The following is a 56,414-nucleotide window of genomic DNA, read 5'->3' on the forward strand; positions in this document are numbered from 1 at the left end:
CTCGTGTCTCGAACCGCTGGGCGGCTGAGTCGGTGTCCGTGTCGCTCTGACTTGAATAAAGTTACGTGGCGACAAACAGGAAGTCAAATCGCCTGGTCAGGGGCCTAATTCGGCGTACCTACCCGCTCGACCTGTCCGCCGAGGGCCTGCATCTGCTCCACGAACCGGGGGTACCCGCGGTCGATGTGGTAGACGTCGTGCACTTCGGTGACCCCGTCGGCGACCAGGCCGGCCAGCACCAGACCGGCGCCGGCGCGGATGTCGGAGGACCACACCGGCGCGCTCGACAGCCGAGGGATACCGCGCACCACCGCGTGATGACCGTCGGTACGGGCGTCGGAGCCCAGGCGGATCATCTCCTCCACGAAACGGAACCGCGCCTCGAAGACGTTCTCGGTGATCATCGAGGTGCCGTCGGCGATCGCGGCCAGGCCGATGGCCATCGGTTGCAGGTCGGTCGGGAACCCGGGGAAGGGCAGCGTCGCGAAGTTCACCGCGCGCGGACGCTCCGCCTGCACGACACGGAAACCGTTGGGCTCGTAGGAGATTCGCGCACCGGCCGAGCGCAGCTTGTCCAGGACCAGCGCCAGGTGCTTGGGGTTCACGCCGGTGACGCGCACATCGCCGGTGGTCATCGCCGCGGCGATACCCCAGGTCGCGGCGACGATGCGGTCGCCGATCACCCGGTGAGTGGTGGGCACCAGGCTCTTGACGCCCTGCACGGTCAGCACCGAGGAACCCGCGCCGTCGATGCGCGCGCCCATCTGGACGAGCATCGTGCACAGATCGACGATGTCGGGCTCGCGCGCGGCGTTGTCGATGACCGTCTCCCCCTCGGCCAGCACCGCGGCCATCAGGATGTTCTCGGTCGCGCCCACCGACGGGAAGTCGAGGCGGATCCGCGCACCCTGCAGCTGTTCGGCCGACGCGACGACGCACCCGTGCTCGATCGCGCTGGTCGCGCCGAGCAGGCGAAGGCCCGCCTGGTGCATATCCAGCGGACGCGAACCGATCGCGTCGCCGCCGGGTAGCGCCACGACCGCGCGCTTACAGCGCGCCATCAGCGGACCGAGCACACAGACCGAGGCCCGGAACTGGGTCACCGCGGGGAAGTCGGCGTGGTACTTGGGTTCGGCGGGGGTATCGATGGTCACCACCGAGTTGTCGCCGCCGACGTCGTCGGAGATCGTCACATCGCAGCCGAGGCCGCGCAGGACATCGGCCATCAGCGGGACATCGAGGATGTCCGGGCAGTTGGTGATGGTGGTGGTGCCTTCGGCCAGCAACGCCGCGGCCATCAGCTTCAGCACGCTGTTCTTCGCGCCGCCGACCGCGACCTCGCCGACGAGCTGATTACCGCCGGAGACCAGAAACCGTTCGCTCACGTCGCCAGCTTATCGACCGTCGGCCCACGACACGCCCCCCTGTCACGAAACAACAAGAAACCGACCGATTCTCCGCGTCGGCGCGTCGGGTCAGCGCGGCAGTCCCCCACCGGGCTGCCAGAGCACATCGCCGTCGGGATTGGTCGCCCGGCTGAGGATGAACAGCAGGTCCGACAGGCGATTGAGGTATTTCGCCGGCAGCGCGCTGGTGTCGTCGGGGTGGGCGTCCACCGCGGCCCAGGCGGACCGTTCGGCGCGGCGCACCACCGTGCGCGCGGTGTGCAACAGCGCGGCCAACGGCGTGCCGCCGGGCAGGATGAACGAATTCAGCGGGGCCAGACCGTCGTTGAACTCGTCGCACCAGGTCTCGAGCCGGTCGATATAGGGCTCGGTGATGCGCAGCGGCGGGTACTTCGGATCCTCGACCACCGGGGTGGACAGGTCGGCGCCCGCGTCGAACAGGTCGTTCTGGATCTGGCGAAGGACCGCGAGCACCGCCGGTTCGGGCGCGCCGAGCGCGACCGCGACACCGAGCGCGGCATTGGCCTCATCGCAATCGGCGTAGGCGATCAGCCGCGGATCGTTCTTGCCCACCCGCGAGAAATCGCTCAAACCGGTCGTGCCGTCGTCCCCGGTCCGGGTATAGATCCTGGTCAGATGCACGCTCACGCCGGGCCCCCACGAGTTCGGCGGGCGCGATCGGAGGGTCGCGACTCCACCCAGGACAGAAAAGCCGCCATCGATCCGCGGTCGAGCGCTAGCTCGAAACTGCTGTGCGGATCGGTGACGGCTACCACCACGATGTCATCGGTCATGATGTCGAATTCGTCGCCCTGCGGTGCGCGGCGCTCGACGATCTCGAGTCCCTGCCGATGCACCGTGGAATCCGGGCCGAATTTCAGGCTGGTCAGTTTGAAGAAGACGAGGCGATCCTCGTCGTAGCGGATGAGGCCGTGGCGCCAGCCTTGACCCCCGCGCGCGGGCAGGGTGCGTAGGAGCGCGGCCGTGCCCCCTCGGCGCAGCATCACCAGGCGATAGGTGGAAGCACCGGCGACGAACACGAGCGTCAGCACCAGAATGATCAGGAGAACCATCCCGGTCTGCAATGCCGTACGCCCTTTCGCTCTAGCCGGTGTCGAAGACACCCCCGCCCCGCCATTCAATCACGCCCGCGCGAGTGGGTTGTCTCCGGACCGCCTTTCCCACTCTCGGGCCCGCTAAACCACAGATGCCGACGAGGAACCGAAGTTCCTCGCCGGCATCGGCGTAGTACTACTTGCGATCAGTCGGTCACGGTCGCCTCGACGGCGCGCACCTGGCCCTGCGCGGCGCGCAGCTGCTCTTCGGACGCGTTCGTGTCGGACAGCACCTTGCGCGCCGCGTCGACGTCGACCTCGCCCGCGAGATCCGCGGACTCGGCCAGCACCCGCACGGTGTCGGCGGTGACCGAGAAGAAGCCGCCGTGCACCGCCGCGACGATCCGCTCGCCCTCGGTCGGCACGATGGTGACCGTGCCGCCCTCGACGAGCTGACCGAGCAGCGGCTCGTGGCCCGCCATGATGCCGATCTGACCTTCGGTGGTCTGCGCGCTGACGAACGAAGCCTGGCCGGACCAGATCTTGCGTTCGACCGCTACGAGATCAACTGTCATCTCCGCCATTGTGGACTACTTCCCGAGGATCTTCTTCGCGGCTGCCTCGACGTCGTCGAGACCACCGCAGGAGTTGAACGCCTGCTCCGGGTAGTGATCGAACTCGCCCTTGCAGACACGGTCGAAGTCGTCGATGGTCTGCTCCAGCGGCACGACCGAGCCGACCTGGCCGGTGAACTTCTCCGCGACGATGAAGTTCTGACCGAGGAACTTCTCCAGGCGACGGGCGCGACCGACGAGGACCTTGTCCTCTTCGGAGAGCTCGTCCATGCCGAGGATGGCGATGATGTCCTGCAGTTCCTTGTACTTCTGCAGGATCCGCTTGACCTCGTTGGCGACCCGGAAGTGGCGCTCGCCGACGATCGACGCCTCGAGGATACGAGAGGTCGAGGTCAGCGGGTCGACGGCCGGGTAGATGCCCTTCTGCGAGATCGGGCGCGAAAGCTCGGTCGTCGCGTCCAGGTGGGCGAAGGTGGTCGCCGGCGCCGGGTCGGTGTAGTCGTCGGCGGGGACGTAGATCGCCTGCAGCGAGGTGATCGAGCGACCCTTGGTCGAGGTGATGCGCTCCTGGAGCTGACCCATCTCGTCCGCCAGCGTCGGCTGGTAACCCACGGCCGAAGGCATACGACCCAGCAGGGTCGAGACCTCGGAACCGGCCTGGGTGAAACGGAAGATGTTGTCGATGAAGAGCAGCACGTCCTGGTGCTGGACATCGCGGAAGTACTCCGCCATGGTCAGCGCCGACAGGGCCACGCGCATACGCGTGCCCGGCGGCTCGTCCATCTGGCCGAAGACGAGGGCGGTGTCCGGGAGGACGCCCATCTCTTCCATTTCCAGACGGAGGTCGGTGCCCTCACGAGTACGCTCACCGACGCCCGCGAACACCGAGGTGCCCGAGAACTCGCGAGCGATACGGGTGATCATCTCCTGGATCAGCACGGTCTTGCCGACACCGGCACCACCGAACAGACCGATCTTGCCGCCCTTGACGTACGGGGTCAGCAGGTCGATGACCTTGATGCCGGTCTCGAGGATCTCGGTCTTGCCCTCGAGCTGGTCGAAGCTCGGCGGCTGGCGGTGGATGCCCCACTGCTCGCCGTCGCGGCCGAGGCCGGGGGTGTCGAGGCAGTCACCGAGGGCGTTGAACACGTGGCCCTTGACGACGTCACCGACGGGAACCGAGATCGGCTTGCCGGTGTCGGTGACAGTCGCGCCACGGACCAGGCCGTCGGTCGGCTGCATCGAGATGGTGCGCACGATGTTGTCGCCGAGGTGCTGAGCGACCTCGAGGGTGAGCGTCTTGGCTACCGACGGGAGCTCGATGTCGGAGTGCAGAGCGTTGAACAGCTCGGGGATGGCGCCACGCGGGAACTCGACGTCCACGACGGGGCCGATGACACGGACGACGCGACCAGCGGTTTCGCCCGCCTTCTTCGCGTTGTCCTGAGTGACAGCTGCGGTCATTAGATTGGTTCTCTTCCTGCGCTTCTTAGTCGCGGTCCGAGCTCGACGCCAGCGCGTTGACGCCGCCGACGATTTCGCTGATTTCCTGCGTGATCTGGGCCTGACGCACCGAGTTCGCCTCGCGCTGGAGCACATTGGCCAGCTCGTTGGCGTTGTCGGTCGCCGCCTTCATTGCGGTGCGCCGAGCCGCGGACTCGGATGCCGCTGCCTCGAGCAACGCTGCGTAGATACGCGTGTTGACGTACTTGGGCAGCAGAGCTCCCAGCAGCACGTCGGCGTCCGGCTCGAACTCGTACTGCGCCGTGACGGAAACACCCGCCGCGTCCGACATCATGTCGTCACCGAGTTGGAAGTTCTCGTCGACGAAGCTGACCTGGATCGGCGCCAGTCGACGCACCTCCGGGGTCTGGGTCAGCATCGAGACGAACTTCGTGTACACGATGTGCAGCTCGTCGAAGCCCTCGACGGTGCCCGTGCCGTCGAGCGATTCCACCTGGCTGTCGGAGCCGGCCATGAAGGCCTCGACCAGGTGGCTGCTCGCGGCGGAGGCATCGGTGTACTTGGGCTGCTGGGAGAAGCCCGACCACGACGCCTGGAACGGACGGTTGCGGAACTTGTAGTAGGTGATGCCCTTGTTGCCCATCACGTACAGCACAGGTTCTTTACCGTCGCCGAGCAGCGAGGTCATGAGCTCCCCGGCGCGCTTGAGCACGTTCGAGTTGTAGCCACCGCACATACCGCTGTCACTGGTGATCACCAGGATGGCGGCCCGACGAGCGTTGGGACGCTCGGTCAGCAGCGGGTGCGACAGGTTCTTCGAAGCGCTCGCCAGTTCGCCGAGGACCTTGGTGATCTCCTCGGCGTACGGCTTGGCAGCCGCGACCCTGGCCTGGGCCTTGGAAATTCGCGAGGTCGCGATCAGTTCCTGAGCCTTGGTGATCTTCTTGATCGAATTCACACCACGAATGCGGGAGCGCAATTCACGCAAACTTGCCATAACGGTTCACACTCCCCTCATTCGTCAGATCGGAAAATGCCGACATCTCTGTGACCCGGCTTACTTGTTGACGTGCTTGCGGGTGACCGACAGCGACTCGACCTCTTCGTGGTCCAGTTCGCCCGCGGCGGCCTCGTTCACGACCCGGCTACCGTCCGAAGCGAGGAAGCCCTGCTTGAACTTGTCGGTCTCGGACTTGATCGCGTCGGCGGCTTCGCCGGCCAGCGGGGTCTTGCCACCGTTGAGCGCGTCGAAGGAGCTCTGGGTGGCACCGTGCAGGTACTCCAGCAGCTCGGCGGTGAAGCGACGCACGTCGGCGACGGGCACCGAGTCGTAGTAGCCACCGTCGACCAGGTAGATCGAGACGACCTGATCCTCGACCGAGACCGGGGAGTACTGGTCCTGCTTGAGCAGCTCGACCCAGCGGGCGCCACGCTCGAGCTGCGCCAGCGACGCGGCATCGAGGTCGGAGGCGAAGGCGGAGAACGCCTCCAGCTCGCGGTACTGCGCCATTTCCAGACGCAGCGAACCGGCGACCTTCTTCATGGCCTTGGTCTGCGCGGCGCCACCGACGCGGGAGACCGAGGTACCCACGTTGATCGCGGGGCGGACGCCCTTGTTGAACAGGTCGGACTCGAGGAAGACCTGGCCGTCGGTGATGGAGATGACGTTGGTCGGGATGAACGCCGAGACGTCGTTGGCCTTGGTCTCGATGATCGGCAGACCGGTCATCGAGCCGCCGCCCATTTCGTCGGACAGCTTCGCGCAACGCTCCAGCAGACGGGAGTGCAGGTAGAAGACGTCACCGGGGTACGCCTCGCGGCCCGGCGGACGACGCAGCAGCAGCGAGATGGCGCGGTACGCCTCGGCCTGCTTGGTCAGGTCGTCGAACACGATGAGGACGTGCTTGCCCTGGTACATCCAGTGCTGGCCGATGGCCGAACCGGTGTAGGGAGCCAGCCACTTGAAGCCGGCCGAGTCGGACGCGGGGGCCGCCACGATGGTGGTGTACTCCATCGCGCCGTGCTCCTCGAGCGCGGACTTGACGCCCGCGATGGTGGAGCCCTTCTGGCCGATCGCGACGTAGATGCAGCGAACCTGCTTGTCCGGGTCGCCGGTCTCCCAGTTCGCCTTCTGGTTCAGGATCGCGTCGATCGCGACGGCGGTCTTGCCCGTCTTGCGGTCGCCGATGATCAGCTGACGCTGGCCGCGGCCGATGGCGGTCAGCGCGTCGATCGCGGTGATACCGGTGGCCAGCGGCTCCTCGACCGGCTGACGCTCCAGCACGGACGCGGCCTGCAGCTCCAGCACGCGGCGCTCGTCGGACTCGATCTCGCCCAGGCCGTCGATCGGCTGGCCGAGCGGGTTGACGACGCGACCGAGGAACTTGTCACCCACGGGGACGGAGAGCACGTCGCCGGTGCGACGGACCTGCTGGCCCTCTTCCAGCGAGGCGTACTCGCCGAGGATGACGGCACCGATCTCGGTGTCCTCGAGGTTCAGCGCGACGCCGAGAACCCCGCCGGGGAACTCGAGCAGCTCGTTGGCCATCGCCGAAGGCAGACCGCTGATGTGCGCGATGCCGTCGCCGGTGTCGGTCACGAGGCCGACTTCTTCGATGGAGGTTTCCGGGGTGTAGCTCTGGGTGTAGCTCTCGATCGCGCTACGGATCTCGTCGGAGGAGATCGTCAGCTCCGCCATGTTGTTCCTGCTCTCGCTGTGGTCTCGAATGTCGGGGGTTGAAGAACGCTGCGGGTGGTGTCGCTCAGGACAGCGCCCGGCGCAGCTTCTCCAGTCGGCCGGTGGCGCTGCCGTCGATCACGTCGTCTCCGACGCGGACGACGACGCCGCTCAGCAGCGTCGGGTCGACCTGCACGTGCGCGGTGACCGCTTTGCCGTAGATCCGCTGCAGGGAAGCCGACAGCTTCTCCTTCTGCGAATCGCTCAGCGCGATCGCCGAACGCACGTGGGCGACGATCTGGTCACGACGGGCCGCCGCCAGATCGGACAGGGCGTCGAAGGCGACGCCGATGTTGTTGGTCCGCAGTCGGGTGACCGCCTGCTCGGCCAGCGCCAGGGTGACCGGCTCGGCCTTGCCGGTGAGCAGCCGCTCGATCAGTTCGCGCCGCGCCGAGGCGGGCTTTCCCTGATCGGACAGCGCCTGCTCGAGCTGCGGGTTGTCGGCCACGATGCGACCGAGCCGGAACAGCTCGTCCTCCACCGCGTCCTGTCGGCCGCCGACGGCAGCGGACTCCAGCAGAGCCTCCTGCCCGAGCAGCACCAGGGTGTCGACCAGATCGCGGGTGCGGGACCAGTTCTGGGCGACCGCGGTGGTCAGCACTGCCTGCGTGGCAGCGCTGACCTTGCCGCCGAAGATCCGCTCACTGAGTTCAGCGCGCGCCGAACCCGGCACCGAGGAGTCCGCGAGCGCCACACGCAGCGAACGCTGGTCGTCCAGCACGGCGACAACGGCGAACAGTTCCGACCCCGTTGTGGCCGCAACAGTTTCGCTTCCGGTCAGGGCGACCCGAAGCGCCTCGCGAGACCGGGTACTGGCCTCACGGCTCGCTGCGTACATGCTTCTCACTTTCGCGTCGCTACCTTCCGACCCCGATGGAGTTGGTGTCGTCGAGTTCGCTGAGGAACTTGTCGATCGACGCCGCCTGCTTGGCTTCGTCCGAAACCGACTGACCGATGATCTTCTCGGCCAGGTCGACGGCCGTACGGCCGACCTCGGCACGCAGCTCCGTCAGGATCTGCTGGCGCTGGGCTTCCAGCTGGGAGTGACCGGCGGCGACGATACGGTCGCTTTCGGCCTGGGCATCCGTGCGCATCTGCGCGAGGATCTGCTGACCCTGGGTGCGCGCATCCTCGCGGATACGTGCGGCCTCGAGCCGGGCGTCGGCCAGCTGCTGCTGGTACTGCTGCAGCGTGTGCTGGGCCTCGGCCTGGGCTGCTTCGGCCCTGGCGATACCGCCTTCGATCTTGTCCGTGCGATCTTCGAGGGTCTGGGTGACACGCGGGATCACGTACTTCCAGAAGAGCAGACCGACGACGATGACGCAGACGATCGACCAGACGATGTCGTACGTTGCGGGGAGGAGAGGATTCACATCCTCTCCGCCCTCAGCTGCGAGCGTGATGATTTCGCGCATCGGAATCAGAAGATGAAGCCGGCGACGAGGCCGATCAGCGCCAGGGCCTCGGTGAACGCGATACCGAGGAACATGGTGGTGCGGATCTGGCCGGACAGCTCGGGCTGACGCGCGATGCCCTCGATGGCCTTACCGACGACGATACCCACGCCGATGCCGGGGCCGATCGCGGCGAGACCGTAGCCGAGTGCGCCGAAGCCCTTGAAGGTGCTCTCGGTGTTCGCGGCTTCCTGGGCCAGGTAAGCGAGGCTCATGAGTCTTCTTTCCCTTTCTATTGCTCACCCGCCGGTCGGCGTGTGTAGCAGGTTTCCGGTAGTTGGTTCAGTCAGGTCAGTGGTCGGCAGCGTGCTCGGACTGGCCGATGTAGACGGCAGCCAGCAGCGCGAAAACGTACGCCTGCAGGAAGATGACCAGCAGTTCGAACAGCGTGAAGCCGATACCGGCCAGCAACGAGAACGGCGAGAACACCTTCATCCACGCGGTGGCGTCGAACAGGAAGAACCACGTCGCGCTGAAGAACAGCACCAGCATGATGTGGCCGGCCAGCATGTTGGCCATGAGACGCACGGTCAGCGTGAAGGGGCGCAGGATGAAGGTCGAGATGAACTCGATGGGGATCAGCAGCACGTGCAGCGCGACCGGCACGTCGGGGACGACGATGCTGTGGCGGATGTAGGAGAAGAACCCGTACTTCCTGATGCCGACGTAGTTGTAGGCGATATACACGATCGCGGCCAGCACCAGCGGCATGCCGATGCGCGCATTCGACGAGATGTTCAACCCGGGAATCACACCGGAGAAGTTCAGGAACAGAACCGTGAAGAAGATCGTCGCGATCAGCGGGAGGAACTTCTTGCCGGTTTCCTTACCGAGTACCTCGTCGGCGATCTGCTCCTTGACGAAAACCACACCGGCTTCCATCACGTTCTGCAGACCGCGCGGCACGATCTTCGGCGAGCGGAATGCCAGCACGAAGACGGCCACCAAAACGGCGGTCATCAATAGGCGGACCAGCATCAGGCGATCGAGTTCGAACGGCGTCCCCGCGAACAGCACTGCTGGAGGGTAGAAGTCGGACAGCGATGGCGCGTGAAACTCGCCCGCCGCCAAAGTGATGACGCTCAGCGTTCTCTCCCGTGTTCGGGCCGCGGGTACGACGGTCATTCCCGCGGTTCGATCGGACATTGACGATCAATGGGGTCGACTCTGGTCGGCTCGAAATTCGACAGTTGCTTCTACGGTGTAACCCGCAGTCGCTTCTGTTCGGGCGTCGGCGACATCGTCGACATGCTTCAACCGGGCACATTCCACCCGGATCGGCAGTAAGCATAGCCGCACCGGGCAGGATCATGGTGATCCCCCCTGACAACCCGAGGCAACGCCCCGAGTCGTCCCGGGCAGCGCCTCCAGCTTGGGTGCTTGCTTACCAACACTTTACCAAGCTATCTACGACGTTGTGTAGCTGGGTGGGATTATTCCTGCTCGGAAGCCGATTCGCCGTCTCCCGCGCGTGTCGTGACGTACGGAACCTTCTGGCTCACAACGCCGTACGTTTCGGCGCCGAGGACGATCAGCAGGGCTCCTACCACGGTGAAGAACAGCGTCGGCCTGCTGTAGAAGTCGAACTGGTTGAGCACGAGGATGACCAGCAGGGCCACCAGCATCTTGCCGACCCAGCTGACCAGCATGACCGCACCGGCCATCGTGGGCGGCAGCTTGGCGCCGAACAGCACCGCGACGACGGTGGTGAGAATGAACCCGCCACCGATCGCGGCACCGAGCAGCGCGCCCCACAGGCCGGGGGTACCGGCGACCGCGGTGGCGATCGCGACGGCCACCACGACGAGCACGCCGAGGCCGATCAGGCCGTAGCGCAGCGCGGCGCGCAGGGGTGCGTCGGGGCTTGGCACGGTTTCGGGTGTAAAGCTCACGGCCCGAACTTTACCTTGCGCCCCGAACTCAGTGCTGCGTCGAGTCCGTCCTGCGCACCGAGGGGATCGCGGTCACTACCAGCGCGAACACCAATCCGCCCGCGACCAGCAGGACGACGATCCGCCGATCCATCAACGAGGTGCCGACCGCGCCGAAGGCGAGCACGCCGACCCATAAATAGATCAGCAGGACCACGCGACGGTGGGAATGTCCGATCTGGAGCAATCGGTGGTGCAGATGCATTTTGTCGGGTGTGGAAAAACTCACGCCTGCGCGAACTCGGCGCACGATCGCGAGCAACAGATCCAGCACCGGAATGAACATCACCGCGCCCACCAGCAACAGCGGAGACAACAAACCGACAATGTCGCGCGGGCCGTAGCCCTGGAGCGGAATTCGGCCCGAGGCACCGGTGGAAACCGCCGCCAAGATCAAACCGATCATCATCGATCCGGTATCGCCCATGAATATTCGGGCGGGCGAGAAATTGTGCGGCAGGAATCCGAGGCAGGCGCCTGCCAGCGCGGCGGCCAGCAGGGCGGGCGGGTAGGTGTCCACCGAGCCGCCCTGGTCGTAGAGCAAACCGATGGAGAACACGAAAACCGCGCCCGCGCAGATCAATCCGAGACCGGCCGCCAACCCGTCGAGACCGTCGACGAAGTTCATCGCGTTCACCAGGGTGACGGTGATCGCGACGGTGACCAGCCCGCCCTGCAGCGCGTCGAGCACGACGGTGGTGTCGTTGAACGGGTTGTAGATGACGTACCAGCTCAGGCCCATCACGGCCATCACGCCCGCCGCGGTGATCTGGCCGACGAATTTGGTGAGCGCGTCCAGGCCCCACCGGTCGTCGACGACGCCGACCGCGACGATGATCGTGGCGGCCACCAGGACCGCGGGGATATCGGGCGCGTAGTCGAAACCTCGTCGCAGCGCGGGCAATTGGTGCGCGAACAGCACCGCGGCGACCACGCCGATGTACATGCCGAGCCCGCCCATCCGCGGCACCGGCTTGACGTGCACATCGCGCTCGCGCGGCACCGCCACCGCGCCGAAGGCGATGGCCATGACCCGGACGCCACCGGTGGCCAGGAAGGTCACCGTGGCGGAGACCAGCAGCACGAGCAGTAGCTCGCGCAGGGGAACGACTGAGCTCATCAGCGGCGTGCGATCACCGCTGCGCGGAACTGAGCAGCGCGTCGGGCGCCATGCCGAGGACCTCGCCGATTTCGGCCACCGACACCGCACCTTCCCGCAGCACGCGCGGTTGGTCCGCGGTGAGATCGACGATCGTGGAGGCGACGGCGTGTTCGGCCGGTCCGCCGTCGAGATACACACTCGCCAGCGCGCCGAGCTGTTCGCGCGCGTCCTGCGCGGTGGTGGCGGGCGGCTGACCCGAGACGTTCGCGCTCGACACCGCGAGCGGGCCGACCTCGCGCAACAGTTCCAGTGCCACCGGGTGCAGCGGCATCCGCAGCATCACCGTGCCCCTGGTGTCGCCGAGATCCCACGCCAGCGAGGGCGCGGCCTGGACGACCAGGCTCAGCGCGCCGGGCCAGAACGCGCGGATCAGTTCGCGTGCCTGCGGGCGCACCGAGAACACCAGGCCGTCGATCGTGTGCCACGAGCCGACCAGCACCGGCACCGGCATGTCGCGACCGCGGCGCTTGGCGGCCAGCAGATCGGCCACCGCCGAGGAATCGAACGCGTCCGCGGCGAGTCCGTAGAGCGTGTCGGTCGGCATGACGACCAACCGTCCTGACTTCAGCGCGCTGGTGGCGGCGGTGATTCCCGCTGCCCGCGAATCGGCCTCCGCACAGTCGTAGACGGTACTCACAGGCCTGTTCCGCCTCTCCGTGATTCTTGCCGGTCTTGGGTGCGGCAAGAGTCTAGCTTGCCCGTCTCGCCGCGACATTCGGCCAGGTTCCCGCGCGGAGGGAGTTGCGTTGGCGGCCAGGCCGAGGTAGTGGGCGGGCCGGTTGTTCCTGCCGGTCAGAGTTTGCCAAGCCTTTGCGGCGCCGGGTGCCGGATCAGGGATTGTCGGAGCGGCGGGCGACGACGAACCGGGGTTTGTCGGCGAGGTCGATGTGTTCGACGACATCGTCGAAACCGGACGCGGCGAGTAGCGCCGCCACTCCCCCGCCGTTGGTGTCGTCGTGTTCGATCGCGGTGGCGCCGGTGGGGCGGAGCAGGCGCGCGATGGTGGGTGTCATCGCGCGGATGACGTCGAGGCCGTCGGGTCCGCCGAACAGCGCGCGGTGCGGGTCGTGGTCGGCGACCTCGGGGTCGAGGACGGCGGCGTCGGGGATGTAGGGCGGGTTGCTGACGACGAGGTCGACGCGGCCGCTCAGCGAGGTGAGCAGGGTCGGGTCGGTGACATCGTCGGCGTAGAGGGTGATGGGGGTGTCACCGTCGGCGATGCGGGTGTCGGCATTGCGGCGGGCCCACGCGAGCGCGGCCGGATCGAGTTCGACGGCGTGCACGTCGGCGTCGGGTCGCGCGTGCGCGATGGCCAGCGCCAGGGCGCCCGACCCCGTGCACAGGTCGACCACGATCGGGGTGTGGTCGTGCGCAAGCGTCTCGAGGTAGCCCAGCGCCCACGCGAACAGCAGCTCGGTCTCCGGGCGCGGGACGAAGACCCCCGGCCCGACGGCGAGGTCGATCTCGCCCATCGCCGCCGTTCCGGTCAAGTGCTGCAACGGAATTCGCGCCGCCCGCTGGTCGACCAACGCCCGGTACCGCGCGGCGAGCTCCGGTTCGACCATCGGAACGAGCGCCAACCGCATCCGCTCGGTACCGAGCACGTGGGCGGCCAGGTTCTCCGCGTCGGGCATCGGCGAACCGACCCCGGCCTCGGCCAACCGCCCGGCGGCTTCGACGATCAACGGGCGCAACCGAATACGTTCGGTCACCGAACCCTCCTCGGGGTGGTTCGCGGCCTCGGCCCAGCCATGGCGGCCCGGCCGCTCATGCGGCACGCTCGTCAGCGAATCCACGGCAAGCGGTCGCCGTGACGCGCACGGCGACCGCCCGTCGACACTGCCTGCCGCCGCTCATCGGTGGTTACTCGGCCGCCATGCGGGCTTCGCGGTCGGCCTTACCGAGCGCGTCGAGCAGCGGGTCGAGGTCACCGTCGAGCACGGCGTCGAGGTTGTGGGACTTGAAGCCGATGCGGTGGTCGGCGATGCGGTTCTCGGGGAAGTTGTAGGTGCGGATCCGTTCGGACCGGTCGACGGTGCGGATCTGGCTCGCGCGCCCGGCGGCGGCCTCCTGATCGGCCTGCTCCTCGGCCAGCGCCTGCAGTCGCGCCGCCAGCACCTGCATCGCGCGCGCCTTGTTCTGCAGCTGCGAACGCTCGTTCTGGCAGGTCACCACGATGCCAGAGGGCAGGTGGGTGATGCGGACGGCGGAGTCGGTGGTGTTGACGCCCTGGCCGCCCTTGCCGGAGGACCGGTAGACGTCGATGCGCAGGTCGGTCTCCTCGATCTGGACCTGCTCGACCTCGTCGGGCTCGGGATAGATCAGCACGCCCGCCGCCGAGGTGTGGATGCGGCCCTGCGACTCGGTCACCGGCACGCGCTGCACCCGGTGCACCCCGCCCTCGAACTTGAATCGCGACCACACGCCGTCGCGCGCGGCGTCGCGGCTCTTGATCGACAGCGTCGCGTCCTTGTATCCGCCCAGGTCGGAATAGGTGACGTCGAGCGTCTCCACCTTCCACCCGTGCCGTTCGGCATACCGGATGTACATGCGCGCCAGATCCGCCGCGAACAGCGCCGATTCCTCGCCGCCTTCGCCGGACTTCACCTCGAGCACCACATCGTCGCCGTCGTGCGGGTCGCGCGGGGCGAGCAGATCGGCCAGCGCCTGCTCCAACTCCACCAGCTGCGTCTCGAGCCCTGGCACCTCGGCGGCGAACGAGGCGTCGTCGGCGGCGAGCTCGCGCGCGGCCTCGAGATCGTCACGCACGGCCTCGAGCTTGCGGTAGGTGCTCATCACCGGCGCCAACTCGGCGAACCGCTTGCCCACCCGCCGCGCCGCACCCGCGTCGTTGTGCAGCGCCGGATCGGCGAGCTGCGCCTCGAGGCCCGAGTACTCGGCGAGGACATCATCGATAGCGGAAGGGGCCGTCGAATCGGCCATGAGCTGGACTCCTACTGGGAAGGTTCACACCGGATGTCTTGCAGGGCCGCAGGCCCGTTCTCGGCCGAGAACCCGCGGCGCCCGCGCCGCCAACTAGCACGACGCCCGGTCTGCGGATGCAGTCCGGGCGTCGATGAAGGTAACTAGGAGGCGTCTTCGGCCTTCTTGGCACCCGCGCGCTTGCCGTAGCGAGCCTCGAAGCGAGCCACGCGGCCGCCGGTGTCGAGGATCTTCTGCTTGCCCGTGTAGAACGGGTGGCACTGCGAGCAGACCTCGACGGAGATCTGGCCGGACTCCTTGGTGGAGCGAGTCTGGAAGGTGTTGCCGCAACCACACACAACGGTGGTGTCGACATACGTGGGGTGGATTCCTGCCTTCATGGGCGTCCTCTCGATAATGGTCGCCGGGTCGTAGCCCCATGGAGTGGAGTACGTGAACCGGAACCGACTAGGCGGGATGTCTGCGAACTCGCAAGACACACAGTGGTCCAGTATGCCAGAGCAGCCTGCACGCCTACAGAACACCCCCCACCTGAGCTTTGTTCCCGGTGAGACGGCGGCTGGCGCCGCGGTTCTCGGCGCTTAACTCTGCCTCTTCCCTCGCTCCGGGTACTCCTTCGTCGCACCCTCCACTCAGTCCAGAGGCAGAGGCGCGCCGAGAACACCCAGGGGGGCTGGACCCAGGTATTTGAACTGGGTTTGTCGTGGCTGCTGGTGCTGGGGACAAGCGAAGGGCCCCGCCGAAGCGAGGCCCTTGCTGGTGTTCTAGATGTTGCCGTCGATCACTCGTCGAGTGCGCCCGGCGCGGTCTTGGAGACCGTCATCAGGAACTCGAGGTTGTTCTTCGACTTGCGCAGGCGGTCCATCAGCAGGTCGATGGCCTGGTGCGAGTCGAGACCGGTGAGGACGCGACGCAGCTTGTGCAGAACCGCGGCCTCGTCGGGCGAGAGCAGCAGCTCGTCCTTGCGGGTGCCGGACGGGTTCACGTCCACCGCGGGGAACACGCGTCGCTCGGCGATCTTGCGGTCGAGCTTGAGCTCGGCGTTGCCGGTGCCCTTGAACTCCTCGAAGATCACCGTGTCGCCGGTGGAGCCGGTCTCGACCATCGCCGTGGCGATGATGGTGAGCGAGCCACCGTTCTCGATGTTGCGGGCCGCGCCGAGGAACCGCTTGGGCGGGTACAGCGCGGTCGAGTCGACACCACCGGAGAGGATGCGGCCCGAGGCGGGCGAGGAGTTGTTGTACGCGCGGCCCAATCGGGTGATCGAGTCGAGCAGCACCACAACGTCTTTGCCCATTTCCACCAGTCGCTTGGCGCGCTCGATGGCGAGCTCGGCGACGGAGGTGTGGTCGCCCGGCGGCCGGTCGAAGGTGGAGGCGATGACCTCGCCCTTCACCGAACGCTGCATGTCGGTGACCTCTTCGGGACGTTCGTCGACCAGCACGACCATGAGGTAGCACTCGGGGTTGTTGGTCGCGATCGCGTTGGCGATGTCCTGCATGATCGTGGTCTTACCCGCCTTGGGCGGTGACACGATCAGCGCACGCTGGCCCTTACCGATCGGCATGATCAGGTCGATCACGCGCGTGGTGAGCTTGTTCTGCACCGTTTCCAGGCGCAGACGCTCGTTCGGGTAGAGCGGGGTCAGCTTCTGGAAGTCGGGCCGACGACGCGCCGCGTCGGGCTCGCCACCGTTGACGGTGTCCAGGCGAACCAGCGGGTCGAACTTCTGGCGCTGGTTGTTCTGCTCGCCGTCGCGCGGGGCACGCACCGCGCCGGTGATCGCGTCACCGCGGCGCAGGCCGTTCTTGCGGACCAGGTTCATCGACACGTACACGTCGTTGGGGCCTGCCAGGTAGCCGGAGGTCCGCACGAACGCGTAGTTGTCGAGCACGTCGAGAATGCCGGCGACCGGCTGCAGGACGTCGTCCTCGCGAATGTCGAAGTCGCGGGCCTCGTTCTGGCCGCCACCGGTGGGGGCGCCGTCGCGATCGCGACCACGGCGACGCTCGCGGAATCGACGACCCCGGCGACCGCGGCCGCCTTCCTCGTCGTCACCGCCGCGGTCGTCGCGGGGTCCGCGATTTCCGCCGCCGGAACCGTTGGCGCCCTGATTCTGGTTGCGCTCGTTCTGATTGCGGTCGCCACGGTCGTTGCCGTTGCGCTCGTTACCGTTACGGTCGTTGCGCTCGCGTCGACGCTCGCCCTGGTCGCCGCCCTCGGCCTTGTCGGCCTGCTTGGTCTCCTCGGCGCGGTGGTCGCCACCGGCGTTGCGGTTCTCGGTCGCGGCGTTGTCGCCACCACCGGAACGCGCCTGGTCACGACCACGACGCTGCCGTCCACGACCACGCTGACCACCGTCACGACCGGACTCCTCGCCTGCTTCGGCGGGGGCTTCGGTCTTGACCTGCTCGGTCTTGACCTGCTCGGTCTTGGCCGGCTCAGCCTTGGTCTCGGCCTTGGCGGGCTCGGCCACCGGGGCCACAGCCTCGGTCTTGACCTCGGCGACGACCGGCTTCTCGGCGGGCGCGGCCTTGTCGGCCTTCGCGGACTTCGGCGCGTCGGTCTGCGCGGGGGCCGTCACGGCAGCGGCCTCGGCGCGCTTGTCGCTCTTGGCGGGCGCACCTGCTTGGTTTTCCTTGATAGCGGCGATGAGATCGCCCTTACGCATTCCGGAGGTGCCTCGGATACCGAGCTCCCCCGCCAATGCGCGCAACTGCGGCAACAGCATTCCAGTCAGCCCCGATCGTGCGACGTCGGTGTGTTCGCTCATTTTCGAATTCTGTCCGGATTCACTTTCGCGGCTGCCCGAGTTCGTAGGGTTGGAATCCACCCCGGGTGTCGCGAGCAGGTCCGTTTCTGTCACGGAAGTCCTTTCCTTCCCTCGAATGCCGTGTGCTGATTCGAGGGTTCCGTTCCGCAGACCCGGCACCATATGCCGAGCTCGGATTACGCGTCCATGATCGACGCCTGTGCCGTACTACCCGCCGCGGAAGGACCGGAGGCTTCGCCACCAGAAGACAGTGGTGAGGGGAGCGATTGCCCTGATGAAGCACCGGCGTCTGATGCGCACGATGTACGGACTTGCACAGAATAGCTGCCTGGTGTGAACAACGGCAAGGCAGGCACGCCGTCAGTCGATCGACACCCCATCGGCGATCCCGGGTTCGACCACGCGCAATCCATCGGATTCGGCCTGTTTGCGCAGGTCATCCGGGAATTCTTCGGTGGTCAACGCCAGAATGGTCGGGCCTGCGCCCGAGACCGTCGCCGCGATGCCCGCCGCGCGCAACAACTCGATCCACTTGGTGGTGAGCGGTAGCGCGGGCGCGCGCTGGGTCTGGTGCAGGCGGTCGGCGGTGGCCGACATCAGCAGATCGGGGCGTTCGGTCAGCGCGACCACGGCCAGTGCCGCCCGGCTGACGTTGAACGCCGCGTCGCCGTGGGGCACCTGTTCGGGCAGCAGGCCGCGGGTGTGCGCGGTGGAGGAGCGTTCCTGCGGAATCAACACCACCGGGCGCAGCGCGGGCGACGGGTTCAGCCGGACCGCCCGGTAGCCGCGGTTCTGCGCGGCGTCGGTCTCGGTCCACGACACCACGATCGCGCCGAGCACACTGGCCGCGGCGTTGTCGGGATGTCCTTCGAATTCCGAGGCGAGCTGCACCAGCTGATCGCCGTCCAACCGCAGCGACGGATCGAACTTGGCGGCCAGGCCCGCGCCCGCCGCGAGTCCGCCGACCACGGCCGAGGCGCTCGAGCCCAGGCCGCGCGAGTGCGGAATCACGTTGCGGCACACCACGTCGAGACCGTCGGCCCACACGCCGAGCGATTCCAGGCCGCGCTCGATCGCGCGGACCACCAGATGCGTTGGCCCCCACGGCACGTCGTCGGCGCCCTCACCCTCGACCCGGATCTCGAGCCCGGATTCGGTGGTGCGCACCACGATCTCGTCGTAGATACCCAATGCCATTCCCAGACAGTCGAATCCGGGTCCGAGATTGGCGGTGGAGGCGGGGACGCGCACGGTCACTTCGAGACCGGCGGGCAGGGTCGCTGTCATCAGCGTCGGTTCGGGTGCGGTCAACTCAGGCCAGCTCGAGTTCGCGGGCGATGGCGACCGGATCCACGGCGATCGGCTTGACCGCGGGCATGCCCGCCAGCGCGTTGTCGGGGTCCTTGAGGCCGTTGCCGGTCACGGTGCACACCACGGTCAGGCCCGAGTCCAGCCAGCCTTCGGCCCGCGCGGCCAGCAGCCCGGCCACGCTCGCGGCCGAGGCGGGCTCGACGAAGACGCCCTCCTTGGCGGCGACGAGGCGGTAGGCGGCCAGGATCTCCTCGTCGGTGGCCGCGCGGAAGGCGCCACCGGACTGCTCCTTGGCCTCCATCGCACCGTTCCACGACGCCGGGGCGCCGATCCTGATCGCGGTCGCGATGGTCTCGGGGTCCTTGACCGGAGCGCCGTTGACCAGCGGCGCGGCACCGGCGGCCTGCACACCGAGCATGCGCGGCAGCACCTTGGTGATGCCGTCGGCGTAGTACTCGCGGTATCCACGCCAGTAGGCGGTGATGTTGCCCGCGTTGCCGACCGGCAGCACGTGCACATCGGGGGCCTTGCCGAGCACGTCGCAGATCTCGAAGGAGGCGGTCTTCTGCCCCTCGATGCGCGCCGGGTTCACCGAGTTCACCAGGCCGACCTGCGGGAATTCCGCGGTCACCTTGCGCGCGAGCTCGAGACAGTCGTCGAAGTTGCCCTCGACCTGGATGATCTTGGCGCCGAGCATCACGGCCTGGGCCAGCTTGCCCATGGCGATCTTGCCCTGCGGGATCAGCACCGCGCACTCCATGCCCGCGCGGGTGGCGTACGCCGCGGCCGAGGCCGAGGTGTTGCCGGTCGACGCGCACAGCACGGCCTTCTGGCCTCGGTACTTGGCGTCGGTCATCGCCATGGTCATGCCACGGTCCTTGAACGAACCGGTGGGGTTGGCGCCCTCGACCTTGAGGTACACCTCGCACCCGGTCAGCGCGGACAGGTGCGGCGCGGGGACCAGCGGAGTTCCACCCTCGAACAGGGTCACCGGCTCCCAGTCGGCCGCACCGACCAGGCGGTCCCGGTAGGCGGCGATCAGGCCGGGCCAGCGCGAGTGCACTCCCAACTGCGGGGCGATTCCGGTCGAACTCATATCAGTCTTCTGTGCCTTCCAGTCTGAGAACGCTGGTCACAGCGGTGACCGATTCCATCTCCGCCAACACCGCGACAGTATCTGCCAGCGACGACTCCACCGCATGGTGGGTGACGACCACGAGCCGGGCGCCGTCGCCGTGGCCCTGCTGGCGCACGGTGGAGATGCTCACGCCGTGCTGGGCGAAGGTGTCGGCCACCGCGGCGAGCACCCCGGGGCGGTCCTCCACCTGCAGGTTCACGTGGTAGCGGGTGGGGGTGTCCCCGATCGGCGCGATCGGCAGCTCAGCATAGACCGATTCGCCGGGGGCCCGACCACCGTAGAACTTGTTGCGCGCGGCCATCACCAGGTCGCCGAGCACGGCCGAGGCGGTGGGGGCACCGCCGGCGCCCTGCCCGTAGAACATCAGGCGACCGGCGTTGTCGGCTTCCACGACCACGGCGTTGAACGCGCCGTTGACCGAGGCCAGCGGGTGCTTGCGCGGGATGAGCGCCGGGTAGACGCGCACCGAGACGCGATCCTTGCCGCCCTGGGCCGAGGTCGGCTCGCCCGGACCCGAGGAGACGCGCTCGCAGATGGCGAGCAGCTTGACCGTGCAGCCCACGGCCGAGGCGGTCTCGAGATCCTCGGCGGTGATCTTGGAGATGCCCTCGCGGTACACATCGGCCGCGGTCACGCGGGTGTGGAAGGCCAGCGAGGCCAGGATCGCGGCCTTGGCGGCGGCGTCGTAGCCCTCGACGTCGGCGGTCGGGTCGGCTTCGGCGTAGCCGAGCGCGGTGGCTTCGGCGAGCACGTCGTCGTAGGCGGCGCCGGTCTCGTCCATCGCGGAGAGGATGAAGTTGGTGGTGCCGTTGACGATGCCGACGACCTTGTTCACCCGGTCACCCGAGAGCGACTGGATCAGCGGACGCACCACCGGGATCGCGCCGGCGACGGCGGCCTCGAAGTACAGGTCGGCGCGGCTGGACTCGGCGGCGGCGGCGAGTTCGCCGGTGTAGTCGGCCAGCAGCGCCTTGTTGGCGGTGACGACGGACTTGCCCGCGTTCAGGGCGTTGCCGATCAGCTCGCGGGCGGGGTCGATGCCGCCCATGACCTCGACGACCAGGTCCACGTCGTCGCGGGCGACGAGCGCCTCGGCGTCGGTGGTGAGCAGCTCGGCGGGCAGGCCGCGGTCCTTGCTCAGGTCGCGCACGGCCACGCCGCGCAACACCAGCGGCGCGCCGACGCGCGAGCGCAGGTCCTCGGCGTGATCGCGCAGCACGCGCACGACCTCGGTACCGACGGTGCCCATGCCGAGCACGGCTACACCGAGGGGACGTCCCGCGTCTTTGGTGCCGTTCATTCTTCCACCTCCAGGCTGAGCAGGTCCGCCACCGTTTCCCGGCGCAGTATCAGCCGCGACGCACCGTCACGCACCGCGACCACGGCGGGTCGGGTGAGCAGGTTGTAGCGGCTCGACATCGAATAGCAGTACGCCCCGGTCGCCGCGACGGAGACCAGGTCACCGGGGCCCACATCGGCGGGCATCCAGGTATCGCGAATGACGATATCGCCACTCTCGCAATGCTTTCCGACCACGCGCGCGACGACGGCATGCGCATCCGACGAGCGCGAGACCAGACGGCAATCGTAGTCGGCCTGGTACAGCGCGGGACGGATATTGTCGCTCATCCCGCCGTCCACGCTGACATAGCGTCGGCGCGCGCCACCGTCGAGTTCGACATCTTTGATGGTGCCGACCTCGTAGAGGGTCACGGTGCCCGGTCCGGCGATGGCGCGTCCGGGTTCGACGGCGATGGTCGGCTCGGGCAGCCCGGCGCGGTCGGCCTCGGCGGCGACCAGGCGTCGCAGGTTGGCCGCGAACTCGTCGAGCGGGGGCGGGTTGTCACTGGGCAGGTACGAAATGCCGAGGCCGCCACCGAGATCCAGGGTGGAGATCTGGGCGGTGCGCTCGATGCCGAACTTGTCGATAGCCTCGCGCAGCAGCCCGAGCATGCGCCGCGCGGCGATCTCGAAGCCGTCGATCTCGAAGATCTGCGAGCCGATGTGGCTGTGCAGACCGACCAGGCGCAGGTTGTCGGCCTCGAACACCCGGGCCAGTGCCTCCATGGCGTCGCCACCGGCGATCGAGAACCCGAACTTCTGGTCCTCGTGGGCGGTGGAGATGTACTCGTGGGTGTGGGCCTCGACGCCGACGGTGACCCGCACCAGCACGTCCTGCACCACGCCGGCCGCACCGGCCACGGCCTCGAGCCGATCGATCTCGAAGAGCGAGTCGACCACCACGTGCCCGACCCCGGCGGCGACGGCCGCTTCGAGCTCGGGAACCGATTTGTTGTTGCCGTGCAACGCGATTCGCTCGGCCGGGAAGCCCGCGTGCAGCGCCACGGCCAGTTCGCCGCCGGAGCACACGTCGAGGGAGAGCCCCTCGTCGCGGATCCAGCGCGCGATCTCACCGCACAGGAACGCCTTGGACGCGTAGTGCACCCGGGCGTTGGGCCCGAAGGCTTCGACCATGTCGCGGCAGCGCGAACGGAAGTCGTCCTCGTCGATCACGAACAGCGGCGTCCCGTAGGTCGCGGCGAGCTCGGTGACGGGCACGCCCGCCAACCGCACCACGCCGTCGGCGTCGCGCGAGGCGTTGCGCGGCCAGACGTTGGCGGGCAGGTCGATCATCTCCCGCGCGTCGGTCGGGCGCTCGGCCAGACTGGGCGCGTGCGGGATCTCTGCGTGCCGGGGACCGGCCGGGTGTGCACCACTCACTGTTGGGCGTCCTTCCTGAAAAGCTTGCCGGTGTTCACATGCGCTCCGGTGCGCTCACGCCGAGCAGGGCCAGACCGTTGGCCAGGACCTGTCGAGTGGCCTTGACCAGTTCGAGGCGGGCCGCGTTGAGCTCGGTGACGGGTTCGTCGCCCTTGGGCAGCACGCGCATGTCGTCGTCGGACTGGAACGGGTGGTAGACCCCGGCCAGTTCCTCGAGGTAGCGGGCGATGCGGTGCGGTTCGCGGGTGTCGGCGGCGGTGGCGACCACGCGCGGGAAATCACCGAGCGTGCGGATCAGGTCGCCTTCGCGCGCGGAGTTCATCAGCGCGAAATCCGGTGTGACCGAAGCGAATTCGGCGAACTTGGCGGCGTTGCCGATGATGTTGTTGGTCCGCGCGTGCGCGTACTGGACGTAGTAGACCGGGTTCTCGCTGCTGGCCTTGGTCCACAGGTCGAGGTCGATGTCGATGCTCGAGTTCACCGAGGAGCGCACCAGCGAGTAGCGCGCGGCGTCGACGCCGATCTGCTCGACCAGGTCGTTGAGGGTCACCACGGTGCCCGCGCGCTTGCTCATCTTCACGGCCACGCCGTCGCGCACCAGGTTCACCATCTGCCCGATCAGCACCTCGACGGTGTCGGGGTTGTCGCCGAACGCGGCCGCGGCGGCCTTCAACCGGCCGATGTAGCCGTGGTGGTCGGCGCCGAGCATGTAGATGGCCAGGTCGAAACCGCGGCCGCGCTTGTTCTGGAAGTAGGCGATGTCACCGGCGATGTAGGCGGCGTTGCCGTCGCTCTTGAGGACCACCCGGTCCTTGTCGTCGCCGTACTCGGTGGAGGCGATCCACCAGGCGCCGTCCTTCTCGTAGAGGTTGCCCGAGTTCTTGAGCTCTTCGACGGCGCGTTCGACCGCACCGGAGGCGAACAGTTCGCTCTCGTTGAAGTACACGTCGAAGTCGGTGCCGAACTCGTGCAGGTCCGCGCGGATCTGGGCGAACATCTGCTGCACGCCCTCGCTGCGGAACACCTCGTGGCGCTCGTCGGCGGGCAGGGTGAGCACGTCGGGGTGCGCGGCGACGATGCTCGCGCTGATCTCGGCGATGTACTCGCCGGCGTAGCCGTCCTCCGGGGTCGGCTCACCCAGCGCCGAGGCCACCAGCGACTTGGCGAAGCGGTCGATCTGCGCGCCGTGGTCGTTGAAGTAGTACTCGCGGGTCACCTCGGCGCCCTGCGCGGCCAGAATGCGGCCCAGCGCGTCGCCGACGGCAGCCCAGCGGGTGCCACCCAGATGCACCGGACCGGTCGGGTTCGCGGAGACGAATTCCAGGTTGATCTTCGTGCCCGCCAGCGCCGAGCCGGTGCCGAAGTCGGTCCCCGCGGCCAGCACCTGCGAGACGATCGCGCCCTGCGCCGAGGCGGCGAGGCGGATGTTCAGGAAGCCCGGACCGGCGATCTCGGCCACCTCGATGCCCTCGGCCGCCGACAGCGCCTCGGCCAGCCACCCGGCCAGCTCACGCGGGTTGGTTCCGACCCGCTTGGCCACCTGCATGGCCACATTCGTGGCATAGTCGCCGTGTTCGGGGTTGCGCGGACGCTCCACTGTGACCTGCTCGGGCAGGACCGACGAGTCCAGTCCGCGTTCGACAAGCACCTTCGCCGCGGTGGTACGAAGGAGATCTGCAAGGTCAGCTGGAGTCACGAGTCTCTATCCTATTGGCTGGGCCCCTCGCAACCACGACCGCCCGCCACGAACTGACCGATCCATACGTCGAAAGAGCACAAGCAGCGATGCCGAGCAGGACCAGCGCCACATCAGCCAAGGCCGTCAAGGCCGCGGGGAAGTCCTCTCCGTCCCGCAAAACCGGAAAGGGCAAAATTCCGGGCAAGAAGCGGGAGACCCCGTGGGCCCTGCTCGCCGCCGGCGTCGCCATCGTCGCGCTGGTCGGCCTGCTGGCCTACAGCCTGGTGCCCAAGTACCTGGACCAGGCGGCGATCCGGGAGGCCCAGACCGACCTCAAGGAATGGATCCCCACCAAGGAGAACCAGGACCCCTCGACCAAGATCGAGGGCGTCGTCAAGCAGGACTACGAGCCCGGTCTGCACGTGACCGCCGAGCAGCGCGTGGCCTATGACAAGTCGCCCGCCTTCGGTGGTCCGCACGACGGCGCGTGGGCCAACTGCACCGGCACCGTGTACGCCAAGCCGATCCGCATGGAGAACGCGGTGCACTCGCTCGAGCACGGCGCGGTCTGGATCGCCTACAACCCCGACAAGGTGAACGCCGACGGCGTCGAGACGCTGTCGAACTTCGTCAAGGGCAGGCAGTACTCGCTGATGTCGCCGTACCCGGGCCTGGACTCGGCGATCTCGCTGCAGTCGTGGGGCCACCAGCTCAAGCTGGACTCCGCCGACGACCCGCGCGTCAAGCAGTTCATCTCCGCCCTGCGCGAGAACCCCTACACCTACCCCGAGGTCGGCGCGAGCTGCTCGAACCCGATCTTCGACGCGAACAACCCGCCGCCGTTCGACTCCTCGCCCTACGGCCCCGACGCGGTCCCGATGGACGGCGCGGGCCTGACCCCCGACGCGGCCGAGCTCGGTGGCGCCAACGGTTCGGGCATCCCCGGTCTGCCGACGATTCCGGTTCCGGGCGGCCTGCCCTCGGGCCAGTAGTGAGCACCGTCGAATCCGACGACACCGTCACCGAGTCGAGCGCGCGTCGCCCGGCCGGTGCGGTGCTCGTGCTCGGCGCGATCGGGCTGCTGTTGCTCGGCGCGGTGGCCGGGGTGCTGTTGCGAATGCCGTTGGAGCGCAACGCCGATCCCGAACCGAGCGCGGTCGACATCGGTTTCAGTCAGGACATGGCGGCCCATCACGCCCAGGCCGTCGACATGGCCGGGGTGGCGCTGATCGCCTCGACCGACAACGACGTGCGCCGCCTGGCCTACGACATCCTGACCACCCAGCAGAACCAGATCGGCCGCATGCAGGCCTGGTTGCAACTGTGGGGCGAGTCGAACCAGAACGTCGAGGGCTACATGGGTTGGATGGCCGAGGACCACGGCACCGGCGGCCACCACGGTGGCGGCGCCGACCACGCCGCGTCGGGCCCTGTGCAGTCGATGCCCGGCATGGCCAGCCAAGAGGAGATGACCACGCTGCGCCAGTCCACCGGCCCCGCCCTGGACACCCTGTTCCTGCAACTCATGCTGCGCCACCACCAGGGCGGCGTCCCGATGCTCGACTACGCCGCCGAGCACGCCGACACCCCCGCCGTGCGCGGCCTGGCCACCAACATGGCCAGAACTCAGGAGGGCGAGTCCCAACTGATGACCACCATGCTCACCACCCGAGGCGCCTCCCCCCTGCCCCTCGGCTGACCCGGTGGCGGACCGGCCCAACCCCCGGCCCGCCACCGTTTTTGGCACACCACACAACATGCGATACGCTGTCGCTGCCCGATCGCCTCACCGCGACCGGCCCCCACCCCGCCCTCGTAGCTCAGGGGATAGAGCGTCTGCCTCCGGAGCAGAAGGCCGCAGGTTCGATTCCTGCCGAGGGCACAGCAAAAAGGGTCCCGCCTTACCAGGCCGGGACCTTTTTTCGTTGACAGCCAGGTTCTACCCATCGCTGTTCCGTAGTTCTCTACCCCGTTCCGGTGAGGTAGAAGTGTGACTTGTCGCACCTGCCCGATATCCTCCGTCCGGCGATATGCCGCAAGGACTTTGGAGGGTGCGATGGTCGAACAGCTCAACGTGGGCAATACCAAGGAAAGCTTCGGCAAGACCGTGACCGGTCTGGGTAAGGCCGCGCGCTCCGCCTCGACGCAGTTCGTGGGACAGGTCGGCACCGTGCGGGAGGCCGCCAAAGGCAAGGTCGAGAAGCTGGCGGTGAAAGGCCCGGACCCCTATGAGGTGGCCGTGGCCGAGTACAACGCCGTCTTCACCGCGATGGCCGACCGGGGCCTGTCGCTGCTGCGTCAGCGCGAACGCTCGACAGATCTGATCGACCTGGTCGAGCAGTTGGTGAACAGCATCGCCAACACCCCGAAGTCGTTCGACACCGACTTCGACGAGATCGAGATGAACAAGAAGCAGTTCCTGAACGCGGAGGACTTCGCCGCGCAGGAACTCGACGCCGCGCGCCTGTCCGCGGCCGGGGCGGGCGCCGGGCTCGCGGCGGGCACCGCGGTGGCAGGCCTGGCACCGTCGGCGGCGATCTGGGTCGCCACCACCTTCGGAACAGCGTCCACCGGCACCGCGATCTCGACCCTGTCCGGGGCTGCGGCCACCCAGGCCGCCCTGGCGTGGCTCGGCGGCGGCGCACTGGCCGCCGGTGGCGGAGGCACGGCCGCGGGCGCCACCTTGCTCGCGCTGGCGGGTCCGATCGGCTGGACGGTCGCGGGCGCGACCCTGCTCGCGTCGATCGCCTTGTTCGCGAAGAAGAAGTTCGAGACTCGCGAGGCGAAGCAGGAAGCGCTGACCGCGATCAAGCGGAACACCGCACTTGTCACGGGCATGGACGCCCAGATCGACGATCTCCTCCAGCGAACGACCTCGCTGCGCGAAGGACTGCTGCGGTCCTACGGCCGATCGCTGGCGCACTTCCGCGCCGATTTCCGCGCACTCTCCGCCACGGAGCGCACGGAGCTGGCCACCTTGGTGAACAACACGAAGTCCTGCGCGGTCCTGCTGTCCGCGCGCATCGAACAGGACACCGAGGGTGCGTGACGCCGCCGAGCTCGTGATGAGCACCCAGGAACAGGCGGTGGCTTCCTGGGTGAGCTATCTCAATCAGCTGCGCATAGACAACCTGTTCAGCGCGCTCGGCGGGCAGGACGAACATCTCCGCGACGCGCTCACCAGCGTCGACGAGGCCATCAGGAAGATCGACCTCGAGGTGGTCGCCGCCAACCGTGGCGGACAACACGGCATGCACGGCTTCATCGCCGAGATCGCCGAGGTCGGGATCGGCAACGCCCGACAGCAGATCCTCGGCCGGGAAGCCGTCTATCAGTGGGTGAACGACAACGGCCCCGTGGACCTGATGCGCGACGGCGTCGAGATCCAGCAGAAGTTCGTCGCGGCGGGCGGCCGCTTCTCCCTGGGCGCGATCGCCGAGCACCTCCAGAAGTACCCCGACTTCGTGCGCAACGGGGGCAGGTACCAGATCCCCCGCGACTACTACGACATGATCCAGCGGCTGCGCACCTGCTCCCCCGAGGAGGCGAGCGCGCAGCTCACACGCAGTGGTGACGGACCGTCGCTCAGGGACTGGCAGCGTGTGCAGGCGTTCTTCGACGACAAACCGGTCGGCATCGAATCGCTCGAGCCCTCGGCACTGGAATACAGCGAGGTGCAGCGCGACGTCTACGCCTCGACCATGGCGGCCGAGAAGGACTCGCTGCGCTCCACCGATCGGGCGCTGCGCACCGATATCCACCAGCAGAGCGCGCCGACGCTGCGCGAAGGAGTCACAGCCGGAGTCACCGCGGCGGTGACGGCGGGCGGGACCGCCTTCGTGCTGGCCGTGGTCACCAAGCGTCGAGAAGGCAAGCGGCTCAACGAGTTCAGCGCGCACGACTGGATCGACATCGCGGGCCGCACCGGCTCGGGTGCGGGCAAAGGCGGCGTCCGCGGCCTGAGCATCTACGCCCTCACGAATTTCACCACCACCTCCGCGGCGGTCGCCGGCTCGATCGTCACCACGTCCTTCGGCATCGCCGAGCAAGCGAACAAGCTGCGCCGCAACGAGATCGACGAACTGGCTTTCATCGAGAACGCCGAGCTCATCGCGCTGGAGGCCGCGGTGCGGGCGTTGTCGTCGTTCGTCGGCCAGGCGAGCATCCCGATCCCGATCGTCGGTGCCGTCATCGGCAATACGGTCGGCACCGTGATGTACAAGGCCGTCGCGTCGTCGCTGTCGAAGCGGGAGGCGGCATTGATCGAGCGTTATCTCGAGGAGCAACGCGTGCTCGACGAGCAGCTCGCCGCCGAGTACCAGGAGATGGTGGCACGGCTGAGTCGGAGCATGTCGGAGTACCTCGGGTTGCTCGAGCGAGCGTTCTCGCCCGACGTGCAGGTGGCGCTCACCGGCTCGATCGAGCTCGCGCTCGGACTCGGCGTGACCGCCGAGGAGATCCTGGATTCCGACGAGAAGGCTCTCGCCTACTTCCTCGACTAGCGCGGACCGGACGGACAGCCCCGGATTTGGCCGGACCGAATTGCCAGGTTACGGTACGCCGGACGACCGACCGGTGACCGTGTGAAACGGGCTGCCTCGGGCGTCGTTCAGGTTTGATCTCGCACGGTTCCACAGGTTTTGGGGGCCAACGTCCCCGATGACATCAGGAGCGTTGCCATGACGAATCCGCCAGAGGGACAGCAACCTCCCTTCGGTCAGCAGCCATCGGTGAATCCGGGAATGCCCCCTGGTCCGCCGGGGTATCCGCATCCCGGCGTCGGTGGGCCCGGGTATCCGGCCCAGGGTTATCCCCCGCAACCGCCGAAGAAGAAGCGGACCGGGTTGTTCGTGGCGCTCGCGGTGGTGGCGTTGGTGGTGATCGGGGTGGTGGTGACCGGGGTGGTGCTCACCATGCAGGGGCGGACGCCGTTGTCGACCGATGATCAGAAGATCGAGCACGCGATCCGCGATTTCTACGACACCCTCGATTCGGAGGGTTTCATCGCCGCGGCGGCGTTGGCGTGTCAGGCGGATCGGACCGAGATCGACAATCTCACCCCGGAGGCGCGCGCCGAGTTCGACCGGGCCTCGGTGCAGGTGACGATCGACCAGGTGAACGACATCGTGATCACCGGCGATACCGCCAAGGCCACGGTCACCGGCTCGCTGACGCTGTCGGTGGAGGGTCAGGAGCCCGACACCGAGACCAGCACCGAGGAGAACCTCGCCAAGGAAGACGGCACCTGGAAGATCTGTTCGGCGCCGGCCAACCGCCGCTGAGCATTGCGATCACGCTGATCCCAACTCTGGGCGCGCCCCGGCGAACACGGCACTATCAATGCCGAGGCGGGCGTGGCTGAGTGGTTGAGGCAACGGTCTGCAAAGCCGTTTACGCGGGTTCAATTCCCGCCGCTCGCTCTATGGGGATCGCGGCTGGGTTCGTGGAATGATCGTTTTCATGTCACGGCCCAGACCGCTTCCGCAGGATCCCATCGCCGAGGCGTATCGCCAGTGGGCGGCGCACGGGTGGGGCCCGGTGGCCGACGGGATGGCGCTGGTGACCTCGCTGGTTCGCGCGCAGCAGATCGTGATGGCGCGGGTGGACGAGGCACTCAAACCCTCTGGCCTGACCTTCTCCCGCTACGAACTTCTGCAATTGCTCAGTTTCAGCCGCACCGGCGCGCTGCCGATGGCCAAGGCCAGCGCGCGCCTACAGGTGCATCCGACGAGCGTGACCAACACCGTCGACCGACTCCAGGCGGCCGGTCTGGTGCGCCGCGTGCCGCACCCCAGTGACCGTCGGGCAACGCTGATCGAGATCACCGCGGCGGGCCGAGAAACGGTCGCCGAGGCCACGTGCGCCCTGAACGCGGAGGTCTTCGCCGAGCCGGGTCTGCCGCCCGAGCAGGGCCGCGACCTGATCGAGTTGCTCGCGCGATTCCGACACGACGCGGGCGATTTCGACGCCGAGGACCCGGAAAACCTCGCATTCCACGCGACCTGGCAACCGAACGGGAATTCTCGCCCCGAACCCCTTGGCAGCTAGGGCGAAAAGGTCCACGATGTAGCGCATGGTGCTGATTCTCGGGGTCTCCGCGGGCGCGAGCGGTGCCCGCGCCCTGCTGACCCATTCCGATCAGCCCCACATGCCGCCCATCGACCGGGTCCGCGTCGCGCGCCGGGCGGGCGGCACGGTGACGGAGTCGGTGCTCGCCGCGATCGAGCACATGCGCGCGGCGGCCGCCGACCGCGACGAGTACATCTCCGGCACCGCGGTCACCTGCCGCGCCGAACTCCGCGACGACGCCCTCACCGCGGCCGCCGCGGAAACCGATTTCGTCCTCGTCGACGAACCCCTGGCCCAACTGCGCTACCTGCGCCACACCGGCCTGCTACCGGCCACCGACTCGATCATGCTCTACGACCTTGGCAGTTCCGGCCTGACCGTCACCCAGGCCGACTGCCACACCGAGACCATCCTGGCGAGCAAACACAGCACCGTGCTCAGCGGCAACGGCTACGACGCCCTGCTGCGCTGGCAACTCGCGCGCAGCGGTGTCAGCACCGACGCGCACGCCACCCGCGAGCACCGAGAATCGTTGAGCCGCACCAGAGTTGTCACCGCCACCGATGCCGACACCGGCGGGCGCACAGTCCTCACCCGCAGCGACCTGGCCGCGTTATGCGAAGCGGGACTGCATCATTCGGCCTCGTTCGTGCGCCTGCTGATCGAGCAAACGGGCGTCACGCCGGGCGCGCTGGCCCTGCTCGGCGGCTGCACGCGCAACCCCAGCCTGCGCGCCGACCTGGCCCGCACCATCGGCCTGCCGATCGTGTACGACCCTGAGCCGGAATATGTTTCGGCGCGCGGAGCGGTGCTGTTGTGCGCGCGTCGCCCCTCGAACCTGTGGCGACACCGTGCCGTGGCGCCGCGCTCGCAACGAAAACTGCTGGCCGCCGTCGCGGTCACGGCCACCCTCGGCGGCACCATCGCCGGCCTGCTCGCCAACGACTCGGCGCGGCACCCCGATCCGGGTACCGCGCCGACGCCCGCACAACTCACCGTTAGCGGAAAGCCCAACTAGGGCAACATACTTCAGCGATTGACGAAGTTCGGCGGCCGCTTCTCGACGAACGCGGCCATGCCTTCCTTCTGATCCTCGGTGGCGAACAGCGAGTGGAACACCCGGCGCTCGAACAGCAGCCCCTCGGCGAGGGTGGTCTCGAACGAGCGGTTCACCGCCTCCTTGGCGATCATCGCGACCGGCAGCGACATCGACGCGATCTTCTGCGCGGCCTCGAGCGTGGTGTCGAGCAGTTCGTCGGCGGGCACGACCCGCGAGACCAGCCCGGACCGTTCGGCTTCCTCGGCGCCCATCATGCGGCCGGTCAGGATCAGGTCCATCGCCTTGGCCTTGCCGATCGCGCGGGTCAGCCGCTGCGAGCCGCCGATGCCGGGGATCACGCCGAGGGTGATCTCGGGCTGGCCGAACTTGGCGTTGTCGGCGGCGATCAGGATGTCGCACAGCATCGCCAGCTCACAGCCGCCACCGAGCGCGTAACCCGCGACGGCGGCGATGGTGGGCTTGCGGAAGTTGGCCAGGCGGTCCCAGCGGGCGAAGAAGTCGGCCAGGAACATGTCCATGTACGACTTGGGCGCCATCTCCTTGATGTCGGCGCCGGCCGCGAACGCCTTCGCGGAGCCGGTGATCACCACGGCGCCGATGGAGTCGTCGGCGTCGAGTTCGTCGAGCGCGGCGATGACATCGTCGAGGACCTGGGCGTTGAGGGCGTTGAGCGCCTTCGGTCGGTTCAGGGTGATCCAGCCGACCCCGCCCTTCCCGTCGGTGCCACCCTTGCGCTCCAGCAGAATCGTCTCGAATTCGGTCACGGCCACCCTCTTGTCGATCGACGGTTGTTGATGATGGTGAGTTTATTTGGACCGCAGGGGGCCCGAGTCGCGGGCCCGTCGAGCCCCGTCGCCCGTGGGCGTTAGCGGCGAGGTGGCATAAACGTGCAGCGGATCGTCGGCGTGGCCGATTTCCGGGGTTGGCGGCGGCTGGCTGCACGAATATGCCACCGTTGGGGCGCGCGGTCGCCGGTTGCGGTCGGCGAAAAGGGGTACGGGTGACGATCAGGCCGGCAAACCCAGTTCGTGTTCGCCGAGCGGCGCGAAATAGGCGTCCACCTGCGCGTCGGCGACCTCGGCGAGGGTCGCGGGCGACCAGTGCGGGGTGCGGTCCTTGTCGATCACCTGCGCGCGGATGCCCTCGGCCAGGTCGTGGGTGCTCAGCGCGGCCACGGTGATCCGGAACTCGACGTTCAAGGCCCCCGCGAGGCTCAGTTCGCGGGCGTTGCGCAGGGCGCGCAGGGTCGCCTTGAGCGCGATCGGCGATTTCGACAGCAGGTCCTCGGCGGCCTTGGTCGCTTCCGGGGAGTCGGCCGCGCGCAGGGCCTCGACGATCTGCTCGACGGTCTCGCCCACGTAGCAGGTGTCGATCCAGTCGCGGTGCGCGGCGAGTTCGGATTCCGGTGCGGCGGAGGCGAATCGGGCGATGGCCTCGTCGGCCGGGGTGGTGCGCAGCGCGTCGAGCAGCGCGGGGATCTCGGCCGAGGCCACGAAGGTGTCGGCGAATCCGGCCACGATCGCGTCGCCCGCGCCCATCCGCGCGGTGGTGAGCGCCACGTGGGTGCCCAGCTCGCCGGGGGTGTGCGAGAGCAGGTAGGTGCCGCCCACGTCGGGCACGAAGCCGATGCCGGTCTCCGGCATGCCGATCTGCGAGCGTTCGGTGACGACGCGATGGCTGCCGTGCGCCGAGACACCGACCCCGCCGCCCATCACGATGCCGTCCATGACCGCCACGTACGGCTTCGGGTAGCTGCCGATCAGGTCGTTGAGCAGGTATTCGTCGCGCCAGAACGCGGCCGCGGCGGTGTCGAGCGGGGCGGGGGCGTCGGGGCCGCCGTCGTTGATCGCCTTGGCGTCGCGGTGGATGGCCACGATGTCGCCGCCCGCGCACAGCCCGCGCTCGCCCGCGCCGACGATCGCGACGGTTCCGATGGTCGGGTCCGTGGCCCATTCGCGCAGCTTCTCGGTGATGGCCAGGCTCATCGAGTGGTTGAGCGCGTTGATGGCGCGCGGCCGGTTCAAGGTGATCAACCCGAGCGCGTCGCGCACGTCGAACAGCACTTCCGCTTCACTCATACCGCCACGATAAAGTTGGATGTCCGACTATCTGAAACCGTGGCACGCCGTCTGTGACGCATTCCACGGTGCCCGATATGCGGCACAATCACCCCATGGGCAGCGACCACTTCGTGCGCATCACCCGTCTGCGCGCACTGATCGACCACGAGAACACCGGCCCCGGCGAGCGGGCCACCGCGCAGCGCATGCTGGACCGGTTGCTACGGAAAACCATGGGCCGCAATCCTTCCCAGGCCGCGGCGGATCGCGTCTACGGCTCGCGCCACCACCGGGCGGGCAGGCACGCGACCACGGCCTCGATCGTCGAATCGGTCCGCGACGACATCGCCTTCGCCCGTTCCTTCGCCCCCGCGGGCGCCCCCGGCGAGGTGAGCGCGCACAGCCCGCTCGCGGCCGCTCCCCCGGAGCTGATCGTGGCCGTGACCACGCCGTTCGCCGATCAGATCGTCGTCACCATCACCGATATCCCGCCGGATTGGGGGTGGGAACCCGACGAGTTCGACCGCATCGTCGCCACCGAGGTGCTGCGCGGACTCGCCGACGAGCTGGCCGACATCATCGACGCCTACAACCACGACGGCACCGACGTGGGCCCGCGCTTCTTCCGCACGATCCGCGCCCAGGAAACCACCCTGATCCGCTGAGCTAGCCCAGTCCCGGCCGCAGCAGCAGCACGATCACCCCGCCGGTGAGCACCGCCACCCCGATCGCCAACACCAGGCTCGCCATCGCGGGCCCGCCGCCGGTGTAGGAGGCCACCGCCTGCACCACCGCGCAAGCGATGGCGGCCGCGCCGCCGAGGACCAGCACCGGTTCGCGGCGCCGCGCGTACAGCGTCAGGCACAGCACACCCACCAGCGCGGTCAGCCCCGGCCGCCACGGCGAATCTCCCGCCGTCGCCAACTGTGCGCCGCAGACCGCGATCATCCCGCCGAGCAGGTATCCGGCCCACTCGGCCACGAGCCGGCGCGACCACGCGAGCGCGAACCAGCCCGCACCGAACGCCAGCAGCGCGATCCCCGCCCACGGCGCGTCGACCAGGCCGAGGATGCTCGCCACCCCGAATCCGGCCACCACGACCAGCCCGAGCACGCTCGGGACCAGCAGATACCCGTACACCGCCACCATCAGCCCGGCCAGTGCCGCCACCGTCGCCGTCGTGTCGCCGGCGCGCGGCCCGAACGCCGTGGCGACGGCCCCGCACATCGACACCGCCGCCAGCGCGAGCAATACCGCCGCCAGCCGCACCCGCACCGCCGAGGCGATCGGCACCCGCCGGAACACTCCCGCGCACCCACCGGCCAACGCCACCGCACCCCACACCGCGCTCCCCGACACCACCGCGAGCAGCACCACCCGCCCCGACTGCGCCACCCGCGCCCACGCCTCGTCGACGAACAACCCCAGCCCGGCCGCGACGAGCCCCGCCCCCAGGTAGGCGACGATCTCCGCGGCCCGACCGACCGGTTCCGGCTGGCCGAGCGCCCGCAGCACCGCCCCGCGCTGCTCATCGCTGAGCACCCCGGTCGCGACCAGTCGTTCCAATGCCACGTCCACCCGTTGTTCGTGACCCATGCGACGAGTATGTCGAGCGATACCGTCGAAATCGCCGCACCGCGTTTCGCGTCGGAGTGACGCCGTTCACACTAGAATTAGTTTGACGTCCTAGTATCGGGCACTCGACTATCTCGCGGAGGCGGTCATGGACCTGCATGTTCCGGTGAATCCCGTCCGGTTCGTGACCTCGGCGGCCCTGTTCGACGGGCACGATGCCGCGATCAACATCATGCGCCGGATCCTGCAGGCCCAGGGCGCGGAGGTGATCCATCTCGGACACAACCGGTCGGTGCGCGAGATCGTCGACGCGGTGCTCGAGGAGGACGTGCAGGGGGTGGCGGTCAGTTCGTATCAGGGCGGGCACATCGAGTTCTTCGAGTACCTCGCCCAGTCGTTGCGCGAGGCGGGCGCGGGCGAGGTGCGGATCTTCGGCGGGGGCGGCGGGGTGATCGTCGCCGAGGAGATCGAGCGCCTCGCGGCCGGCGGCGTGCGGATCTTCTCCCCCGAGGACGGCCAGCGGCTCGGCCTCCCCGGCATGATCAACGAACTCATCAGGATCTGCGATGTCGACCCCGCGCGCACCGCACCCGATCTCGACGCCCTCTACACCGGTGATCGAAAGGCGTTGGCGCGCACCATCACCTGCCTTCAGCAGGGCTCACTGCCCGAGGCCGATCGCGAAGCCCTTCGTGCGACCGACCGCACGGCCCCCGTCCTCGGCATCACCGGCACCGGCGGATCCGGAAAGTCCTCTCTCACCGATGAATTGGTGCGTCGCCTGCGCACCGACCAGCAGGACAAACTGCGCATCGCGGTCCTCGCCGTCGACCCGACGCGCAGGCGCGCGGGCGGCGCCTTGCTCGGCGACCGCATCCGGATGAACGCCCTCGACGGCGAGCACGTGTACTTCCGCTCGCTGGCCACGCGCGGCAATCACGAACTGCCCGACGATATCGACACCATGATCGCCGCCTGCCGCGCCGCGGGCTATGACCTGGTCATTCTCGAGACGCCCGGCATCGGTCAGGGTGACGCGGGCATCGTCGACCACGTCGATGTGGCGCTGTATGTGATGACGCCGGAGTTCGGTGCCGCCTCCCAGCTCGAGAAGATCGACATGCTCGATTACGCCGATGTGGTGGCGGTGAACAAGTACGAGCGGCGCGGTGCGGCGGACGCGGTGCGCGATGTGTCGCGCCAATTGATCCGCAACCGTGCGGAATTCGGCGCGAGTCCGGCCGACATGCCCGTCTTCGGCACCAGCGCGGCCACTTTCGACGATGACGGGGTGACCGCGCTGTACCAACACCTCACCGGTCTGCTCACCGAGCACGGTCTGACCTTCGAGCCCGGCGCGCTCCCCCGGGTCGAGACGAAGGTCTCCACGCGTTTCGCCCAGCTCGTTCCGCCCGCACGGGTCCGCTACCTGGCCGATATCGCCGACACCGTCCGCCGGTACCACGCCGATACCGCGCGCGAATGTGCTGCCGCCCAACGTATTCAACGCCTCACGCTGGTGCACGAGGAGCTTCCCGACGACACGGCGGTCGCCGACCTCCTCGCTCGGTCCCGGCCCGACCTGTCCGCCGCGTCCGCGTCGGCGCTGGCCGAGTGGCCTGCGATCGCCGACAGCTATCGCGGCGAGGACCAGCCGGTCCCCGGTCGGGACACCCGCACCGCACTGCGTCGAGAATCCCTGTCGGGCACGAGCATTCCGCGCGTAGCCCTGCCCCGCTACACCGACGACGGCGAACTCCTGCGTTTCCTGCGCTCGGAGAACCTACCCGGCCGATTCCCCTTCACCGCAGGCGTTTTCCCGTTCAAGCGCGAGAACGAGGATCCGGCCCGGATGTTCGCCGGCGAGGGCGATCCGGCCCGCACCAACCGCCGCTTCAAGGTCCTCAGCGCCCACGCCGAGGCCACCCGCCTGTCCACCGCGTTCGACTCGGTCACCCTCTACGGCCACGATCCCGCCCCGCGCCCCGACATCTACGGCAAGGTCGGCACCTCGGGCGTCTCGGTCGCCACCATCGAGGACATGCGCACCCTGTTCGACGGGTTCGACCTCGGCGCCCCCACCACCTCGGTCTCCATGACCATCAACGGTCCCGCCCCGACCATCCTCGCGTTCTTCCTCAACACCGCGATAGATCAAGGGCTGCAACGCTTCTCCGACACCGAAGGTCGCGCGCCCAGTGTGGAGGAAGCCGAAGTCCTGCGCGCCCGCACCCTGTCGACCGTGCGCGGCACCGTGCAGGCCGACATCCTCAAGGAGGACCAGGGCCAGAACACCTGCCTGTTCTCCACCGAATTCAGCCTGCGCATGATGGCCGACGTGCAGGAATGGTTCGTACGCAACGAAGTTCGCAATTTCTACTCGGTGTCGATCTCGGGCTACCACATCGCCGAAGCGGGCGCGAACCCCATCAGCCAGCTCGCCTTCACCCTCGCCAACGGCTTCACCTACGTGGAAACGTATCTGGCGCGCGGCCTGGCGATCGACGATTTCGCCCCGAACCTGTCGTTCTTCTTCTCCAACGGGATGGACCCCGAGTACACGGTGATCGGCCGTGTCGCCCGCCGGATCTGGGCCATCGCCCTGCGCGACCGCTACGGCGCGAGCGAACGCGCCCAGAAACTCAAGTACCACGTGCAGACCTCCGGCCGCTCCCTGCACGCCCAGGAAATGCAGTTCAACGACATCCGCACCACCCTGCAAGCGTTGATCGCCGTCTACGACAACTGCAACAGCCTGCACACCAACGCCTTCGACGAGGCGGTCACCACCCCCACCGAGGATTCCGTCCGCCGCGCCCTGGCGATCCAACTCATCATCGCCAAGGAATGGGGCCTGGCGATGAACGAGAACCCCCTCCAGGGCAGTTTCGTCATCGACGAACTCACCGACCTCGTCGAGGAAGCCGTCCTGCTCGAATTCGAGCGGATCAGCGAACGCGGCGGCGTCCTCGGCGCCATGGAAACCGGCTACCAACGCGGCCGCATCCAAGACGAATCCCTCCGCTACGAACAGCGCAAACACGACGGCACCCTCCCCCTCATCGGCGTGAACACCTTCCGCGCCAACACCGACGCCCCCACCGCCCCGCCCCTGGAACTCGCCCGCGGCACCGAATCCGAACGCCGCTCCCAACTCGACCACCTCCACACCTTCCGCACCACCAACGCCGAAGCGGCCCACCGAGCCCTCACCCACCTGACCGAAGTAGCCCACACCGACGCCAACATCTTCGACGCCCTCATGGAGGCGTCCCGCGTCTGCACGCTGCAACAAATCACCGACACGTTCTTCGCCGTGGGTGGGCAGTACCGACGGACGGTGTGAATCAACACGCGTCGGGCGAGATGTAGGATCCATGGCGGAAACTCAGCCAAGGACTGCATCAAGGAACATGAGCATGGAGCCTGCACGTGCAAGTGAGTGAGGCCCGCAAGCCCGTCCGATGGTTGGCATACTTGGTTCTGGCTGCCGCAACTGCGGGTTCAGCAATCTTCCTTTACGTCCGCGAATTCGCTGACCCACCACAACTCCAGCACGCGAAGAAAACAGCCCTGTCCGGCTACTCTTCGGCGCACTTCGGATCGATGTGCGGAAATACCGGGTGTTCGCACGAGTCAATCTACCTCGGCATTCCCAGACCGGCAGCCCACGACATGAAATCTTTTTCTTCACTTGACCGTGGAGCCACTGGACGTCGACAGTAATTGAGAATGTTCAGCGATGGACCCAATGTTGCACCCAGCATTGCCCTAAATGCACCGTTCCCGGAAGAGGAATACTCTTCAAAAACAGTAAGCGTAGTTCGTTCGAAGACGTCAATATCGATCTCATACATATCATTGGCGATCGCCGTCAGACCGGTTGCAACACCCAATACGGAGCAAATATCAGTATGCATGCGCACGAACAGTTCACCCACTCGTAACGACGGACTCCACACGGTCTCGTCATCGACATCGAATACGTAGCTCATTCCGCCCACTCTACCAGGATCTGGACGCCAGGATTTTTGGCACGCATATTTTCAACTGCGGCTTCCACGGCTGACCGAAATTCAGGGTCGGCCCCCGGTGTAGTGAATCTGAGTCCAATGGGTGCCTGTTCATAGCCATCGATGTACTGACGAGCCTCTAGGTAGGATCCCAGCTTCTTCTCCACCTGTTTTGCAACCCACTTATCAACATCGCTTGCATTTGTAGCCGATTTCTCTTCCCAGAGAACACCGTTCTTTACCTCATCAATATCGGTAATAGTCTTCGATGTATCATTCGGATTGTCGATCTGCACCTCACGGTCACCTTCTTGCACATGATACTTTCCATCACTGCCAAGATGCGGTCGGCGTGGGTCAGTAAAAGTAACATCTTTCTCGGGTTCCGCTTCGATGACCAGTATGGGCAGTCCAGCGATGGTCGGAAGTTCGCCTGTCGTCAAGGCATCCACGGCGAAGGTGAAGCCGCTCAGCTCGACGAGGAAGGTGTTGGCTGGTCCGGCCAGGGCGTCTGCTGCCCGGTCGAGGAAGTCGATGTCTTCGGTTCGGTCGTCGGGATTTTGTGGCTTGTTTTCTGTTTTCTGCTTCGACGGTGGCGCTTTGACCTTGATCTGGGATGTTCCGATGAAGATCGCGGTGATGACAACCACCATCGCCAATCGGTTGTTCATGTTCGACCGCATGGTGGCCAATGCGGTGCTGTGTTTCTCCACGGCGGCGGCAATGTCGAGAGCAGCGGTCTCGATCTCGCCCGCACTCTTGGCGAGGGTGCGCAAGTGCGCGGCGAGGTTCGCGATGTCTTTTGGGGGGTCGCTTCTGTAGCCGTATTCCAGCTCCGTGGCGAGCAATTTCAGGTACGACCGGGCACCGGAAACGGGTACGGACCGTGCGAATGTCGACCACGCTTTCGCGGCCGCGGCGAGCTTATCGGTGTCGCCGTCGGGCACTTCGCCGCCGACAACACGTGCAGTGACTTTCTCTTGCAGTTCGGTCCAATCGGTCTCGAGCCCGTTGCTGTAGGTTCCAGACGACATCACGCCGATGACAGTGCCTGGACCGTAGGGTAGTTCCTCAGGAAAGCCGGCGGGCAGGGCCGGTGGGTCGCCTTTGTTGGGGTCGCGGTTAGCTTTGTATTCCTCGAGAGCCCAGTTGTAGCCGGATGCGGTCAACACATCCCCGAAATGCTGCAGGGCCCGAACGAAACTGGTTGCCACCGTAGCAATCCCGGCGGCCCGGCTGTCATAGGCTTTCGACCACACCTTGACAGCCTCATAGCCACCGGCCATCGCGCCTGTTTCCAGAAGGACCGTTTGGAGCGAATTGAAGACAGTTTGGTATTCCTTCGACAAGGTGTAGCATTTTTTGGCTGCACTCTCGTACGACTGCGGGTGAATCGCGACCACAGATTACCCACCACTCATTCTGAGATTGATGTCCTCCGCTGCTTTGTAGGCGTCACGGGCGGTGACGGCCGCGGTGCACATCGCCGTGATGCCCTCGACGGCAACCGCCGCCCCCTTCGCCCATTCTCGGTATCCCTCGTCCTGGGCGGTGGCGGCGGCTCCCTGCCAGTTCTGTTGGATGGCCGCGATTCGTTGGTCGAGTCCGTCGAGACTTTCGGCGAGGAACCCGATGAATCCGTTGGCACGGCTGATCAGTTGGTCCAGCTCATCGAGATCGAAGGTGAAGTCGCGCGAGTTCTCAAGCATCCAGATTCAGTTCCGGTAGGTCCAGTGATCGAAGACTGGTAGCAGTGGAGATGTCGAGGTTCGCCACCGTCGCGCTGGCGACGCCGAGAAGTTCGCCCATGGCCGCGAGGGCGGTCAGCACGGTGGCGGTGCCGTCTTTGGCATCGTTCCAGCCCTCACCGAACGCATCCGCCGCAGCGCCGGTCCAATTGGTCAGGGCGCTCGCTACGTCGCGGTCGAGTGAAGCGAGGCCGTTGGTCAGCGACTCCGCGAGCTGCTGGATGTAGGCACCGGCATCGGTCACCTCGTCGGGCACCATCGCGAAATCTGTTCCGGGCGTAGCTGAATCAGCTGACACCGATCCCCCTCCGAGCGTTGCGATGGGCACAGCGTAGCTCGGACACCGGCCCGAGTGCTTTCCACGGCTACGGAGTTCTCGCCAGGTCGGATGTATTGCCCGAACCCCGTCGGGTGGGTAGCGTGGCCGGGCATCGGGGCGGGGAGTTCCCGGTGGGCTTCGGGCGACGTGAGGAGTGACGGGTGCGGCGATTTCGGGGTGGGGTCGTGGCTGTTGGTGTTGCGGTTGTTGTGAGCGGGTGTGGGGGGTCGACGGGTGGGGATGCTGTTGGGGGCTCCACCACGTCGAATGGGCAGGGGGTCGCGGTGGAGGTTCCTGCGGGGTTTGATCCCTGTAAGGACATTCCGAAGTCGGTGTTGGATTCGGAGCGACTGCGGGTGGCCAGCTCGAACAACAATGCCGACTACGACGGAGCCGGCGGGATCAAGTGGCGGGGGTGCCGTTGGGCGGCGCCTGACAGTTACGCGGCGGGTATCACCGTCACCAACCTGACGGTCGACCAAGTCCGCGCGAATGCGAAACTGACTGTGCGCGACGAGTACACGATCGAGGGCAGGACTGCGGTCGCTGCCAGTCGCGCCGACAACAAGGATCCTCGCTCGGTGTGCACGCTCACGGTCGCCATGCAGGGCGGGGCCTTGGAGTTCTCCCTGTCCAACCCGCAATCGAACAGGTTGACAGGGCATGTGGACACCTGTCAGCTCGCGCGTGGGTTGGCGGAGAAGGTTGTTCCGCTGATTCCGGCGGGCGTGTGAACGGCCGGGAACAACTGCTCGGACTTCTATCAGGGGGAGATCGGAAATGAGTGGTGAACGTCCTTTGCAGGACCTGCTCAGTGAGGTGCAAGAAGGCCGACTGACCATGCGGTTCGGTGGGACCGTTCGGGTGGATGCCGAGGAGTTCGTCTACATCGAGCGCGAGTGTGAAACCTTCAAGCTGCTGATTCGTGAGCTTCAGAGCGTCGCGACCGACATCTCGGAGCGCGAGGTGTGGGGCTTGGGTGAGGCTGTCGCCGAACTGGTTTCAGCGCAGACCCTGGTGCGGCGGTTCCGCGAGAAGGGCCAGGGGTCGGACAACAGTGTCTTCGCGGTCCTCGAGGAGCACTACAAAATCGTCGACGACCTCCAACTCCTACACCGAGCGATCGCCGAACGCTACCAAGCCACCGACACCGAATTCGCCTCCTACTACCAGGAACTCCTCGCCGCCGACCCCGCACCGGGCACGCCCGGTGGTGGCGACACCCCGGCTGAGCGCGTGTAGCCGACCCGACCTCGAGTGGAGCGACGATGGTTTTCGAAGACAAGCAGATTCCCGCGCCGGAGAGCACGACGGGGTTTCGGCACCCGCAGATCAATGCGGCGTTCAATCCGTTGCAGCCCAACGACAATGCGCTGGCGGCGGCCGGGCAGTACAGCCAGATCGCGCAGAAGTGGCGCCAGGGTGTCACCGATTTCGCCGCGCGGATGAATCGGTCGAGTGCGGCGGCGTGGGACGGGCAGGCGGCGGAGGCCTCGCGGGAGGCGATCCGCAATTACACGCAGCGCGCCACCGACCTGGCGCCGGAGTTGGATGCGTTGGCCGCGCGGGTGGGGCAGGCCGCGCAGGCGATCACCACGACCAAGGACGAACTGCCTGATCTCGGTCAGAATTTTCAGTGGACTTCGCCGAGCACCTGGGATGTCTGGAACAACGTCGACCCGGACGAGCAGGAGGAAAAGGCTCGACAGGTGATGGACCAGCACTACGTGAAGCCCTTCGGCGACGCCGACAGCACCATTCCGAAACTGTCGGTGCCGGTCAGCCCCACCAATCCGCTGCACGGCGGGATCGATGACGGCACCGGCGGCGGTAATCCGGGTGGCGGCGGGTCGGGGGGCAATGGCGGCGGCAATGCCGGGGACGGGGGCAATCCGGCCACCGCGCCCGCCGACACCGAGGACTCCCAGCAGGAGGAACAGGACCCGGGCGACACCGACGACGACACCACCGACGATTCCTCGCCCAGCGAGGAGAGCGACGACAACGGCGACGACACCACCCCGAGCAGCGCCACCCCGGACACCCCGACCTCCCCGTCGGCGGCGACCCCGACCACACCCAGCGCGGCGACACCGTCGACCGGATCCCCCGGCGGTGGCGGTGGCGGTGGTGGCGGCGGTGCGGGCGGTGGCGCCGGTTCGCCGGTGGCCGCGCCGATCGCCGGCCGCGCGGCACCCGGTGGGCCCACGGGCGCAACGGCTGCCGGGGCGGCGGGTTCGGCCGGGGCGGGTCGAGCGGGCATGGGTCCGATGATGGGCGCGCCGGGCGCCGGGCGCGGCCGAGGAAACGACGGCGAGGACACCCACGAGATCCCGGACTACCTGATCACGGCGGCGAATACCGAGGAACTGTTGGGCGAGCAGCCCCGCACGCTGCCCGAGGGCGTCATCGGGGCCGACGCGCCCGCCGCGAACACGCCGCCCCCGGCGAACCCGGCGCATCCGCAGAGTTAGACAGGAGTACAGGCCCACGATGGCTGAATGGGTTTGGGAGCCGGATGATTTCGCGTCCCTGTGGTATCACGACGGCATCGACCGGTTTCCGCGTCCGCTGCATTTCCTGAGTCGATACCAGTCGCTCGACGACTATCAGGCCCATCGCACCCGCGTGCTGGCCGCACTCGACCCCGACGAGCACGAACTGATCCGATTGGCCCTGCACACCCTGACTTTCGGGCAACTGCGGATCGAGATCCGGGGTGGTTCCACCGCATCCGTCCCCGGTTCGATGCGCGAGTACCGGATCGTCGGCGCGCAGAACGGGCTGCACGGGGTCACCTTGGCGCAGGCGATCGTCGACCGGGTCGACGGTCCGATCCACGGACGCCTTTTTCCCGCCGATCAACTGGCCCGCCGACTCGCCGCGCGCGTTCCCCACTGTCGCCCCGGTGGGCACGCGCCCATCACCGTCGATGTCGCCGATCTCGACGCGCCGACGCTGCGGTCCTACGCCCGCCGCAGCCCCGCCGAGGCGTACACGGCTCTGAAACAGCGGCCCATCGACGGCGGTGGGCGCGCGGAACTGCTCGTCGGCCACATCCTCGATCGACCGGACCCCTGGTACACCACCCAGTGGATCGACCTCACCGGCGACGGCCGCTACCTGCAGCGCCGGACCGACAATCGGATCACCGTGCGGCCCGCCGTCGCCGATGACCTGACCGTGGGCTTCACCGGTTGGATCGAGCGGGCGCAGCGGCGGCTGCGGGAGGACGAACTCGCGGTCTGGTGAGGCTCACGGTTTCTGTCGGTGCGCGGGTTTAGCATCGGCGGCATGAAAGCCATCGGCACCTTCGAGATCGCCGCCTTCGACCCCACCGACCTGGTACCGCAGCCGCCGATCGTCACGGGAATGCCGGTGGGCGTCTCGACGATGACGAAGGCGTACGCGGGTGAGATCGAGGGCATCTCGGCGACCCTGTTCACCGCCGCGTTCGACATGAGTACCGGCGCGGGAACGTATTTCGCGATGGAGTCGTTCGAGGGCGCGCTGAACGGGCGGGCGGGCACGTTCAACTTCGTCCATTCGGCCACCACCGGCGGCACCGACCGGACCCACGAGTTCTTCCACATCGTGCCCGGCAGCGGCACCGGGGAGCTGACCGGCATCACCGGAACGGGCGCGCTGTATGTGGATGCCGAAGGCGGGCACAACATCTGGTTCGAGTACGAACTGGGTCAGTCGTCGAATTCGGTGTAGAGGGAGCGTAGTTCGCGCAGGCCGGTCGCGGCGGTCTGCTCGTCCTCCGAGGACATGCGCAGGGCGCGGCGCAACGGTATCGGGTCGAGATCGTCGATGACGGCGTGGAATTCGATGCGGGGCAGCTCGGGCAGGACCAGCTCGTCGCCGTAGGGGTCGTCGGAATCGGTGGCGCGCGTGGACTTCTCGACGCCGCCGATGAGGGTGTCGAGGTCGAGGCCGCGCAGGGTGAGGAGGTCGCCGGGTTGCTCGTCGAGGCGTTCGGCGAGCAGGTAGCAGACCGCGGCCACGTGCTTGCACGGCCAACCCATATCCGGGCAACTACAGGTGAAGTCCAGTTCCGACGCCGTGGTCGGCAGCAGGTGCGGGCCGAGCGCGTGCGGCAGGGCGCCCGAGGCGATCTCGGCGAGCATGCCGAGGGCCTCGCGGATCTCGGCGAGTAGCAGGTCGACCTCCTCCGCGCGCAGCGGCCGGATCGAGAGCACCGAGGTGAACGGGCTCGGCTGGCTGCCCTGCACTTCGGCGGTGACCGCGCCGCGTTCGATCCGGTAGTTCACCACCTGTCCGACCCTGGCATAGGTGCGCCCGCGCGAGAGTCGGCCCGCGTCGGCCACCTTCTCCACCGCGTCGAGCAGCGATTTCCCCCACCAGGTGCGACCGAAACCGCCTCTGGCCCGCGCGCCGCCGCGCACCGGTTTGCGCGGTCCGAACTGACTGAAATCGGCCATCTACTCGCCCACCGCCTCGGCGCCGAGGGTGAACAGCTCGCGCAGTTCGTCGGTGCTCAGTTCGGTGATCCAGTTCTCGCCCGCGCCGACGGCGAGGTCGGCCAGTTGTTTCTTGCCGTTGATCATGTCGTCGATGCGTTCCTCGATGGTGTCGACGCACACCAGTTTGCGGACCTGCACCGCGCGCTGCTGGCCGATGCGGAACGCGCGGTCGGTGGCCTGGTTCTCCACCGCCGGATTCCACCAGCGGTCCAGGTGGATCACATGATTGGCGGCGGTGAGGTTGAGGCCGGTGCCGCCGGCTTTCAGCGACAGCACCATCAGCGGGGGGCCGTTCTCGGCTTGGAAGCCGGTGACCATGTCGTCGCGGCGCTGCTTGGTGACGCCGCCGTGCAGGAACGGGATGGGCGTGCCGAAACGCTCGGTGAGATACGGCAGGATCAGGTCGCCGAATTCGCGGAACTGGGTGAACAGCAGGGCCTTCTCACCGTCGGCGAGCACCGCGTCGAGCACGTCCTCGACCAGGGCCAGTTTTCCGGAGCGATGGCCGCCGCGACGCAGGATCGGGGAACCGTCGCCGAGGTAGTGGGCGGGATGGTTGCAGACCTGTTTGAGCCTGGTCAGCGCGCTGAGCACCGCACCTTTTCGCGCCATGCCCTTCGCGTCTTCGAGCTTCTCCACCATGTCGTCGACCACCGCCTGATAGAGGGCGGCCTGTTCGACGGTGAGGTTGGCGCGCACCGTCATTTCCAGTTTCTCCGGCAGGTCGCTGATCACCGTCGGGTCGGTTTTGAGCCTGCGCAGGATGAACGGGTCGGTGATCAGGCGGAGTCGGTCGATGGCCTGCTGGTCGCGTTCGCGTTCGATCGGCACCGCGAACTTCGCGCGGAAGGACTGGGGGCTGCCGAGCAGTTTCGGCATGGCGAAATCGAACAGGGCGCGCAGTTCCTCCAGGCGGTTCTCGACCGGAGTTCCGGTGAGCGCCAGGCGATGTCGCGCCTTCAATGCCCTGGCCGCCCGCGCCTGTCTGGTCACCGCGTTCTTGATGTGCTGGGCCTCGTCGAGGACGACGCGCTCCCAGCTCTGCTCGTTGAGCAGCGTGATATCGCGGGCGAGCAGGGCGTAGGTGGTGATCACCAGGTCCGAATCCGTCACCGCCGCAGCGAAATCCGCACCCTTCAGGCGATTCGGCCCGTGATGGACGAGCACCCGCAGGTCGGGGGCGAAGCGCTGCGTTTCGCGCTGCCAGTTGCCGACCACCGACATCGGGCACACCAGCAGCGTCGGACCGACCTGATCGGCTTGCTCGCGTTCGTGGACCAGCAGCGCGAGAACCTGCACCGTCTTGCCCAACCCCATGTCGTCGGCGAGGATCGCGCCGCAGTTGAGCCGGCTCATGGTGGCCAACCAGCTCAGGCCGCGCTCCTGATACGGGCGCAGCTGCGCCTTCAAGCCGACCGGCACGGGCACCGGCTCCGGTTCGCCCTCCCTGGCGAACAACTCCGCCGCCCAGCCCTGCGCGGTGACCTCGGTGACCGGCACATTGTCGACCCGCTCGGCGGCGAGCTCGCCGATCATGTCGGCCAGGGTGATCGGGGTGTCGTCGACGTGTTGGGCCACATAGCGCGCGGCCGCGGCCAGCGCGCGGTGATCGGCCTGCACCCACTCGCCGCGCAACTGGACCAGATCCGACTTGCTGCGGATCAACCGTTCCATCTCGGGTTGGGTCAGCACGAGATCGCCGAGCGCCAATTCCCAACGGTAGGAAAGCAATCCGTCGAGGCCGACCGTGGATTCGGCGGCGGCGGGACTGCTCACGCGCAGGCGCATGCTCGGTTCCACGACGTTCCAGGCGCGCGGGAGCAGTAGGCGGATGCCGGCCTCCTGGAGAGCGCGCGCACCGTGGGCGACCAGGTCGGCGACCACCTCGGTGGGCAGGAGCAGGTCGAGGCCGCGCGGGTCGGTGGGCAGGTCGCGCAGGCGGGGGTAGGCCTTGCGGGCGTTGCCGAGTTTCTCCGCGGCGGTGCGGACGATGACCGGATCATCATCGAGCGCAACGGGTTTGGGGGCGTCGTCGACGGGGCGCAGGCAGACTTGCAGGCGCCACAGGGCCACCGATTCGTCCACGGCGCCGAACTCGCCGTCGGGTTCGCACAGGCGAAGGACGAGTTCGGGTTCGTCGGCGGCGTAGTCGTCGCGCCACTGGGTCAGGGTTTCCGACAGTCGGTAGGAGCCCTCGTCCAGGGCGGTGTCGCCGACCAGCGCGATCAGCAGCGGGTGCGTCATGGTGCGGTGGGCGAGGAATTCGCGCGCGATCGGGTCGGTGAGGTGGGTGCACAGGTCCTCGAGCAGCGCGGTGGGCGAGCCGGCGACCCGGAGCGCCGGGGGCATCGCCGCGGCCAGCTCGGCCAACCACGCCCGTTGCCGCTGCCCGCCGACCAGGCGCCAGCGCACCCACCACTGCCCGTCGGCGCGTTCGAGTTGGGGCACCACCCGGCCCGCGCGCACCCACTTCTCGATCCCGCGCGTCACATGGGCGAGGAACCGCAGATCACCGGAGACGTTCTCGCGCGGCAACCGGCTGCGCAGCACCGTGGCCGCCGTCGGGGGCGCGAGGGCGTGGGCCCGCACCTCGGCGGTGGCGGGCCCGCCCTCGGCATCGACGACGAGGACCTGCGCGCGGTGGCGGAACCGGGCGCGTTCGACGAGATCGCCCAGCACGGATCCGGCCGGCACCGACTCCCCGTCCTGCCACAGCAGTAGTCCCGACTCGGGGGACCACAGACCGTGCAGCATGGTCACCATCCAAGCAGGTGCCACCGACACGTTGCCCACGCCCCGATCACCGGCCGTCGCGCGACGCCGAGGACTTGCCGGTGCGGGCGCGGTTGAGCGGAACCTGTCGGTGCCACCGGCTACAACCTGTGGGTATGGGGAAGCTGGCGTGGTTGCTCGTGGTGGTGTTCGCGGTTGCCGGGTGTGGGGTGCTGGGGTCGGACGAGTCGGTCGCGCCCGCGCCGGGTAGTCCGACGCGCGCCGAGGTGACGGCGCTGTTGGATCAGGTTCGGGTGATCGATGCGCGGCCTCGGCCCGGCGGGTACGAGCGGGGTTGTAAGGCTGGTCAGGGCTGTGTTTTCGGTCCCGCGTGGACTGACGACTCCGACGCGCCCGGTGGTCACGACGGGTGCGACACCCGCAACAATGTGCTGGCGACACAGTTGCGCGAGGTGGTGCATCGGGGTCGCTGCGTGGTCGTCGAGGGCGTGCTCACCGACCCCTACACCGGCAAGGACATCACCTTCGTCAAGTCCGACGGCGGCCGAATCCAGATCGACCACGTCTATCCCCTCGCCGCCGCCTGGGACATGGGCGCCGCCGCCTGGACCCCCGACCGACGCCGCCGCTTCGCCAACGACCTGTCCGTGAACCTCCTGGCCACCAGCGCCACCGCCAACCAATCCAAAGGCGACGACACCCCCGCCGAATGGCTGCCACCCGCCCGCCCCAACCACTGCTTCTACGCGGCGAAGTACCTAACGGTCGCCGTCGCCTACAACCTCCCCATCACCGCCGCCGACAACGCGACACTGCACGACATCGCGCGGGGGTGCCCGTGAATTCGGGAGTTAGTCGCCGATGAACTCAGGTGGCTCGGTGTGCGGGTCTACTCCCCCGTGGCGACCGGGCGCTTCGGGTCGTTGGACCATTGGGACCAGGAGCCCGGGTAGAGGGCGGCGTCTATGCCTGCGACGGCTAGGGCGGCTATTTGGTGGGCGGCGGTGACGCCGGAGCCGCAGTAGACGGCGATCGGGCCGGGGGTGTGGGGGGCGAAGCGGGCGCGGAGTTCTTCGGGGGTGCGGAAGTGGCCGGTGGGGGTGAGGTTTTCGGCGGTGGGGGCGCTGTGGGCGCCGGGGATGTGGCCGGCGCGGGGGTCGATCGGTTCGACGTCGCCGCGGTAGCGTTCGGCGGCGCGGGCGTCGAGCAGGACGCCGGACCAGGTGGCGGCGATGTCGGCGTCGATCACGGGCAGGCCGCCGGGGCGGACCACGAGGTCGCCGTCGACGGGGTCGGGTTCGGCGCCGGTCGCGAGTTCGCCGCCGGTGGCGAGCCAGGCGGGCAGGCCGCCGTCGAGGATGCGGACGTTCTCGACGCCTGCCCAGCGCAGCAGCCACCAGGCGCGGGCCGCGGCCATGCCGCCGGTGGCGTCGTAGACCACGACGGGTTCGCCCTCGTTCAGACCCCAACTGCGGGCGCACTTCTCGAAGGTGCCGGGGTCGGGCAGGGGGTGCCTGCCGCGGGCCGGTGAGGGGGCGGCGGCCAGTTCGGTTTCCAGGTCGACGAAGACCGCGCCCGGGATGTGGCCGTCGAGGTAGTGCTGCGGACCGTCCGGGTCGCCCAGCGCCCACCGCACATCCAGTAGGTGAATCGCCTTGTCCGACAGCTCTTCTCGCAGCTCCGCCGACGAGATCAACACCGCGCCCACTACCACTCCTCCCAGCCGCCCCCGCCTGCCGAACCGTTCGGCGATACCCTACGCACCGAACCGGCCACGCACCCTCGAATGGCGCGCCAACACCTCGCCCATCCCCTGTTCGGGGGGCTGCCCCGACCCCACGATGCGGGCCCGCCTCGAAACCGGACCGGCCGACCGCGCCCAACTGGACCTGCCACCGAGCGGGTGAATCAGTCCAGTTTCGCGGTACTGGCTGGCGACGGCCGGGGTCGAGTCGGGCAGGATCGGCACAATGTCGCAGGTCTCCACCGTTTCCCCCGATGTCGCCGACGAACCGGCGGGTATCGCGCAACCGCTCGGCGCGGGTGCCATCACCGCACTGGTCGGATTCACCAGTTCGTTCGCGGTGGTGTTGGCGGGGCTGCGGGCCGTGGGGGCGACGCCTGCGCAGGCCGCGTCGGGGTTGCTGGTGCTGTGCTTCACGCAGGGCATCGGGATTCTGCTGTTGAGTTTCCGGTATCGGATTCCGATCACCCTGGCCTGGTCGACGCCGGGCGCGGCCCTGCTCGCGAGTACCGGGCTGGTGGTGGGCGGGTGGGCCGGCGCGGTCGCGGCGTTCGCGCTGACCGGCGTGCTCATCGTGATCACCGGACTGTGGCAGCGGCTCGGGTCGCTGGTGGCCGCGATTCCGGTGCCGATCGCGCAGGCGATGCTGGCCGGGGTGCTGCTGCCGCTGTGTCTGGCGCCGGTACAGGCGTTGCGGACCTCGCCCGCGGTGGTGGTGCCGGTGATTCTGGTCTGGTTGGTGCTGCAACGGTTCGCGCCGAAATGGGCGGTGCTGGTCGCGTTCGCCACGGCGGCGGTCGGCACCGGGATCGACATCGTCGTCAACGATCGACACCTGAACTTCTCGGCGATGGTTCCGAGCGTGGAATTCACGGTGCCGCACTGGCATTGGCAGGCGATCGTCGGAATCACGATCCCGCTCTACATCGTCACGATGGCCTCGCAGAACATTCCCGGCGTGGCCGTGATGCGCTCGTTCGACTTCCAGGTCCCCTGGCGCGCGTCCATGCTCGTCACCGGCGTCGGCACCATCGCCGGCGCGGCGGCGGGCGGCCACGCCATCAACCTCGCCGCCATCAGCGCCGCTTTGGCCGCCGCCCCCAGCGCGAGCCCCGACCCCAAACGCCGCTGGATCGCCGCGGCCACGGCCGGCGCCACCTACCTCGTCCTCGGCCTGGCCTCCGCCGCCCTGGTCACCCTCATCGCCGCCGCGCCCGCGGGCACCCTCGAAACCGTCGCGGGCCTGGCCCTACTCGCCACCCTCGCCGCCGCCCTGACCGGCGCCCTCAGCGACCCCACCCACCGCATCGCCGCCCTGGTCACCTTCCTCGTAGCCGCCTCCGGCACCACCCTCTTCGGCATCGGCGGCGCCTTCTGGGCCCTCCTCGCCGGCCTGCTCGTCCGCCGCTTCCTGCCCGCCGGAACCTGACACCTACGTCGCGGGGTCGGCGAGGCGGTCGAGGAGGGGGGCGGTGCGGGGGCCTACGAGTTCGCGCATGACCAGGGCCATGTTGGTGCGCTCTACGCCGGGGATCTTCAGGATGGCGCCGGCGATGCGGTAGAGGTCGTCGGCGTCGCGGGCGACGATGCGGACGGTGAGGTCGGTGGCGCCGGTCATGCCGCAGACCTCGGTGACCTCGGGGACGTCGGCGAGTTCGTCGACGACCGCGTCGAGACGGTGCTGGTCGACCACGACGGCGACGAAGGCCGCCAGCGGGTAGCCGAGGGCGCGGGGTTCGACGCGACGCTCGAAGCTGCCGAGTACGCCGCCGGCGTCCCAGCGAGCCAATCGGGCCTGGACAGTGTTGCGTGACAGGCCGAGGCGGGCCGCGAGTTCCACGCCGGTGGCGCGGGGGCTGGCGATCAATTCGCGCAGGAGTCGCGCGTCGGTGGCGTCGAGGGTCACGTCGGGTTCGCGACTGGTCATACGACGCAGTATGACAGCTGCGCGACCCCTGAGAACGTGCATTCTGCTCAGCTGTGCGCGTGCCGCTTGCGCACACCGCGTAATCGTGGATGCTATGTGATACACGTCGCACTCAGCGGGGTGTCGTACCTGCATCGGCCCATAAGGCGCGAGGCGAGGAGGCGATCTCGATGTCGCAGAAGCAGACCTATCCGGTCCAGTTGATCCAGCCCGACGGTCGGCGCGTGCACGACCGGGAACATCGCGCGCTGGTCGCCGATATCGATGCCGAGCGGTTGCGGCAGCTGTATCGCGACATGGTCGTCACCCGCCGCATCGACGTGGAGGCGACGGCGCTGCAACGTCAGGGCCAGCTCGGGTTGTGGCCGCCGCTGCTGGGCCAGGAGGCCGCCCAGGTCGGCTCCGCACACGCCCTGCACCCCGACGACTACGCCTTCTGCTCCTATCGCGAGACCGCCGTCGCCTACTGCCGCGGCGTGCCGCCCGAGCAGCTCACGGCCCTGTGGCGCGGCGTCGCGCACCACTGCTGGGACCCCGACGAGGTCAATATGACCAACGCCAATATCGTCGTCGGCTCGCAGGGTCTGCACGCCACCGGCTACGCCTACGCCGCCCACCTCGACGGCGCCGACATCGCCACCATCGCCTACTTCGGTGACGGCGCGACGAGCGAGGGCGATATCGCCGAGGCGCTCGGGTTCGCGGCGGCGTGGAGCGCGCCGGTGGTGTTCTTCTGCCAGAACAATCAGTGGGCGATCAGCGAACCGGTGTCGGTGCAGAGCACGGTGCCGCTGGTGCGCCGGGCCGACGGGTACGGGATCGCGGGCGTGCAGGTCGACGGCAACGATGTGCTCGCGGTGCTGGCCGTCACCCGCCAGGCCGTCGAACGCGCCCGCTCCGGCGGCGGCCCCACCTTCATCGAGGCGATGACCTACCGGATGGGCCCGCACACCACCGCCGACGACCCCACCCGCTACCGCACCGCCGCCGACACCGAGTACTGGGGCAGGCGCGACCCGATCGAACGTGTGCGCCTGCTCCTCGAGCGCGAAGGCGAGCTCTCCCCCGAGTTCGAGGCACAGGTCACCGCCGAGGCCGACGAGGTCGCCCGCCGCCTGCGCGCCGCCACACTGGGCATGGCCGACCCCGACCCGGAGCGCATGTTCGACCACGTCTACGCGACCGAACATCCCCTGATGACCGAAGAGCGCCAACAGCTCTCGGACTTTCTCGCCGAAGGAGCGCCGTCATGATCACCACCTTCGCCGCCGCCCTGAACACCGGTCTGCGCCGCTCGATGGAGGACGACACCAAGGTCGTGCTGCTCGGCGAGGACATCGGCCGACTCGGCGGGGTGTTCCGGGTGACCGACACCTTGCAGAAGGACTTCGGCGACAACCGCGTGATCGATACCCCGCTGGCTGAATCCGGCATCGTCGGAACGGCTTTCGGCATGGCTCTGCGCGGGTATCGGCCGGTGGTGGAGATCCAGTTCGACGGGTTCGTCTATCCCGCGTTCGACCAGATCGTCTCCCAGGTCGCCAAGATCCACTACCGCACCGGCGGAAAGGTGAAGGCGCCGTTGACGATCCGCATTCCGTTCGGCGGCGGCATCGGGGCGGTGGAGCACCATTCGGAATCGCCGGAGGTGTATTTCGCGCATACGGCGGGCCTGCGGGTTGTATCACCGAGTACGCCCGCTGACGCCTATTCGATGATTCGCCAGGCTATTTCACACGATGACCCCGTCATTTTCTTCGAACCGAAGCGTCGCTACTGGGACAAGGCCGACGTAGATTTCGAAGGGGAACCGGATCTGCCGCTGCATCGCGCCAGGGTCCGCACCAGCGGCGACGACGCCACCGTGCTGGCCTACGGCGGCACCGTCGCCACCGCGTTGACGGCGGCGAAAATCGCGGCCGAGGAAGGACATTCGCTCGAGGTGATCGACCTGCGCAGCCTCTCGCCGCTCGATATCGACACGATCGCCGAGTCGGTGAACAAGACCGGCAGGTTGATCATCGTGCACGAGGCGCCGGTGTTCGCGGGGCTCGGCGCCGAGATCGCCGCCCGGATCACCGAACGCTGTTTCTATCAACTCGAGGCGCCGGTGCTGCGCGTCGGTGGCTACGACATCCCCTACCCCCCGGCTAAGCTCGAAAAGCACCACCTGCCCGACCCGGACCGCATTCTGGCGGCGGTCGACCGCTGTTTAGCCGCGTGACGAAAGGTGCCCCCTGTGCCGGAACCAACCGCCGACGATGACGGTCACGTTCTCGAATTCCGCCTCCCCGACCTGGGCGAAGGGTTGGCCGACGGCGATCTGGTGTCGTGGGCGGTCGCGGTGGGCGACACGGTGGAGCTGAACCAGACCATCGCCGAGGTGGAGACCGCGAAGGCGGTGGTGGCGCTGCCCTCGCCGTTCTCCGGGGTGGTGGTCGAACTGTTGGCGCGGCCGGGTGACACGGTGCCGGTGGGCGCGCCGCTGATCCGGGTGCGCAACGATCTCGAGGTGGCTGCCGCGCCCCGCACGGATGTGCTGGTCGGGTACGGGCCGGAGGCCGAATCCACTTCGCGGCGAAGGAAACCCGTGCCGTCGATGGCGGCGAGCACGCCGAGCACGCATCGGGCCGCGGCGACGCCCGCGGCGCGCAAGCTGGCCAAGGAACTCGATATCGACCTGTGGTTCGTCGCGGGTTCGGGGCCGGAGGGTGCGGTGACGGTCGAGGACGTAAGGTCGGCGGTGCCGGTGACGCAACCGCGCACGCCGGTCCGGGTCGGCGCTGCCGCCGCGCCGCCGCCGAACGGGCACGTCACCGACGCGGCCGGGCTCATCGAGTCGGGCGCGCGCGAGGACCGCACCCCCATCACGGGCATCCGCAAGCGCACCGCCGCGGCGATGCAGGCCAGTGCGCGCACGATCCCGCAGGCTTCCACCTTCGTCACCGTCGACTGCACGGCCTCGATGGAACTGCTCGACCACCTGCGCACGACCAAGTCCTTCGCCGAGCTCACCCTCACCCCGCTGGCGCTGGTCGCCAAGGCGGTGCTGGCGGCGATCGGCGAGTACCCCGGGATCAATACCGCCTGGGACGAACAGAACCAGGAAATCGTCACCAAGCACTACGTGAACCTGGGGATCGCGGTGGCCTCGGACCGTGGCCTGATGGTGCCCAATATCAAGGACGCGCACTCGCTGAGCCTGCGCGAACTGTGCCGCGAGATCAGCTGGGCCGCCGACACCGCCCGCTCCGGCAACGCGACCCCGAACGACCTACGCGGGGGAACTTTCACCCTCACCAATGTGGGCGTCTTCGGCGTCGACACCGGTGTCCCCCTGGTCAATCCGGGCGAAGCGGCGATCCTGTGCCTCGGCTCGATTCGCCAGCGGCCGTGGGTTTTCCGCGACGAGCTGGCCATTCGGTGGATCACCACCCTCGGGATCAGCTTCGACCATCGCATGATCGACGGCGAACTGGGCGCGCGCTTCCTCGCCACCACGGCGGGGTTCCTCGAGGACCCGTTGACTCTGCTCAGTCGCGTCTGAACCACCTCGGCGCGGCTGTCGCGCCGCGCCCTCGACCGGACGCTGGATTCGAGCCGCGCGACCGGTGCGGCCGAGGTATGCGCAGGTCCCCGTGGGCCGGTCCATGGTGGGGAAAGCGGTGCGGGGGCCGTGGGGGCGCGGTTATCGTGCGGGGATGGAGATAGCGGGCAAAGTCGCGATTGTTACGGGGGCGGGGGCGGGGATCGGGGCCGCGTTGGCGCATCGGTTGGTGGCCGGGGACGCGCGGGTGGTGGTCGCCGATCTCGATGTCGGGAATGCGGAGAAGGTTGCCGCCGAACTCGGTGGTGACGCGGTCGCGGTCGGTGGGGACGTGGCCGACGAGGCGGTGATCGCGGAATTGATCGCTGTCGCCGAACGCGAATTCGGGCCGGTCGAAATGTATTTCGCGAACGCGGGGATCGGGGGTGGGCCAGGTCTCGACAGTACCGAGGCGCAGTGGGCCGCCACCATCGACGTCAATGTGATGGCGCACGTGCGTGCTGCGAAATTGCTCGTGCCCGGCTGGGTCGAGCGCGGCAGCGGATACTTCGTCGCCACGGCGTCGGCCGCGGGGCTGCTGACCCAAATCGGTTCCGCCCCTTATTCGGTGACCAAGCACGCGGCGGTCGGGTTCGCGGAGTGGTTGTCGGTGACCTACGGCGACAAGGGAGTTCGGGTGAGCTGCCTGTGTCCGATGGGCGTGGACACCCAACTGCTCACCGGCGGGCTCATTCCCGACAACCCGGAGGCCGGTGAACTGGCCGTCAAGGCGGTACGGACG

54 protein-coding genes and 2 tRNA genes (1 of these 56 running past the window's edge) are annotated in these 56,414 nt (G+C 67.9%); 22 read left to right on the forward strand and 34 right to left on the reverse strand.

Annotated features, from left to right (window positions below; genetic code table 11):
• Positions 1 to 104: 104 nt before the first annotated feature.
• From murA to argS, 23 genes are all read right to left on the reverse strand, one after another.
• Entirely contained in the window at positions 105 to 1,385 is a 1,281-nt protein-coding gene (gene murA, locus ACFP3H_RS00005) for a UDP-N-acetylglucosamine 1-carboxyvinyltransferase (RefSeq protein ID WP_378597827.1), read from the reverse strand.
• A gap of 90 nt (positions 1,386 to 1,475) precedes the next feature.
• The gene (locus tag ACFP3H_RS00010) at positions 1,476 to 2,054 is read right to left on the reverse strand and encodes a cob(I)yrinic acid a,c-diamide adenosyltransferase (protein WP_378597829.1); all 579 of its coding nucleotides are present in this window, start codon (positions 2,052 to 2,054) and stop codon (positions 1,476 to 1,478) included.
• Entirely contained in the window at positions 2,051 to 2,479 is a 429-nt protein-coding gene (locus tag ACFP3H_RS00015) for a DUF2550 domain-containing protein (RefSeq protein WP_378597831.1), read from the reverse strand. The genes ACFP3H_RS00010 and ACFP3H_RS00015 overlap by 4 nt, the downstream gene beginning before the upstream one ends.
• 188 nt (positions 2,480 to 2,667) lie before the next feature.
• A complete protein-coding gene (locus tag ACFP3H_RS00020) occupies positions 2,668 to 3,045 on the reverse strand; it encodes a F0F1 ATP synthase subunit epsilon (RefSeq protein WP_378597833.1) in 378 nt (125 codons plus the stop codon).
• 6 nt (positions 3,046 to 3,051) lie between these two features.
• Positions 3,052 to 4,500 (reverse strand): F0F1 ATP synthase subunit beta, encoded by a 1,449-nt coding sequence (atpD, locus tag ACFP3H_RS00025; RefSeq protein ID WP_378597835.1) that lies wholly within the window; start codon positions 4,498 to 4,500, stop codon positions 3,052 to 3,054.
• Positions 4,501 to 4,525: 25 nt separating this feature from the next.
• Positions 4,526 to 5,497: a F0F1 ATP synthase subunit gamma gene (locus ACFP3H_RS00030; protein ID WP_378597837.1), complete on the reverse strand. Its 972-nt coding sequence runs from the start codon at positions 5,495 to 5,497 to the stop codon at positions 4,526 to 4,528.
• Positions 5,498 to 5,557: 60 nt separating this feature from the next.
• Entirely contained in the window at positions 5,558 to 7,198 is a 1,641-nt protein-coding gene (gene atpA / locus ACFP3H_RS00035) for a F0F1 ATP synthase subunit alpha (RefSeq protein ID WP_378597839.1), read from the reverse strand.
• Between the two features lie 64 nt (positions 7,199 to 7,262).
• Complete coding sequence (locus ACFP3H_RS00040; protein WP_378597841.1) at positions 7,263 to 8,075, reverse strand: F0F1 ATP synthase subunit delta; 813 nt, start codon at positions 8,073 to 8,075, stop codon at positions 7,263 to 7,265.
• Between the two features lie 19 nt (positions 8,076 to 8,094).
• Positions 8,095 to 8,652, reverse strand: a complete 558-nt coding sequence (locus tag ACFP3H_RS00045; protein ID WP_378597843.1) for a F0F1 ATP synthase subunit B — start codon at positions 8,650 to 8,652, stop codon at positions 8,095 to 8,097.
• Between the two features lie 5 nt (positions 8,653 to 8,657).
• Complete coding sequence (locus ACFP3H_RS00050) at positions 8,658 to 8,906, reverse strand: ATP synthase F0 subunit C (protein ID WP_357146760.1); 249 nt, start codon at positions 8,904 to 8,906, stop codon at positions 8,658 to 8,660.
• A gap of 76 nt (positions 8,907 to 8,982) precedes the next feature.
• A complete protein-coding gene (gene atpB, locus ACFP3H_RS00055; RefSeq protein WP_378597846.1) occupies positions 8,983 to 9,837 on the reverse strand; it encodes a F0F1 ATP synthase subunit A in 855 nt (284 codons plus the stop codon).
• Between the two features lie 287 nt (positions 9,838 to 10,124).
• The gene (locus ACFP3H_RS00060; protein ID WP_378597848.1) at positions 10,125 to 10,583 is read right to left on the reverse strand and encodes a hypothetical protein; all 459 of its coding nucleotides are present in this window, start codon (positions 10,581 to 10,583) and stop codon (positions 10,125 to 10,127) included.
• 28 nt (positions 10,584 to 10,611) lie between these two features.
• Positions 10,612 to 11,742, reverse strand: a complete 1,131-nt coding sequence (locus ACFP3H_RS00065) for an MraY family glycosyltransferase (protein ID WP_378597850.1) — start codon at positions 11,740 to 11,742, stop codon at positions 10,612 to 10,614.
• Between the two features lie 13 nt (positions 11,743 to 11,755).
• The gene (locus ACFP3H_RS00070) at positions 11,756 to 12,421 is read right to left on the reverse strand and encodes an L-threonylcarbamoyladenylate synthase (protein ID WP_378597852.1); all 666 of its coding nucleotides are present in this window, start codon (positions 12,419 to 12,421) and stop codon (positions 11,756 to 11,758) included.
• A gap of 193 nt (positions 12,422 to 12,614) precedes the next feature.
• A complete protein-coding gene (prmC, locus tag ACFP3H_RS00075; RefSeq protein WP_378597854.1) occupies positions 12,615 to 13,496 on the reverse strand; it encodes a peptide chain release factor N(5)-glutamine methyltransferase in 882 nt (293 codons plus the stop codon).
• Positions 13,497 to 13,647: 151 nt separating this feature from the next.
• Positions 13,648 to 14,727, reverse strand: coding sequence for a peptide chain release factor 1 (prfA, locus tag ACFP3H_RS00080; RefSeq protein ID WP_378597856.1), 1,080 nt, complete (start codon positions 14,725 to 14,727; stop codon positions 13,648 to 13,650).
• A gap of 143 nt (positions 14,728 to 14,870) precedes the next feature.
• A complete protein-coding gene (gene rpmE, locus ACFP3H_RS00085; protein ID WP_301905193.1) occupies positions 14,871 to 15,107 on the reverse strand; it encodes a 50S ribosomal protein L31 in 237 nt (78 codons plus the stop codon).
• Between the two features lie 401 nt (positions 15,108 to 15,508).
• Entirely contained in the window at positions 15,509 to 17,593 is a 2,085-nt protein-coding gene (gene rho / locus ACFP3H_RS00090; RefSeq protein ID WP_378597859.1) for a transcription termination factor Rho, read from the reverse strand.
• Between the two features lie 267 nt (positions 17,594 to 17,860).
• Entirely contained in the window at positions 17,861 to 18,787 is a 927-nt protein-coding gene (gene thrB / locus ACFP3H_RS00095) for a homoserine kinase (protein WP_378599546.1), read from the reverse strand.
• Positions 18,788 to 18,812: 25 nt separating this feature from the next.
• A complete protein-coding gene (gene thrC / locus ACFP3H_RS00100; RefSeq protein WP_378597861.1) occupies positions 18,813 to 19,907 on the reverse strand; it encodes a threonine synthase in 1,095 nt (364 codons plus the stop codon).
• A gap of 1 nt (position 19,908) precedes the next feature.
• Positions 19,909 to 21,249: a homoserine dehydrogenase gene (locus tag ACFP3H_RS00105; RefSeq protein ID WP_378597863.1), complete on the reverse strand. Its 1,341-nt coding sequence runs from the start codon at positions 21,247 to 21,249 to the stop codon at positions 19,909 to 19,911.
• Positions 21,246 to 22,670, reverse strand: coding sequence for a diaminopimelate decarboxylase (gene lysA, locus ACFP3H_RS00110; RefSeq protein ID WP_378597865.1), 1,425 nt, complete (start codon positions 22,668 to 22,670; stop codon positions 21,246 to 21,248). The genes ACFP3H_RS00105 and lysA overlap by 4 nt, the downstream gene beginning before the upstream one ends.
• Before the next feature lie 34 nt (positions 22,671 to 22,704).
• Positions 22,705 to 24,366: an arginine--tRNA ligase gene (argS, locus tag ACFP3H_RS00115; protein WP_378597867.1), complete on the reverse strand. Its 1,662-nt coding sequence runs from the start codon at positions 24,364 to 24,366 to the stop codon at positions 22,705 to 22,707.
• Between the two features lie 89 nt (positions 24,367 to 24,455).
• Here argS and ACFP3H_RS00120 point away from each other — a divergent pair, with 89 nt between their 5' ends.
• The 9 genes from ACFP3H_RS00120 (at position 24,456) to ACFP3H_RS00160 (ending at position 31,435) form a co-directional block, all read left to right on the forward strand.
• Positions 24,456 to 25,340 (forward strand): DUF3105 domain-containing protein, encoded by an 885-nt coding sequence (locus tag ACFP3H_RS00120; RefSeq protein WP_378597869.1) that lies wholly within the window; start codon positions 24,456 to 24,458, stop codon positions 25,338 to 25,340.
• Positions 25,340 to 26,047: a DUF305 domain-containing protein gene (locus tag ACFP3H_RS00125; protein WP_378597871.1), complete on the forward strand. Its 708-nt coding sequence runs from the start codon at positions 25,340 to 25,342 to the stop codon at positions 26,045 to 26,047. The genes ACFP3H_RS00120 and ACFP3H_RS00125 overlap by 1 nt, the downstream gene beginning before the upstream one ends.
• A 110-nt stretch (positions 26,048 to 26,157) precedes the next feature.
• Positions 26,158 to 26,230 (forward strand) — tRNA-Arg (locus ACFP3H_RS00130).
• A 174-nt stretch (positions 26,231 to 26,404) separates the two neighbouring features.
• Positions 26,405 to 27,397: a hypothetical protein gene (locus ACFP3H_RS00135; RefSeq protein WP_378597873.1), complete on the forward strand. Its 993-nt coding sequence runs from the start codon at positions 26,405 to 26,407 to the stop codon at positions 27,395 to 27,397.
• Positions 27,390 to 28,850 (forward strand): hypothetical protein, encoded by a 1,461-nt coding sequence (locus ACFP3H_RS00140; RefSeq protein WP_378597875.1) that lies wholly within the window; start codon positions 27,390 to 27,392, stop codon positions 28,848 to 28,850. The genes ACFP3H_RS00135 and ACFP3H_RS00140 overlap by 8 nt, the downstream gene beginning before the upstream one ends.
• Positions 28,851 to 29,027: 177 nt before the next feature.
• Positions 29,028 to 29,630, forward strand: a complete 603-nt coding sequence (locus ACFP3H_RS00145; protein ID WP_378597877.1) for an Rv0361 family membrane protein — start codon at positions 29,028 to 29,030, stop codon at positions 29,628 to 29,630.
• A gap of 66 nt (positions 29,631 to 29,696) precedes the next feature.
• Positions 29,697 to 29,768: transfer RNA gene (locus ACFP3H_RS00150), tRNA-Cys, on the forward strand.
• Positions 29,769 to 29,808: 40 nt separating this feature from the next.
• Complete coding sequence (locus tag ACFP3H_RS00155; protein WP_378597879.1) at positions 29,809 to 30,396, forward strand: MarR family winged helix-turn-helix transcriptional regulator; 588 nt, start codon at positions 29,809 to 29,811, stop codon at positions 30,394 to 30,396.
• Between the two features lie 25 nt (positions 30,397 to 30,421).
• Positions 30,422 to 31,435 (forward strand): hypothetical protein, encoded by a 1,014-nt coding sequence (locus ACFP3H_RS00160; protein WP_378597881.1) that lies wholly within the window; start codon positions 30,422 to 30,424, stop codon positions 31,433 to 31,435.
• 11 nt (positions 31,436 to 31,446) lie between these two features.
• Here the strand turns inward: ACFP3H_RS00160 and ACFP3H_RS00165 are convergent, their stop codons facing one another.
• Positions 31,447 to 32,241, reverse strand: coding sequence for an enoyl-CoA hydratase (locus ACFP3H_RS00165; RefSeq protein ID WP_378597883.1), 795 nt, complete (start codon positions 32,239 to 32,241; stop codon positions 31,447 to 31,449).
• A 243-nt stretch (positions 32,242 to 32,484) separates the two neighbouring features.
• Positions 32,485 to 33,555 (reverse strand): enoyl-CoA hydratase/isomerase family protein, encoded by a 1,071-nt coding sequence (locus ACFP3H_RS00170; RefSeq protein WP_378597885.1) that lies wholly within the window; start codon positions 33,553 to 33,555, stop codon positions 32,485 to 32,487.
• A gap of 95 nt (positions 33,556 to 33,650) precedes the next feature.
• Here ACFP3H_RS00170 and ACFP3H_RS00175 point away from each other — a divergent pair, with 95 nt between their 5' ends.
• Positions 33,651 to 34,202 (forward strand): hypothetical protein, encoded by a 552-nt coding sequence (locus ACFP3H_RS00175; RefSeq protein WP_378597887.1) that lies wholly within the window; start codon positions 33,651 to 33,653, stop codon positions 34,200 to 34,202.
• A gap of 1 nt (position 34,203) precedes the next feature.
• On the opposite strand, the gene ACFP3H_RS00180 is transcribed toward ACFP3H_RS00175, so the two are convergent.
• The gene (locus ACFP3H_RS00180) at positions 34,204 to 35,133 is read right to left on the reverse strand and encodes a hypothetical protein (protein WP_378597889.1); all 930 of its coding nucleotides are present in this window, start codon (positions 35,131 to 35,133) and stop codon (positions 34,204 to 34,206) included.
• 127 nt (positions 35,134 to 35,260) lie between these two features.
• Between ACFP3H_RS00180 and icmF the strand changes: the two genes are divergently transcribed.
• Positions 35,261 to 38,458 carry a fused isobutyryl-CoA mutase/GTPase IcmF gene (gene icmF / locus ACFP3H_RS00185; RefSeq protein ID WP_378597891.1) on the forward strand — a complete coding sequence of 1,066 codons (3,198 nt, stop codon included), beginning with the start codon at positions 35,261 to 35,263 and terminating at the stop codon, positions 38,456 to 38,458.
• Between the two features lie 295 nt (positions 38,459 to 38,753).
• On the opposite strand, the gene ACFP3H_RS00190 is transcribed toward icmF, so the two are convergent.
• Genes ACFP3H_RS00190 through ACFP3H_RS00205 form a run of 4 tightly spaced genes read right to left on the reverse strand, consistent with a single transcriptional unit; the run spans position 38,754 to position 41,132 of the window.
• The gene (locus ACFP3H_RS00190) at positions 38,754 to 39,107 is read right to left on the reverse strand and encodes a DUF6086 family protein (protein ID WP_378597893.1); all 354 of its coding nucleotides are present in this window, start codon (positions 39,105 to 39,107) and stop codon (positions 38,754 to 38,756) included.
• Positions 39,104 to 40,528, reverse strand: a complete 1,425-nt coding sequence (locus ACFP3H_RS00195) for a hypothetical protein (protein WP_378597895.1) — start codon at positions 40,526 to 40,528, stop codon at positions 39,104 to 39,106. The genes ACFP3H_RS00190 and ACFP3H_RS00195 overlap by 4 nt, the downstream gene beginning before the upstream one ends.
• 3 nt (positions 40,529 to 40,531) lie before the next feature.
• On the reverse strand, positions 40,532 to 40,834 hold the full coding sequence (locus ACFP3H_RS00200) for a WXG100 family type VII secretion target (protein ID WP_378597897.1): 303 nt from the start codon (positions 40,832 to 40,834) through the stop codon (positions 40,532 to 40,534).
• Positions 40,827 to 41,132 (reverse strand): WXG100 family type VII secretion target, encoded by a 306-nt coding sequence (locus ACFP3H_RS00205; protein WP_378597899.1) that lies wholly within the window; start codon positions 41,130 to 41,132, stop codon positions 40,827 to 40,829. The genes ACFP3H_RS00200 and ACFP3H_RS00205 overlap by 8 nt, the downstream gene beginning before the upstream one ends.
• Positions 41,133 to 41,401: 269 nt before the next feature.
• Between ACFP3H_RS00205 and ACFP3H_RS00210 the strand changes: the two genes are divergently transcribed.
• The 5 genes from ACFP3H_RS00210 to ACFP3H_RS00230 are packed head-to-tail and all read left to right on the forward strand — an operon-like array spanning position 41,402 to position 44,912.
• Positions 41,402 to 41,926: a DUF3558 domain-containing protein gene (locus tag ACFP3H_RS00210; protein WP_378599550.1), complete on the forward strand. Its 525-nt coding sequence runs from the start codon at positions 41,402 to 41,404 to the stop codon at positions 41,924 to 41,926.
• Positions 41,927 to 41,972: 46 nt separating this feature from the next.
• Positions 41,973 to 42,434: a hypothetical protein gene (locus tag ACFP3H_RS00215; protein WP_378597901.1), complete on the forward strand. Its 462-nt coding sequence runs from the start codon at positions 41,973 to 41,975 to the stop codon at positions 42,432 to 42,434.
• 26 nt (positions 42,435 to 42,460) lie between these two features.
• On the forward strand, positions 42,461 to 43,666 hold the full coding sequence (locus tag ACFP3H_RS00220; RefSeq protein WP_378597903.1) for a WXG100 family type VII secretion target: 1,206 nt from the start codon (positions 42,461 to 42,463) through the stop codon (positions 43,664 to 43,666).
• Positions 43,667 to 43,685: 19 nt separating this feature from the next.
• A complete protein-coding gene (locus ACFP3H_RS00225; protein ID WP_378597905.1) occupies positions 43,686 to 44,444 on the forward strand; it encodes an ESX secretion-associated protein EspG in 759 nt (252 codons plus the stop codon).
• Positions 44,445 to 44,486: 42 nt separating this feature from the next.
• Complete coding sequence (locus ACFP3H_RS00230) at positions 44,487 to 44,912, forward strand: DUF3224 domain-containing protein (RefSeq protein ID WP_378597907.1); 426 nt, start codon at positions 44,487 to 44,489, stop codon at positions 44,910 to 44,912.
• Here ACFP3H_RS00230 and ACFP3H_RS00235 read toward each other — a convergent pair.
• Together ACFP3H_RS00235 and ACFP3H_RS00240 are read right to left on the reverse strand one after the other, a co-directional pair.
• Positions 44,891 to 45,640: an SWIM zinc finger family protein gene (locus tag ACFP3H_RS00235; protein ID WP_378597909.1), complete on the reverse strand. Its 750-nt coding sequence runs from the start codon at positions 45,638 to 45,640 to the stop codon at positions 44,891 to 44,893. The two genes, ACFP3H_RS00230 and ACFP3H_RS00235, sit on opposite strands and share 22 nt — an antisense overlap.
• The gene (locus ACFP3H_RS00240; protein ID WP_378599553.1) at positions 45,641 to 48,436 is read right to left on the reverse strand and encodes a DEAD/DEAH box helicase; all 2,796 of its coding nucleotides are present in this window, start codon (positions 48,434 to 48,436) and stop codon (positions 45,641 to 45,643) included.
• Positions 48,437 to 48,570: 134 nt separating this feature from the next.
• Between ACFP3H_RS00240 and ACFP3H_RS00245 the strand changes: the two genes are divergently transcribed.
• Positions 48,571 to 49,257: an HNH endonuclease family protein gene (locus ACFP3H_RS00245; protein ID WP_378597911.1), complete on the forward strand. Its 687-nt coding sequence runs from the start codon at positions 48,571 to 48,573 to the stop codon at positions 49,255 to 49,257.
• A 47-nt stretch (positions 49,258 to 49,304) separates the two neighbouring features.
• Here ACFP3H_RS00245 and ACFP3H_RS00250 read toward each other — a convergent pair whose 3' ends face one another.
• The gene (locus ACFP3H_RS00250; RefSeq protein ID WP_378597913.1) at positions 49,305 to 50,123 is read right to left on the reverse strand and encodes a sulfurtransferase; all 819 of its coding nucleotides are present in this window, start codon (positions 50,121 to 50,123) and stop codon (positions 49,305 to 49,307) included.
• A gap of 262 nt (positions 50,124 to 50,385) precedes the next feature.
• Between ACFP3H_RS00250 and ACFP3H_RS00255 the strand changes: the two genes are divergently transcribed.
• Complete coding sequence (locus tag ACFP3H_RS00255; RefSeq protein WP_378597915.1) at positions 50,386 to 51,588, forward strand: benzoate/H(+) symporter BenE family transporter; 1,203 nt, start codon at positions 50,386 to 50,388, stop codon at positions 51,586 to 51,588.
• 3 nt (positions 51,589 to 51,591) lie between these two features.
• Here ACFP3H_RS00255 and ACFP3H_RS00260 read toward each other — a convergent pair whose 3' ends face one another.
• A complete protein-coding gene (locus ACFP3H_RS00260) occupies positions 51,592 to 52,086 on the reverse strand; it encodes an Lrp/AsnC family transcriptional regulator (protein ID WP_378597917.1) in 495 nt (164 codons plus the stop codon).
• A gap of 170 nt (positions 52,087 to 52,256) precedes the next feature.
• Here ACFP3H_RS00260 and pdhA point away from each other — a divergent pair, with 170 nt between their 5' ends.
• The 4 genes from pdhA to ACFP3H_RS00280 form a co-directional block, all read left to right on the forward strand.
• Positions 52,257 to 53,339 carry a pyruvate dehydrogenase (acetyl-transferring) E1 component subunit alpha gene (pdhA, locus tag ACFP3H_RS00265; protein ID WP_378597919.1) on the forward strand — a complete coding sequence of 361 codons (1,083 nt, stop codon included), beginning with the start codon at positions 52,257 to 52,259 and terminating at the stop codon, positions 53,337 to 53,339.
• On the forward strand, positions 53,336 to 54,310 hold the full coding sequence (locus ACFP3H_RS00270; protein ID WP_378597921.1) for an alpha-ketoacid dehydrogenase subunit beta: 975 nt from the start codon (positions 53,336 to 53,338) through the stop codon (positions 54,308 to 54,310). Before pdhA ends, ACFP3H_RS00270 begins: the two co-directional genes overlap by 4 nt.
• A gap of 15 nt (positions 54,311 to 54,325) precedes the next feature.
• A complete protein-coding gene (locus ACFP3H_RS00275; RefSeq protein ID WP_378597923.1) occupies positions 54,326 to 55,633 on the forward strand; it encodes a dihydrolipoamide acetyltransferase family protein in 1,308 nt (435 codons plus the stop codon).
• A 154-nt stretch (positions 55,634 to 55,787) separates the two neighbouring features.
• Positions 55,788 to 56,414, forward strand: the 5' portion of a protein-coding gene (locus ACFP3H_RS00280) for an SDR family oxidoreductase (protein WP_378597925.1). Its footprint extends 177 nt past the window's final position; only the first 627 of its 804 coding nucleotides appear in the window; its start codon is at positions 55,788 to 55,790; its stop codon lies off the right edge, out of view.

This window comes from Nocardia lasii (assembly GCF_042658545.1).
GTDB lineage: Bacteria > Actinomycetota > Actinomycetes > Mycobacteriales > Mycobacteriaceae > Nocardia > Nocardia lasii.

Bases quoted from the DNA above. Each gene is read 5' to 3' on its own strand.
- ACFP3H_RS00015 (WP_378597831.1), bottom strand. From the start codon at position 2,479: ATGGTTCTCCTGATCATTCTGGTGCTGACGCTCGTGTTCGTCGCCGGT.
- ACFP3H_RS00020 (WP_378597833.1), bottom strand. From the start codon at position 3,045: ATGGCGGAGATGACAGTTGATCTCGTAGCGGTCGAACGCAAGATCTGG.
- atpD (WP_378597835.1), bottom strand. From the start codon at position 4,500: ATGACCGCAGCTGTCACTCAGGACAACGCGAAGAAGGCGGGCGAAACC.
- ACFP3H_RS00030 (WP_378597837.1), bottom strand. From the start codon at position 5,497: ATGGCAAGTTTGCGTGAATTGCGCTCCCGCATTCGTGGTGTGAATTCG.
- atpA (WP_378597839.1), bottom strand. From the start codon at position 7,198: ATGGCGGAGCTGACGATCTCCTCCGACGAGATCCGTAGCGCGATCGAG.
- ACFP3H_RS00040 (WP_378597841.1), bottom strand. From the start codon at position 8,075: ATGTACGCAGCGAGCCGTGAGGCCAGTACCCGGTCTCGCGAGGCGCTT.
- ACFP3H_RS00045 (WP_378597843.1), bottom strand. From the start codon at position 8,652: ATGCGCGAAATCATCACGCTCGCAGCTGAGGGCGGAGAGGATGTGAAT.
- ACFP3H_RS00050 (WP_357146760.1), bottom strand. From the start codon at position 8,906: ATGAGCCTCGCTTACCTGGCCCAGGAAGCCGCGAACACCGAGAGCACC.
- atpB (WP_378597846.1), bottom strand. From the start codon at position 9,837: ATGTCCGATCGAACCGCGGGAATGACCGTCGTACCCGCGGCCCGAACA.
- ACFP3H_RS00065 (WP_378597850.1), bottom strand. From the start codon at position 11,742: ATGAGCTCAGTCGTTCCCCTGCGCGAGCTACTGCTCGTGCTGCTGGTC.
- prfA (WP_378597856.1), bottom strand. From the start codon at position 14,727: ATGGCCGATTCGACGGCCCCTTCCGCTATCGATGATGTCCTCGCCGAG.
- rpmE (WP_301905193.1), bottom strand. From the start codon at position 15,107: ATGAAGGCAGGAATCCACCCCACGTATGTCGACACCACCGTTGTGTGT.
- thrB (WP_378599546.1), bottom strand. From the start codon at position 18,787: ATGACAGCGACCCTGCCCGCCGGTCTCGAAGTGACCGTGCGCGTCCCC.
- thrC (WP_378597861.1), bottom strand. From the start codon at position 19,907: ATGAGTTCGACCGGAATCGCCCCGCAGTTGGGAGTGCACTCGCGCTGG.
- ACFP3H_RS00105 (WP_378597863.1), bottom strand. From the start codon at position 21,249: ATGAACGGCACCAAAGACGCGGGACGTCCCCTCGGTGTAGCCGTGCTC.
- ACFP3H_RS00120 (WP_378597869.1), top strand. From the start codon at position 24,456: ATGCCGAGCAGGACCAGCGCCACATCAGCCAAGGCCGTCAAGGCCGCG.
- ACFP3H_RS00135 (WP_378597873.1), top strand. From the start codon at position 26,405: ATGGTCGAACAGCTCAACGTGGGCAATACCAAGGAAAGCTTCGGCAAG.
- ACFP3H_RS00145 (WP_378597877.1), top strand. From the start codon at position 29,028: ATGACGAATCCGCCAGAGGGACAGCAACCTCCCTTCGGTCAGCAGCCA.
- ACFP3H_RS00155 (WP_378597879.1), top strand. From the start codon at position 29,809: ATGTCACGGCCCAGACCGCTTCCGCAGGATCCCATCGCCGAGGCGTAT.
- ACFP3H_RS00160 (WP_378597881.1), top strand. From the start codon at position 30,422: ATGGTGCTGATTCTCGGGGTCTCCGCGGGCGCGAGCGGTGCCCGCGCC.
- ACFP3H_RS00170 (WP_378597885.1), bottom strand. From the start codon at position 33,555: ATGAGTGAAGCGGAAGTGCTGTTCGACGTGCGCGACGCGCTCGGGTTG.
- ACFP3H_RS00175 (WP_378597887.1), top strand. From the start codon at position 33,651: ATGGGCAGCGACCACTTCGTGCGCATCACCCGTCTGCGCGCACTGATC.
- ACFP3H_RS00180 (WP_378597889.1), bottom strand. From the start codon at position 35,133: ATGGGTCACGAACAACGGGTGGACGTGGCATTGGAACGACTGGTCGCG.
- icmF (WP_378597891.1), top strand. From the start codon at position 35,261: ATGGACCTGCATGTTCCGGTGAATCCCGTCCGGTTCGTGACCTCGGCG.
- ACFP3H_RS00190 (WP_378597893.1), bottom strand. From the start codon at position 39,107: ATGAGCTACGTATTCGATGTCGATGACGAGACCGTGTGGAGTCCGTCG.
- ACFP3H_RS00200 (WP_378597897.1), bottom strand. From the start codon at position 40,834: ATGCTTGAGAACTCGCGCGACTTCACCTTCGATCTCGATGAGCTGGAC.
- ACFP3H_RS00205 (WP_378597899.1), bottom strand. From the start codon at position 41,132: ATGGTGCCCGACGAGGTGACCGATGCCGGTGCCTACATCCAGCAGCTC.
- ACFP3H_RS00215 (WP_378597901.1), top strand. From the start codon at position 41,973: ATGAGTGGTGAACGTCCTTTGCAGGACCTGCTCAGTGAGGTGCAAGAA.
- ACFP3H_RS00220 (WP_378597903.1), top strand. From the start codon at position 42,461: ATGGTTTTCGAAGACAAGCAGATTCCCGCGCCGGAGAGCACGACGGGG.
- ACFP3H_RS00225 (WP_378597905.1), top strand. From the start codon at position 43,686: ATGGCTGAATGGGTTTGGGAGCCGGATGATTTCGCGTCCCTGTGGTAT.
- ACFP3H_RS00230 (WP_378597907.1), top strand. From the start codon at position 44,487: ATGAAAGCCATCGGCACCTTCGAGATCGCCGCCTTCGACCCCACCGAC.
- ACFP3H_RS00235 (WP_378597909.1), bottom strand. From the start codon at position 45,640: ATGGCCGATTTCAGTCAGTTCGGACCGCGCAAACCGGTGCGCGGCGGC.
- ACFP3H_RS00240 (WP_378599553.1), bottom strand. From the start codon at position 48,436: ATGCTGCACGGTCTGTGGTCCCCCGAGTCGGGACTACTGCTGTGGCAG.
- ACFP3H_RS00245 (WP_378597911.1), top strand. From the start codon at position 48,571: ATGGGGAAGCTGGCGTGGTTGCTCGTGGTGGTGTTCGCGGTTGCCGGG.
- ACFP3H_RS00255 (WP_378597915.1), top strand. From the start codon at position 50,386: ATGTCGCAGGTCTCCACCGTTTCCCCCGATGTCGCCGACGAACCGGCG.
- ACFP3H_RS00260 (WP_378597917.1), bottom strand. From the start codon at position 52,086: ATGACCAGTCGCGAACCCGACGTGACCCTCGACGCCACCGACGCGCGA.
- pdhA (WP_378597919.1), top strand. From the start codon at position 52,257: ATGTCGCAGAAGCAGACCTATCCGGTCCAGTTGATCCAGCCCGACGGT.
- ACFP3H_RS00270 (WP_378597921.1), top strand. From the start codon at position 53,336: ATGATCACCACCTTCGCCGCCGCCCTGAACACCGGTCTGCGCCGCTCG.